General features: G+C 68.5%; 55 protein-coding genes, 2 tRNA genes and 1 riboswitch (1 of these 58 cut by a window edge). Of the genes, 38 read left to right on the top strand and 19 right to left on the bottom strand.

What is annotated here, in order from left to right; genetic code table 11:
- A protein-coding gene (locus ACE3T2_RS14710) for an MFS transporter (protein ID WP_374658644.1) crosses the window boundary here: on the bottom strand, nt 1-554 show its beginning. It extends 877 nt beyond the left edge of the window; 554 of the gene's 1,431 nt are visible here — the first part of the coding sequence; its start codon is at nt 552-554; its stop codon lies beyond the left edge, outside the window.
- Nucleotides 551-988, bottom strand: a complete 438-nt coding sequence (locus ACE3T2_RS14705; RefSeq protein WP_374658642.1) for a MarR family winged helix-turn-helix transcriptional regulator — start codon at nt 986-988, stop codon at nt 551-553. Before ACE3T2_RS14705 ends, ACE3T2_RS14710 begins: the two co-directional genes overlap by 4 nt.
- Nucleotides 989-1,115: 127 nt before the next feature.
- On the opposite strand from ACE3T2_RS14705, the gene ACE3T2_RS14700 reads away from it, so the two are divergent.
- Nucleotides 1,116-1,307, top strand: a complete 192-nt coding sequence (locus tag ACE3T2_RS14700; protein WP_374658640.1) for a hypothetical protein — start codon at nt 1,116-1,118, stop codon at nt 1,305-1,307.
- A 465-nt stretch (nt 1,308-1,772) separates the two neighbouring features.
- On the opposite strand, the gene ACE3T2_RS14695 is transcribed toward ACE3T2_RS14700, so the two are convergent.
- Entirely contained in the window at nt 1,773-2,417 is a 645-nt protein-coding gene (locus ACE3T2_RS14695) for a S24 family peptidase (protein ID WP_374658638.1), read from the bottom strand.
- A 163-nt stretch (nt 2,418-2,580) separates the two neighbouring features.
- Here ACE3T2_RS14695 and ACE3T2_RS14690 point away from each other — a divergent pair, with 163 nt between their 5' ends.
- From ACE3T2_RS14690 to ACE3T2_RS14680, 3 genes are read left to right on the top strand one after another with little or no spacing between them, the layout of a single operon-like run.
- A complete protein-coding gene (locus ACE3T2_RS14690) occupies nt 2,581-2,811 on the top strand; it encodes a hypothetical protein (protein WP_374658636.1) in 231 nt (76 codons plus the stop codon).
- Nucleotides 2,808-2,999, top strand: coding sequence for a hypothetical protein (locus ACE3T2_RS14685; protein ID WP_374658634.1), 192 nt, complete (start codon nt 2,808-2,810; stop codon nt 2,997-2,999). The genes ACE3T2_RS14690 and ACE3T2_RS14685 overlap by 4 nt, the downstream gene beginning before the upstream one ends.
- A gap of 28 nt (nt 3,000-3,027) precedes the next feature.
- Nucleotides 3,028-3,606 (top strand): hypothetical protein, encoded by a 579-nt coding sequence (locus tag ACE3T2_RS14680; RefSeq protein ID WP_374658632.1) that lies wholly within the window; start codon nt 3,028-3,030, stop codon nt 3,604-3,606.
- A gap of 47 nt (nt 3,607-3,653) precedes the next feature.
- Here ACE3T2_RS14680 and ACE3T2_RS14675 read toward each other — a convergent pair whose 3' ends face one another.
- Nucleotides 3,654-3,923 carry a DUF2239 family protein gene (locus ACE3T2_RS14675; protein ID WP_374658630.1) on the bottom strand — a complete coding sequence of 90 codons (270 nt, stop codon included), beginning with the start codon at nt 3,921-3,923 and terminating at the stop codon, nt 3,654-3,656.
- Between the two features lie 173 nt (nt 3,924-4,096).
- Between ACE3T2_RS14675 and ACE3T2_RS14670 the strand changes: the two genes are divergently transcribed.
- Nucleotides 4,097-5,974, top strand: coding sequence for a M1 family metallopeptidase (locus tag ACE3T2_RS14670; protein ID WP_374658628.1), 1,878 nt, complete (start codon nt 4,097-4,099; stop codon nt 5,972-5,974).
- 6 nt (nt 5,975-5,980) lie between these two features.
- Here the strand turns inward: ACE3T2_RS14670 and ACE3T2_RS14665 are convergent, their stop codons facing one another.
- Both ACE3T2_RS14665 and hutU read right to left on the bottom strand, forming a co-directional pair.
- Nucleotides 5,981-6,535, bottom strand: coding sequence for a HutD family protein (locus ACE3T2_RS14665; protein WP_374658626.1), 555 nt, complete (start codon nt 6,533-6,535; stop codon nt 5,981-5,983).
- Nucleotides 6,535-8,187 carry a urocanate hydratase gene (gene hutU, locus ACE3T2_RS14660; protein ID WP_374658624.1) on the bottom strand — a complete coding sequence of 551 codons (1,653 nt, stop codon included), beginning with the start codon at nt 8,185-8,187 and terminating at the stop codon, nt 6,535-6,537. Before hutU ends, ACE3T2_RS14665 begins: the two co-directional genes overlap by 1 nt.
- On the opposite strand from hutU, the gene ACE3T2_RS14655 reads away from it, so the two are divergent.
- Genes ACE3T2_RS14655 through ACE3T2_RS14645 form a run of 3 tightly spaced genes read left to right on the top strand, consistent with a single transcriptional unit; the run spans nt 8,092 to nt 10,481 of the window.
- A complete protein-coding gene (locus tag ACE3T2_RS14655) occupies nt 8,092-8,880 on the top strand; it encodes an amidohydrolase family protein (RefSeq protein WP_374658622.1) in 789 nt (262 codons plus the stop codon). The two genes, hutU and ACE3T2_RS14655, sit on opposite strands and share 96 nt — an antisense overlap.
- Nucleotides 8,877-9,608: a histidine utilization repressor gene (gene hutC / locus ACE3T2_RS14650; protein ID WP_374658620.1), complete on the top strand. Its 732-nt coding sequence runs from the start codon at nt 8,877-8,879 to the stop codon at nt 9,606-9,608. The genes ACE3T2_RS14655 and hutC overlap by 4 nt, the downstream gene beginning before the upstream one ends.
- Nucleotides 9,609-9,641: 33 nt before the next feature.
- A complete protein-coding gene (locus ACE3T2_RS14645) occupies nt 9,642-10,481 on the top strand; it encodes a hypothetical protein (RefSeq protein WP_374658618.1) in 840 nt (279 codons plus the stop codon).
- Nucleotides 10,482-10,571: 90 nt separating this feature from the next.
- On the opposite strand, the gene ACE3T2_RS14640 is transcribed toward ACE3T2_RS14645, so the two are convergent.
- The 3 genes from ACE3T2_RS14640 to ACE3T2_RS14630 all read right to left on the bottom strand — a co-directional run bounded on the left by ACE3T2_RS14640 (nt 10,572) and on the right by ACE3T2_RS14630 (nt 15,355).
- Nucleotides 10,572-11,753 (bottom strand): Ca2+-dependent phosphoinositide-specific phospholipase C, encoded by a 1,182-nt coding sequence (locus tag ACE3T2_RS14640; protein ID WP_374658616.1) that lies wholly within the window; start codon nt 11,751-11,753, stop codon nt 10,572-10,574.
- Nucleotides 11,754-11,773: 20 nt separating this feature from the next.
- The gene (locus tag ACE3T2_RS14635; RefSeq protein ID WP_374658614.1) at nt 11,774-14,059 is read right to left on the bottom strand and encodes a TonB-dependent receptor; all 2,286 of its coding nucleotides are present in this window, start codon (nt 14,057-14,059) and stop codon (nt 11,774-11,776) included.
- Nucleotides 14,060-14,182: 123 nt separating this feature from the next.
- Nucleotides 14,183-15,355 (bottom strand): TetR family transcriptional regulator, encoded by a 1,173-nt coding sequence (locus tag ACE3T2_RS14630; RefSeq protein WP_374658612.1) that lies wholly within the window; start codon nt 15,353-15,355, stop codon nt 14,183-14,185.
- 112 nt (nt 15,356-15,467) lie between these two features.
- On the opposite strand from ACE3T2_RS14630, the gene ACE3T2_RS14625 reads away from it, so the two are divergent.
- On the top strand, nt 15,468-16,922 hold the full coding sequence (locus ACE3T2_RS14625; protein ID WP_374658610.1) for a deoxyribodipyrimidine photo-lyase: 1,455 nt from the start codon (nt 15,468-15,470) through the stop codon (nt 16,920-16,922).
- Here the strand turns inward: ACE3T2_RS14625 and ACE3T2_RS14620 are convergent.
- The 4 genes from ACE3T2_RS14620 to ACE3T2_RS14605 form a co-directional block, all read right to left on the bottom strand.
- On the bottom strand, nt 16,915-17,751 hold the full coding sequence (locus ACE3T2_RS14620) for a hypothetical protein (RefSeq protein ID WP_374658608.1): 837 nt from the start codon (nt 17,749-17,751) through the stop codon (nt 16,915-16,917). The two genes, ACE3T2_RS14625 and ACE3T2_RS14620, sit on opposite strands and share 8 nt — an antisense overlap.
- A gap of 94 nt (nt 17,752-17,845) precedes the next feature.
- Nucleotides 17,846-18,142, bottom strand: a complete 297-nt coding sequence (locus tag ACE3T2_RS14615; RefSeq protein ID WP_374658606.1) for a putative quinol monooxygenase — start codon at nt 18,140-18,142, stop codon at nt 17,846-17,848.
- A gap of 134 nt (nt 18,143-18,276) precedes the next feature.
- Nucleotides 18,277-18,921: an FABP family protein gene (locus ACE3T2_RS14610; RefSeq protein WP_374658604.1), complete on the bottom strand. Its 645-nt coding sequence runs from the start codon at nt 18,919-18,921 to the stop codon at nt 18,277-18,279.
- 67 nt (nt 18,922-18,988) lie between these two features.
- Nucleotides 18,989-19,459: an Lrp/AsnC family transcriptional regulator gene (locus ACE3T2_RS14605; RefSeq protein WP_374658602.1), complete on the bottom strand. Its 471-nt coding sequence runs from the start codon at nt 19,457-19,459 to the stop codon at nt 18,989-18,991.
- A gap of 115 nt (nt 19,460-19,574) precedes the next feature.
- On the opposite strand from ACE3T2_RS14605, the gene ACE3T2_RS14600 reads away from it, so the two are divergent.
- The 11 genes from ACE3T2_RS14600 (at nt 19,575) to ACE3T2_RS14550 (ending at nt 30,154) form a co-directional block, all read left to right on the top strand.
- Nucleotides 19,575-20,771, top strand: coding sequence for an amino acid aminotransferase (locus ACE3T2_RS14600; protein WP_374658600.1), 1,197 nt, complete (start codon nt 19,575-19,577; stop codon nt 20,769-20,771).
- Nucleotide 20,772: 1 nt separating this feature from the next.
- The gene (gene hppD / locus ACE3T2_RS14595) at nt 20,773-21,846 is read left to right on the top strand and encodes a 4-hydroxyphenylpyruvate dioxygenase (protein WP_374658598.1); all 1,074 of its coding nucleotides are present in this window, start codon (nt 20,773-20,775) and stop codon (nt 21,844-21,846) included.
- A gap of 65 nt (nt 21,847-21,911) precedes the next feature.
- Entirely contained in the window at nt 21,912-23,204 is a 1,293-nt protein-coding gene (gene hmgA, locus ACE3T2_RS14590; RefSeq protein WP_374658596.1) for a homogentisate 1,2-dioxygenase, read from the top strand.
- Nucleotides 23,205-23,215: 11 nt separating this feature from the next.
- Nucleotides 23,216-24,511, top strand: a complete 1,296-nt coding sequence (fahA, locus tag ACE3T2_RS14585; RefSeq protein ID WP_374658594.1) for a fumarylacetoacetase — start codon at nt 23,216-23,218, stop codon at nt 24,509-24,511.
- Entirely contained in the window at nt 24,508-24,879 is a 372-nt protein-coding gene (locus tag ACE3T2_RS14580) for a Rieske (2Fe-2S) protein (RefSeq protein ID WP_374658592.1), read from the top strand. The genes fahA and ACE3T2_RS14580 overlap by 4 nt, the downstream gene beginning before the upstream one ends.
- A gap of 91 nt (nt 24,880-24,970) precedes the next feature.
- Nucleotides 24,971-26,245, top strand: a complete 1,275-nt coding sequence (locus ACE3T2_RS14575) for an O-acetylhomoserine aminocarboxypropyltransferase (protein WP_374658590.1) — start codon at nt 24,971-24,973, stop codon at nt 26,243-26,245.
- 169 nt (nt 26,246-26,414) lie between these two features.
- The gene (locus ACE3T2_RS14570; protein ID WP_374658588.1) at nt 26,415-27,143 is read left to right on the top strand and encodes a hypothetical protein; all 729 of its coding nucleotides are present in this window, start codon (nt 26,415-26,417) and stop codon (nt 27,141-27,143) included.
- Nucleotides 27,144-27,184: 41 nt separating this feature from the next.
- Entirely contained in the window at nt 27,185-27,385 is a 201-nt protein-coding gene (locus ACE3T2_RS14565; protein WP_374658586.1) for an SHOCT domain-containing protein, read from the top strand.
- Between the two features lie 30 nt (nt 27,386-27,415).
- Nucleotides 27,416-27,706, top strand: a complete 291-nt coding sequence (locus tag ACE3T2_RS14560; protein WP_374658584.1) for a DUF1330 domain-containing protein — start codon at nt 27,416-27,418, stop codon at nt 27,704-27,706.
- Nucleotides 27,707-27,749: 43 nt separating this feature from the next.
- Nucleotides 27,750-27,858, top strand: a riboswitch (SAM-I-IV-variant riboswitch).
- A 52-nt stretch (nt 27,859-27,910) separates the two neighbouring features.
- On the top strand, nt 27,911-28,954 hold the full coding sequence (locus tag ACE3T2_RS14555; protein ID WP_374658582.1) for a low specificity L-threonine aldolase: 1,044 nt from the start codon (nt 27,911-27,913) through the stop codon (nt 28,952-28,954).
- Nucleotides 28,955-29,026: 72 nt separating this feature from the next.
- Entirely contained in the window at nt 29,027-30,154 is a 1,128-nt protein-coding gene (locus ACE3T2_RS14550; RefSeq protein ID WP_374658733.1) for an AAA family ATPase, read from the top strand.
- On the opposite strand, the gene ACE3T2_RS14545 is transcribed toward ACE3T2_RS14550, so the two are convergent.
- The 4 genes from ACE3T2_RS14545 to ACE3T2_RS14530 form a co-directional block, all read right to left on the bottom strand.
- Nucleotides 30,151-30,591 (bottom strand): VOC family protein, encoded by a 441-nt coding sequence (locus ACE3T2_RS14545; protein WP_374658580.1) that lies wholly within the window; start codon nt 30,589-30,591, stop codon nt 30,151-30,153. The genes ACE3T2_RS14550 and ACE3T2_RS14545 overlap by 4 nt on opposite strands.
- Nucleotides 30,592-30,683: 92 nt before the next feature.
- Nucleotides 30,684-31,808 (bottom strand): N-acetylglucosamine-6-phosphate deacetylase, encoded by a 1,125-nt coding sequence (gene nagA / locus ACE3T2_RS14540; protein WP_374658578.1) that lies wholly within the window; start codon nt 31,806-31,808, stop codon nt 30,684-30,686.
- A complete protein-coding gene (locus ACE3T2_RS14535; protein WP_374658576.1) occupies nt 31,808-32,863 on the bottom strand; it encodes an SIS domain-containing protein in 1,056 nt (351 codons plus the stop codon). Before ACE3T2_RS14535 ends, nagA begins: the two co-directional genes overlap by 1 nt.
- Before the next feature lies 1 nt (nt 32,864).
- Nucleotides 32,865-33,602: a GntR family transcriptional regulator gene (locus ACE3T2_RS14530; protein ID WP_374658574.1), complete on the bottom strand. Its 738-nt coding sequence runs from the start codon at nt 33,600-33,602 to the stop codon at nt 32,865-32,867.
- 244 nt (nt 33,603-33,846) lie between these two features.
- Between ACE3T2_RS14530 and ACE3T2_RS14525 the strand changes: the two genes are divergently transcribed.
- The 4 genes from ACE3T2_RS14525 (at nt 33,847) to nagE (ending at nt 43,210) form a co-directional block, all read left to right on the top strand.
- Entirely contained in the window at nt 33,847-36,507 is a 2,661-nt protein-coding gene (locus tag ACE3T2_RS14525; protein ID WP_374658572.1) for a TonB-dependent receptor, read from the top strand.
- A 244-nt stretch (nt 36,508-36,751) separates the two neighbouring features.
- Nucleotides 36,752-39,040, top strand: a complete 2,289-nt coding sequence (locus ACE3T2_RS14520) for a family 20 glycosylhydrolase (RefSeq protein ID WP_374658570.1) — start codon at nt 36,752-36,754, stop codon at nt 39,038-39,040.
- Nucleotides 39,030-41,537, top strand: coding sequence for a phosphoenolpyruvate--protein phosphotransferase (gene ptsP, locus ACE3T2_RS14515; RefSeq protein ID WP_374658568.1), 2,508 nt, complete (start codon nt 39,030-39,032; stop codon nt 41,535-41,537). The genes ACE3T2_RS14520 and ptsP overlap by 11 nt, the downstream gene beginning before the upstream one ends.
- Nucleotides 41,537-43,210, top strand: a complete 1,674-nt coding sequence (gene nagE, locus ACE3T2_RS14510) for an N-acetylglucosamine-specific PTS transporter subunit IIBC (protein ID WP_374658566.1) — start codon at nt 41,537-41,539, stop codon at nt 43,208-43,210. The genes ptsP and nagE overlap by 1 nt, the downstream gene beginning before the upstream one ends.
- A gap of 262 nt (nt 43,211-43,472) precedes the next feature.
- On the opposite strand, the gene ACE3T2_RS14505 is transcribed toward nagE, so the two are convergent.
- Nucleotides 43,473-43,547, bottom strand: a tRNA-Thr gene (locus tag ACE3T2_RS14505).
- Between the two features lie 345 nt (nt 43,548-43,892).
- Here ACE3T2_RS14505 and murA point away from each other — a divergent pair.
- From murA to ACE3T2_RS14450, 11 genes are all read left to right on the top strand, one after another.
- Nucleotides 43,893-45,182 (top strand): UDP-N-acetylglucosamine 1-carboxyvinyltransferase, encoded by a 1,290-nt coding sequence (gene murA, locus ACE3T2_RS14500; RefSeq protein ID WP_374658564.1) that lies wholly within the window; start codon nt 43,893-43,895, stop codon nt 45,180-45,182.
- 1 nt (nt 45,183) lies between these two features.
- A complete protein-coding gene (locus ACE3T2_RS14495; protein WP_374658562.1) occupies nt 45,184-45,609 on the top strand; it encodes a DUF2948 family protein in 426 nt (141 codons plus the stop codon).
- 44 nt (nt 45,610-45,653) lie between these two features.
- A complete protein-coding gene (gene hisD / locus ACE3T2_RS14490; protein WP_374658560.1) occupies nt 45,654-46,940 on the top strand; it encodes a histidinol dehydrogenase in 1,287 nt (428 codons plus the stop codon).
- Between the two features lie 109 nt (nt 46,941-47,049).
- The gene (locus ACE3T2_RS14485) at nt 47,050-47,694 is read left to right on the top strand and encodes an SH3 domain-containing protein (RefSeq protein WP_374658558.1); all 645 of its coding nucleotides are present in this window, start codon (nt 47,050-47,052) and stop codon (nt 47,692-47,694) included.
- Nucleotides 47,695-47,880: 186 nt separating this feature from the next.
- Nucleotides 47,881-48,360, top strand: coding sequence for a UPF0262 family protein (locus tag ACE3T2_RS14480; protein ID WP_374658556.1), 480 nt, complete (start codon nt 47,881-47,883; stop codon nt 48,358-48,360).
- Between the two features lie 2 nt (nt 48,361-48,362).
- Entirely contained in the window at nt 48,363-48,821 is a 459-nt protein-coding gene (locus ACE3T2_RS14475) for a low molecular weight phosphatase family protein (RefSeq protein ID WP_374658554.1), read from the top strand.
- Nucleotides 48,822-48,933: 112 nt separating this feature from the next.
- The gene (gene infA / locus ACE3T2_RS14470; RefSeq protein WP_111458197.1) at nt 48,934-49,152 is read left to right on the top strand and encodes a translation initiation factor IF-1; all 219 of its coding nucleotides are present in this window, start codon (nt 48,934-48,936) and stop codon (nt 49,150-49,152) included.
- Nucleotides 49,153-49,157: 5 nt separating this feature from the next.
- Nucleotides 49,158-49,748, top strand: coding sequence for a nucleoside triphosphate pyrophosphatase (locus ACE3T2_RS14465; RefSeq protein ID WP_374658552.1), 591 nt, complete (start codon nt 49,158-49,160; stop codon nt 49,746-49,748).
- The gene (locus tag ACE3T2_RS14460; protein ID WP_374658550.1) at nt 49,745-50,782 is read left to right on the top strand and encodes a ribonuclease E/G; all 1,038 of its coding nucleotides are present in this window, start codon (nt 49,745-49,747) and stop codon (nt 50,780-50,782) included. The genes ACE3T2_RS14465 and ACE3T2_RS14460 overlap by 4 nt, the downstream gene beginning before the upstream one ends.
- Nucleotides 50,779-50,943, top strand: a complete 165-nt coding sequence (gene yacG, locus ACE3T2_RS14455; RefSeq protein WP_374658548.1) for a DNA gyrase inhibitor YacG — start codon at nt 50,779-50,781, stop codon at nt 50,941-50,943. Before ACE3T2_RS14460 ends, yacG begins: the two co-directional genes overlap by 4 nt.
- 100 nt (nt 50,944-51,043) lie before the next feature.
- Nucleotides 51,044-51,119 (top strand) — tRNA-Phe (locus ACE3T2_RS14450).
- A 9-nt stretch (nt 51,120-51,128) separates the two neighbouring features.
- On the opposite strand, the gene ACE3T2_RS14445 is transcribed toward ACE3T2_RS14450, so the two are convergent.
- The gene (locus ACE3T2_RS14445) at nt 51,129-51,635 is read right to left on the bottom strand and encodes a DNA-deoxyinosine glycosylase (protein ID WP_374658546.1); all 507 of its coding nucleotides are present in this window, start codon (nt 51,633-51,635) and stop codon (nt 51,129-51,131) included.
- Between the two features lie 109 nt (nt 51,636-51,744).
- Here ACE3T2_RS14445 and ACE3T2_RS14440 point away from each other — a divergent pair, with 109 nt between their 5' ends.
- The 3 genes from ACE3T2_RS14440 to ACE3T2_RS14430 all read left to right on the top strand — a co-directional run.
- Nucleotides 51,745-52,986 (top strand): amidohydrolase family protein, encoded by a 1,242-nt coding sequence (locus ACE3T2_RS14440; RefSeq protein ID WP_374658544.1) that lies wholly within the window; start codon nt 51,745-51,747, stop codon nt 52,984-52,986.
- A complete protein-coding gene (locus ACE3T2_RS14435) occupies nt 52,983-53,297 on the top strand; it encodes an antibiotic biosynthesis monooxygenase (RefSeq protein ID WP_374658542.1) in 315 nt (104 codons plus the stop codon). Before ACE3T2_RS14440 ends, ACE3T2_RS14435 begins: the two co-directional genes overlap by 4 nt.
- A 615-nt stretch (nt 53,298-53,912) precedes the next feature.
- The coding region (locus tag ACE3T2_RS14430) for a MotA/TolQ/ExbB proton channel family protein (RefSeq protein WP_374658540.1) at nt 53,913-54,748 on the top strand (836 nt) is incomplete at its 3' end.

Raw genomic sequence — 54,748 nt, 5'->3', positions numbered from 1 at the left:
GTCGCGACCGGGATGCTGAGGAAGAAGATCCAGCGCCAGTCGGCGAAGGTGACGATGGCGCCGCCGACGATGGGGCCGATCACGGGGCCGAGCAGGGCGGGCATCGTCATGACCGACATGGCGCCGACCAAGTCCTCCTTGGGCGTAGTGCGCAGCAGGACGAGGCGGCCGACGGGGGCCATCATCGCACCGGCCATGCCCTGGAATACGCGGGCGATGACGAGCTGGGTCAGGTCCTGGGCGAACCCGCAGGCCGCGGACGACAGGGCGAAGAGCACCATCGAGAGCACGAAGATGCGGCGGGCGCCAAACTTGTCCGCCACCCAGCCGCTGATCGGCAGGAAAACCGCCGAGGCCAGCAGGAACATGGTGATGGCGAGATTTAGCCGCAGCGGCGGCTCGCCCAAGGCGACGGCCATGGTCGGCAACGCGTTGGCGATCACCGTGGCGTTCATCGTCTGCATCAGCATGGCCGAGCCGATGATGGCGGGGATCAGCCAGCCGCGGCGGACGGCCGATGCGTCGGCCGGGACGGCGTCGTCGACGGGACTCATGGATCGAGGCTCAGCAGCTTGAGGAAGGCGGCCTGGGCCGCGGCCAAGTCAGCGCGCGAGCCTTGGTCCAGACGCGCCAGGCGGGCCGCGAGCCAGTCGTTGCGGCTCTGGCGGATGGCGGCCAGCTGGTCTTCCCCGGCCGCGGTGATCTGAAAGCCGGAGCGGCGCCCATCGGCCTCGTCATCGGCCCGAACGATCCAGCCGGCGGCCTCGAGCCGCTTGATATGACCGCTCATGCTTGGGCGAGACATGCGCTCGGCGCTCGCCAGTTCGGAGGCGCCGACGCCGGGCTTCTTGCGAATATGGCCGAGGATCAGAGCGTCGAGCGCAGACATGCCGACGCGCTGCGCCTCCTGGCGAAGGCGACGGGAGATCTGGAGCAGTGGCGCGCGGAGCGCCTCGGCCAGGGCGGCGGGGTCGGTGGGATCGGGCATCGCTTATAGTTAGGTTGTCTAACTATCTATATGGCGCGGCTGGTGCGTCGCGTCAATTGCACACGGTAAACGGGAACATCTCGTGTGTGGTCTCGTTTGGGAGGTAGGAGGAGACAGGAGTAAACCCATGAGCTTCAGTCACGAACTGCCTCGTCCCCAGATGAAGCAGCTGACCCATGAGGTGCGAGGCGCAACCCGACGCCTGTCGGCCGACCAGATGCTCGAACTGGCCGACGTGCTGCACGACGCCATACGCGAGCGACGCGAAGAGGAGCGATCGTGGCGGCCCTCGTCCAGGACCTTCGGGCGTCGTAACTAGCCGCCGAGGCGGCGGCGGGCGCTCCGCGCGCCCTGACGCAGGCGTGCGGCCTTCTCCCGGAGTTCGTCCAGAATGGCCGCCCGCCACGCGGCTGTCTCTCCGCGAGCCGCTCCCGCGCGGGCGCGGTCTGCGAGTTGGTAGGCCTCGCGGGCCGCCGCCTGGCATTCGGCGATGGCGGTAAGGAAAAGTCCGTCGGCGTCCTGCCGCCACGCCGACAGGCGAGCGTGGCGAGACCGGGCGCGCGCCTCTATCGCCGACTCTGAGGCCACAGGCCTCGGCTCCGAAGCCAGGCCAGACCAGCACACGCCCTGATGGCGTGCGGCGCTGCGTTGGGCGAGCGCGAGCAAAGCGGCTTCCGCACGGATCTCCGCCTGTCGGATTTGTTCGAGTTCGCCGGAGTTCATTCTGGAAATGTATATTATATACAGATTTCGGCCAAGCGAAACTGTATGAAAAGTGTGCGTCCTAGCCCTCGCTGATGATAATCCGGCGCGCCTGGAACGGGGGAATGATCGCGGTGATATGAGCGGCCCAACGCAGCCGGGCGTCGTGCCGGGTGGGGCCGGCTATGCTCTCGAGATCGTAGACGCCGGGGTGCGAGCCGCGCAGCAGGCGCTTGACCAGCACCTCGTCGGTGTCGGTCTCGACCACGACGATCTGGCCGAGCATGTCGGTGCTGGGCAAGGTGCGCTGATCTTCGAAGTAGATCAGGGCGCCGTCGTCGGCGAGCCCGCGCATAGAGTGACCGGATACCCTCAGCGCCACGGCTTTCTCCGTTCCGCCGGGCGGGATTGGGGTGAGCTCGCGGCCGTCCTGCCCAGTGGCCAGAAGGACATCGCCCTCGGGATTGGCCCCCACACGGCCGATGATTGGCACGAGGCCTGCGGCGGCGCTTGCCTGCATGGTTCCAGCGGCGTCGTAGAGCCATTCGGGCCGCACGCCGAAGGCGGCCGCATATTCCTTGGCGCGGCGATAGGAGAAGGCTGCATTGCCGTTCTCGTTCGAGGCGTAGGTGTTGCGATTCCAGCCGAAGGCGTCGGCCGCGGCGGCGGCCGTCTCGAATCCTTTCTGGGTGCGCGCCAGGCGCAGGCGTTGATAGCGCTCGTCCATTCCACGCTCACCCTACTGGCAAAAGTGTGTATTGAAAATACAGAATCTGCTTGCTCGTTCACTGTATGTTCCATACATTCGCCTCATGGGACACGAAACGCAGGTCAGGCGGCCCGCCACGGGCCAAGAATATGCAGCTCTACGTCAAACGGGGACGTCCCCCATGCGCGCACAGGTAGAGCTTGGACTCCAGGTTGGGGCGGCGCGGCGAATGGAGCGGGCCTTCCGCCTGAAGGCCGCTTCGGGGGCGGGGGACATCCAGCTTCCGAGGTTTGCGCGCCATGACGCGCATGTCGCCGCGGTGATGCGGCAAGGCGGGTTCTGCGCCTTTTCCGAACGGCGAGTGGGTAGGGACGGCGTGGCGATCAGCCTGCCGCTGATGTGGCCGAAATGAGCGCGGCGATCTCCGAGGTGGTGACGCGCGCACTGAAAACCCTGCCGCCGGAGCGGCGCGGTCCGTTCCTGCGGGACCTAATGGCGACGGCCGCGGCAGGATTGGCCGCGACCGAGGGAGAGCGCGTGGCCAGCGAGGCTGTCTACCGGCTCGCCGATGCGATGGTCGAACACGCCGCCGACGCCTGAGATTTTGGACGACACAAGGGAGCAAGTCATGAGCCGAGCGGCCTATTTGGCGCGCATGGAGCGAGAGCGCCTGGCCCGGTTGGAACAGCAGGGCAGGGCGCGTCGCCTCGCCCGCGAAGTCGCCGAAGGGGTGGCCGAGACGGTGGCCCTGTCGGCGGCGCGCGGCGCCGAATTCGACGCGCCCGAGCCCGCGCGGGGAGAGCGGCAACGGCCGTATCGCCGGCTGGCCGGCCTGGACTGGCTGGCGCGCAAGGGGCGTCTGAGCGCGGCGCAGAAGGCGGCTGGGGAGCGGTACGGCGAATGCTATCGCCGCGCGCGGGGCGAGATCGCCATCGGTTCCACCCTGGACATCAAGCCTGGCGGCGCGGCCGAGACGCCGCTGACTGCGATCATCGCCCGGGCCGAGGCCAACGCTCGGGCGCGGGACGCCCTGGCGCTGTTCCGCGCGCGGCTGTCGCGCCAGCCCACGCTGGTGGCGGCTTGCGACATGATCTGCGGAGAGGAGCTGACCCCGCGCGAAGCGGTGCAAGGGGGCGATCGGGAGACCTATCGGCTGGAGGCCGTGCTGGAGGTCGCGCTCGACATTCTGGCCAGTGAGCGGATCTAGATTGTTCCTGATTTGTTCTTGACTTTCCCCCGCGGATTTGGCATCATCTATGTCGGCAAGAGAGTCACCTCGCGGGCGGTCACGCCAAGCTTCGGGCGGCCGCGTTGCGGGGGCTGCGCCTTGGGCGCGATGCGCGCGAGGACATTTTCGATCTGCCCGCGAAGGTCCAACTCGACCTGACGGCCGTCATCGTCATTGAAAACGAGCAAAGGAGAGCGATCGGCGTCCCAGGCGGACTTTGCGGCCCGTGCGACCTCGGCCAGTTCGCCATGGGCGATCTGGTCATGGCCGACAAAGGCTGAATAGGTTGCGGACATGGACTCAGGCGATTTTCCGAGAGCCGTCCATATCGAGCGAACTTGCTATAGGGTCAATATTGTCCGGGCAAAAATCTCGTGATTTGCGGCAAGCGAAAGGTCTGATGCGCTGCTATTGAAGATGCGCCGGCGTGCGCTGGTGCTCGTGTTTTTCGAAAGCGGATTGGCCTCCCATGCGTGTTGCGTTTCGAACCCTTCTTCTTGCTTGCGCATTGAGCGTCGCTTCGGGTGAGGTCGTCCAAGCAAATGAGCGGGCGATTGCGCCCATCCTGACTACCGCCGAGGCGAAAGACGCCAAATCCTATGCGCAGCCGCTTCTCGCGCGGGTGACCCATGTCGATCTCGACCTCGACGTCGACTTCTCGACGAAGAAGCTGAGCGGCCTCGCGGTGATGGACGTGCAGGCCGCGCCCGGCGCAACGTCAATCGTCCTCGACAGCCTCGACCTGGACATCGCCTGGGTCAGGGACGACCAAGGCCGCGATCTGCAATGGTCACTGGGCGCGTCAGACCCGGAGCTTGGCGCGCCGCTGACCGTTAAGCTCGCCGGTGCGCGAAAGATCGTCGTTCGCTACGCCTCGCGTCCCGGCGCGCGTGCGCTGCAGTGGCTCGACCCGTCGCTGACGGCTGGCAAGCGCAAGCCTTATCTCTTCAGTCAGGGCCAGGACATCAACAACCGGAGCTGGGTACCGACCCAGGACAGTCCAGGTATTCGCCAAACTTGGTCGGCGAGGATTGTCGTGCCGGCCGACATGATCGCTGTGATGAGCGGTGAGCGCCTGACGCCGGCCGGCGAACCGGCCGGCGATGGCAAGCGCGCCTTCCGCTTCCGTATGGAGCACTCCGTGCCTCCGTACCTGATCGCGATCGCGGTGGGCGACATCGCCTATCGAGAATTGGGCCCGCGCACTGGCGTCTATACAGAGCCGGCGATGCTCGATCATGCGGCTTACGAACTGGCTGACACCGAGAAGATGGTGACCACGGCCGAGAAGCTCTACGGTCCCTATCGGTGGGGCCGCTACGACGTGCTGGTGCTGCCGCCATCCTTTCCCTTCGGCGGTATGGAAAACCCGACGCTGACCTTCTTGACGCCCACATTCATCACAGGCGACAGGGCGAACGTAGGTCTTGTGGCGCACGAGCTGGCGCACAGCTGGTCGGGCAACCTCGTCACCAACGCGACCTGGCCGGACGGGTGGCTAAACGAGGGTTTTACGACCTACTTCGAGAACCGCATCATGGAAGCCCTATACGGGGCCCCACGCGCTCAGATGGAGGCGGATCTCGACTGGGGCGACATGCAGTCGGAAATCGGTGAGGTGGGCGGTCCCACGTCAGATGCGACAAAGCTTTACGGAGAGACCGGGGGACAACTCGCCTATTTCAAGGGCGCAACCTTCCTGCGCACGATCGAGAAGACGGTCGGGCGTGAGCGATGGGATGCCTATCTCCGCTCCTACTTCGACCGCCACGCGTTCCAGCCGCAGACGACAGCGGGCTTCCTGAAGGATCTGCGCGGCAACCTGATCAAGGGCGACGCGGCGCTGGACGCGAAACTCGATCTCGATCGTTGGGCGTATGGGGTCGGCCTGCCGGCGAACGCCGTGCATGTGCAATCGTCCGCCCTGGCCCGCGTCGACACGCAGGTCGCCGCCTTCGCAGGCGGAGGTGCCGCTTCGCAGGTTTCCACCCGCGGCTGGACGACACAAGAGTGGCAGCGCTTCCTAAATGGGCTGCCGCGGCAGTTGTCGAAGGCGCAACTGGACGACCTTGACGCCACCCTCAAATTGTCGGGCTCCACCAACGCCTACATTCGGTCCGCCTGGCTGGAGCTAGCGATCGCCAATCGGTATGAGCCCGCTTTGCCGTCGCTGGAGACGTTCCTGACGACGATCGGACGAGGGCTGCTGATCCGGCCGCTCTATGCAGCGCTCATGAAGCAGGGCGATTGGGGGCGGCCGATTGCTCGCGCCCTGTTCGAGAAGTCGAAGGCCGCGTACCATCCGACGGTTGCGGCAAGCATCGAAAGGATGGTGTCAACGAGCTGACGCGAGTCAGGCCGCCGCCAGAGTGTCGAGCTCGATCAGGACGGCGGTCCCCCACACGAGTTGTAGCGTTTCACCGGGCGCGGCGCGCACGGCGTCCTCCGCCTGCAGGGTCTGTTCGCCCAGTTGGCAGTCGGTGGCGGCGACCAGTATCGTTACTGTCGCCTTGCTCGCGATGTGATCCGGCGCGTTTAGGCGACGGGCCCGGGCTTGCCATCTATGGCGACGGACCATCACGTTCAGATCCCTGATGGCGCCCGAGACCAGCTTGGCGCTGCATAACGAGTCGCCAGGAAATGCGAACGGCGGCGATGTGGTGTCTAGTGTCATCGGAATATGGCCGACGACGTCCAACGCCATTCCCTCGCCGGTGAGCACGATCAGGATACGGTCGATCTGGGGGAAGGTTGAGAACGGGCCGCCAGCGGCCACCTCGGCGATGCTAATCCGCCAATCGAAGGTATCGAGGCCTGCGCCAGTGGGGCTGGCAGCGAGTTCCCAGGTGACGCCCCCGCCGTTCTTCCAGGGGGCCGGCGCCCGGTCGGAGGCGCGTAGCAGGCGCATCAGTCGAGAATGCCCGGCAGGTCGAGCCCCTTCTCCCGCGCCACATTCAGGGCGATGTCGTATCCGGCGTCCGCGTGTCGCATCACGCCTGTCGCCGGATCGTTCCAGAGAACCCGCTCAATCCGCTTCGCCGCGGCTTCCGTGCCGTCGCAGACGATGACCATGCCGGCGTGCTGAGAAAAGCCCATGCCGACGCCGCCACCGTGGTGTAGGGAGACCCAGGTCGCACCGGAGGCGGTGTTGAGCAGTGCATTCAGTAGTGGCCAATCAGAGACCGCATCAGAGCCGTCGCGCATCGCCTCGGTCTCGCGGTTCGGCGATGCGACTGATCCGGAGTCGAGGTGATCGCGGCCGATCACGACGGGCGCCTTCAACTCGCCCCTGGCGACCATCTCGTTAAAGGCGAGGCCAAGGCGGTGGCGGTCGCCGAGGCCGACCCAGCAGATACGGGCCGGCAGGCCCTGGAATTTTATCTTCTGACCGGCCATGTCGAGCCAGTTGTGCAGATGGGCGTTGTCGGGGATCAGTTCCTTGACCTTGGCGTCGGTCTTGAAGATGTCTTCAGGATCGCCGGACAGGGCGGCCCAACGGAATGGGCCGATCCCGCGGCAGAAAAGCGGGCGGATGTATGCGGGCACGAAGCCCGGGAAGTCGAAGGCGTTCGAGACGCCTTCTTCCTTGGCCATCTGGCGAATGTTGTTGCCGTAGTCGACGGTCGGCACGCCGGCGGCCTGGAATTCGAGCATGGCCTGGACGTGTTCAGCCATCGACGCGCGGGCGGCCTCTTCCACTTGCTTGGGGTCCTGATCGCGCATCGCGTACCAACGCTCGAGACTCCAGCCCTTCGGCAGGTATCCGTTGACCGGGTCGTGGGCCGAGGTCTGGTCTGTCAGCAGATCGGGACGAACGCCGCGCTTGAAGAACTCCGGAAGCAGTTCAGCGGCGTTGCCGAGCAGGCCGACCGAGATCGGCGACTTTTCGCGGCAGGATTGCTCGATCCAGGCCAGGGCTTCGTCGATGTTGTCGGTGGAGCGGTCAAGATAGCCCGTGCGCAGGCGCATATCGATACTCGACGGCTGGCACTCGATAGCCAGGCAAGAGGCGCCGGCCATGACGGCCGCGAGTGGCTGTGCGCCGCCCATGCCGCCGAGGCCGGCAGTTAGCAGCCACTTGCCGGAGAGGTCGCCGCCATAGTGCTGGCGGCCCATCTCGACGAAGGTCTCGTAGGTACCCTGCACGATGCCCTGGGCGCCGATATAGATCCATGACCCGGCGGTCATCTGGCCGTACATGGCCAAGCCCTTGCGATCGAGTTCGTTGAAGTGGTCCCAGGTCGCCCAACGCGGCACCAGATTCGAGTTGGCGATCAACACGCGGGGCGCGTCTGCGTGGGTGCGGAACACGCCAACAGGTTTGCCCGACTGGACCAGCAGAGTCTGGTCGTCCTCAAGGCGGCGAAGGGTGTCGACGATCTTGTCGTAGCTCTCCCAGTCGCGGGCGGCGCGGCCGATCCCGCCATAGACGACGAGGTCCTCCGGCCGCTCGGCCACGTCGGGATGCAGGTTGTTCATCAGCATGCGCAGCGGCGCCTCGGCGTAGCGCCCCACAGCCTGCGCGCCGTGACCCCTCGGGAGTTGGCGGATTTGGTGCAACTCGCTGACGGTGCGCCGTTCCACATTCACATCGCCGAGCAGACCAAGGAGGTGGACGATTGCCTGGCTTGGTCGGGCGCGCGCCCGGTCGAGTGGCTGCAGGCTAATGCGCCGATTGGCCCGTCCTGGTGCGTGATCCATGCGACCCACATGACCCCGACCGAGACGCTGGCTCTCGCTGTCAGCGGAGCTGTGGCGGGTCTGTGTCCGATCACCGAGGCGAATCTCGGTGACGGGCTATTTCCGGCGTCGGAGTTCCTCGCCGCCGGAGGCCGCTTCGGGGTCGGCTCCGATTCCAACGTCCTGATCGATGCAGCCGAGGAGCTTAGGCTGCTGGAATACGGTCAGCGTCTTGCTGTGCGCAGCCGTAACGTCCTGGCGCGCCGGGCTGGCGGCTCAACCGGCGCGGATCTCTATCGCGCCGCGCTGATCGGCGGCGGCCAGGCGCTGGGTGCGGCTGCAGCGATCAAGGTCGGCGCGCCAGCCGACTTCGTCACCTTCGATCCGCAGCATCCGGTGGTCGTCGGGCGGCAGGGCGACGCAGTACTCGACAGCTTCGTGTTCGCCGGGCGGCGCGACATGATCGACTGCGTCTGGCGCAACGGCGCGAAGCTGGTCACAAACGGCGCGCACCATCGGAAAGCTGAGATCGTCGCCCGCTATCGACTGGTTCTTGAGAGAGTGCTGTCGTGAACAGGCCCATCAACGACCTCGAGACGCCGACCGCGCTGCACCAGCGCATCCGCACGGATATCGAGGCGAAGATCCTGTCGGGGGAATGGGGGCCCGGGCACCGCATCCCGTTCGAGCACGAACTGACAGAGCAGTACGGCTGCTCGCGCATGACGGTCAGCAAGGCGATCACCGCCTTGGCGGAGGCGGGGCTTATCGAGCGCCGCCGCCGAGCCGGTTCGTTCGTCGCGCGGCCGAGAGTGCATTCGGCGGTTCTCGACATTCCCGACCTGCGGTCGGAAATCGAAGGACGCGGCGAGGCCTATCGTTTCGATCTGATTTCCTGTGTCCGACGCGGCGCGCAGGGTGGGGACGAGGCCGAACTGGCTGGGGGGCGCACGCTCCTGGCCCTGCGCGGCGTGCATTTGGCCAACGGTCGTCCGCTGGCGCTTGAGGACCGCCTGATCAGTCTTCGCGCCGCGCCGGAGGCTGCGCGGATCGACTTCGCGGAAATCTCGCCGGGCGCCTGGCTGCTCGAACACATTCCCTGGACAGAGGCGGAAAATCGCATCAGCGCGGTCGCCGCCGATGCGGAGGCCGCCCGGTTGCTCGCGATCCCGGCCAAGACGGCCTGCCTGGCGGTCGAGCGCCGCACCTGGCGCTCGGGCGAGGGCGTCACGCGCGTGCGCCAATTGTTCCCTGGAGAGGCCTACGACCTCGTCGCGCGTTTCGGTCCGTCGCGAAGCTGAGGCAGGATTAGGCGACTCGAAGAGGAGACGCCTGTGCTGCGCGTAATCGACGCCTTGAGCGCCCCTGGCGCGGTCCTGAACGAGGACGCCTGGGGCGCCGTCGACGACGCCGTCTGGGTGCTGGACGGCGCGACGGGCGTCTGGCCTGAGCAGCGACTTTCCGCAGACTCCGACGCTGCATGGCTGGCCCGCGAAATCAGCCTGGCCATGGTGCAGACGCACGATCCCGACTCCGACGCGAGCGCAGTTCTGACCCGCGCCATTGGAGCTGTGGCCGAGAAGGCGAGCGGGCTCTGCGATCTCGACGCGATCCCCCCTTCCCATCTCCCGTCAGCCAGCTTCGTCGCCGCGCGGCGCGTAGAGCACGGGATCGAACTTTCCAACCTGGGCGATTGTGCGCTGCTGTGGCGCGCAGACGGCGGTTCTGCCGGCCGGTTCGGCAGTTCGGGAGTGACGAGGCTGGAGGCGGAGTTCACCGCCGCCCTGGCTGCGCATCGGGCGGTGGGCAAGACCCGCGCCCAGGCGCGAGACGCGGTGATGGATCTGCTGCGCGGCCAGCGTGCGCTGATGAACCATCCCGACGGCTATTGGATCGTCGACCTCTCCGGCGCGGGAGCACCGCACGTCCAGACCCTGCTGCTCGAGTTGCAGGTCAAGGGCGAGCTCCTGCTGATGTCGGACGGCTTCTATCGCCTGGTCGAGGTGTTCGGCCGTTATGACGATGACAGCCTGATGGATGCCGCGGCGTCCCGCGGCCTTTCGGACCTGATGGCGGAACTGCGCGAGATCGAACGCGGCGACCCGGACTGCGAGCGCTTTGATCGTGGCAAGACCCACGACGACGCCACCGGGGTGCTGCTTAAGGTCGGCTAGCGCGTCGCTTGTGGGCGCCATCGTCCTCGGGGATGGCGAACGGATGGCGCCCACGGACCGCCCAGCAGGGCGAGCCGGACGGTGACGGGACTATTTGCAGGCCCCGGCGTTGAGTGGATTGCAGCGGAAGCCGTCCTTGAACGGCCTCACCGCATAATCGTTGCCGAAGATGTTCGGCGCCCAGGGATAGTCGGTCGAGACGATCTGGGCGCCGCTGGCCAGCGTCGCCTCGCGGCGCGCAACATCGTTCTGCCGGGCCTCGTAAGTGTCGATGTCGGCGCGCGAGCGCACGATGCGGCCGCTCTTCACCAGCTCCTCGATCTTCGCCCGGTTGGTCAGGGCGTTGTCGACCATGGCGAAGGCCCCATGGGCCATGCCCGGCTCGCCCTGGACGAAGGCCATGCGGCCTTCGAGGTTCGGATGGTCGTCGAGATAGGGCTTGAACGCGGCGAGGTTCATCCCGGGAACGATCATCAGGAAGACGAACTTGCCTCGCGCCTGGCGCACGGTCGGCCAGGCGCCGGCCAGGGCCGCCTCTTCCAGGGTCGGGTGCTTGCCGCGGACGTCGTCGGGCGCGACGACCTTGTCGCGCCCGATGATCTCGCCGATGGAGGCGTCCAGTTCGGCAAAGGCCTTGGCGTCGAAGGGCAGGACTTGGGTCGCGTTCGGGACGACCGCGCCCAGCCCGCCGAACTTCGGCTCCAGCAGAACGAACAGCGGGGAGTGGCCCGGATTGGCGTCTGACCAGACGCGCATCTGCTGCAGGCACAGCCGGAATGTCGGGCAACTGCTGCGGAAGTCGACGTCGGCCATGTGCAGGGTCTTCAAGCCCGGCTCCTTCAGCGCCTCGGTATAGAGCGGCGCCAGGTCCTTGGCGCCCTTTTCCCGCAGCAGGCGGTAGGCGAGGGGATCGGAGAAGCGGCCGCCTTCATGATCGACGTTGAGATCGAACTCCAGGCTGCGCAGGCCCGCGCGCAACTGCATCTCGACCGGCGGATGCACGTATTCGAGGCCGGCCTTGAGATCGGCGGCCAGCGGGTTCGGATGCTCGTCGGCGAAGCGGGCGGCCATGGCCGGCGGCATCATTTTCGTCATGCCGTCCAGCATCGGCTTGAGCAGCGGGGTCATTACCGCGAACACCCGCGGGTCGGCCGGCTGGCTGTAGCTGTTGTGGGTGCCGACGACCTGGATCTGATTGATCTTCAGATCGTCATTCGCGGCCAGGGCGCTGGAGGCTGCGCCGGCGAAGGCGAGGGCGAGAAGGGCGGTCATGCGCAAGGTGTCCTCTCCCATCAGCGGGCGATGCGGACGCGCAGGCCGACCATGCGCGGGTTGGCGCGGATCGAGGTCGGCACGCCGAAGAACTTGCCGCCGTTGCCGACGTCGCGGACCCAGTCCTGATCCAGCAGGTTTTCTGCGTAGGCTTCCACCAACACGCCGTCGGCGCTCTGGGCGCCCAGGCGCAGGTCGACGAGGCCGAAGGCCTTCTGCATCTCGCTGTCGAGGTTGTCGTTGTTCAGGAAGTACTTCGAGCGCCAGGCGCAATTGGCGTTCACGAAGCCGTCCCAGTTTCCGAACAGCGGGCGGCGGTAGTCGGCGCTGATCGAGGCGGTGTGCTCGGGCGCCATGCGGAAGACATTGCCCGAGCGGTCGACGAGCTGCCCGCCGACCACTTCGCGGAACTCGTCGTACTGGCTGTGCAGGTAGGCATAGGCGCCCGACAGGGTCAGCTCCGGCGTAACCTTCAGGCCTCCGTTCAACTCCACGCCCCAGGCCGAGGCCTTGCCGGCGTTGACCACGCCGACCGTCAAGTCCACCGCTCGGGTCTGGAAGTCGTTGTAGTCGTACTTGAACGCCGAGGCCTCGAAGTAGAGGCGATCCATCAGCGTTCCCTTCGCGCCGATCTCGTAGTTCACGACCTCCTCGGTCTTCACCTCACCGAAGGTAGGGCGGGCCTGGCCGTTCACCGGGGCGGCGAAGGTCGTCTGCGGATAGCCGGCCTTCAGGCCGCGCGAGGCGCCGGCATAAACGTTCACCTGGTCGGTGAGGCGGTAGGTGACGGCGATCCGCGGCTGGATCATGTCGTAGTCGCGGCTGTTGGAGAACTCCTGGCCGAGCGAGTTGGACAGGCCGCTGGGCAGGGCGATCGGCTTCACGCCGTCGACGGTGGTGACGAGCGAGGCGTTGCGCACGGTCGCCTCGTCGTGGGTGAAACGAACGCCGGCGTCGACGACGATGCGCGGCGTCATGTCGTAGCTGCCGTTCAGATAGGCCGACCAGCTCTCGCGGTTGTTGCGGGTGGAGGACAGCGTCGAGACGCCTTTGGTCACCGGCAGCAGGATGCTCGTGCCCGGCACGGGGAATTGTGTCATCGGCGTCGTGCGTTTGGGAAAGCCGGCCAGCAGGTGCTGCTCGTTGACCACGAACTCGGAGACGTTGAGCGTCTTGTCCTTGTAGAAGCTGACGCCGCCGACCGCGCGGAAGGCGCCGCCCCGGTCGTAGGCCAGGCGGAACTCTTGGCTGAGGATACCCTGGTCGTCGGCCAGGTTGCGACCGATCAGGAACTCGTAGGTCGTCCCGTCGACGTCCCAGCTTTCTGCGAAGTCCACCTCCCGCCAGGCGCCGATCGACTTGAGGTTCCAGCCGTCGGCGAAATCCCAGTCGGCCAGCAGGGTCGCGCCGGTCTGGCGGCGGCGCTGGGGCGGGTCGTAACGGTTCTGGCCGGCATCCGAAAACCAGTCGGTGTCGCCGCCAGGCGAGGCGACGTTGATCGCCTTGGTGGCTGCCGCGCCATCGTTGTCGGCCTGGTGGTCGAGGATGACGTCGAAGGTGAGATTCTCGCTCGGCGCCCAGCGCAACGAGGCGCGGGCGGCCCACAGGTCGTCGTCGTTCAGCTTCTTGCCGCCGCCGATATTGGTCATGTAGCCCTCGCGCTCGCGACGGCGGACTGCGATGCGCACGCCCAGTTCGTCCTCGACGATCGGGGCGTTCACAACGCCGGTCAGGCTGTAGAGGTTGTACGAGCCGATCTGGCCTTCCGCCGACCATTCCGTGCGCGACAGGTTCGGGCGGCGGGTGACCACCGCCACCGCGCCGATCTGCGAGCCGCGGCCGTAGAGCGTGCCCTGCGGGCCCTTGGCCACTTCCACGCGCTCGATGTCGAACAGTTCCTTGAGCATCCCACGCGAGCGGCTGGTGTCCACATCGTTCAGGAAGAACGAAATGCTGGGCTCGGAGACCGCGCCGGCGTTGCCGGCCTCGATACCGCGCATAACGAAGCTGGCTGAGGAGTCAGTCTGCTGCTGGACGAAGAAGCCCGGGGTGCGGGTCGAGAGGCGCTCGAAGTCGGTGAAGTTCTGCTGCTCAATCGCAGCCGCGCCGAAAGCGGCGATGGAGATCGGCACGTCCTTTAGCTTCTGCTCGCGCTTCTGGGCGGTGACGATCACCTCCTCGACGGCCAGCGGATCGGCCGGCGCGTCGGCGGCCTCGGCGTACGCTTGTTCAGCGGCGGCGGCGCTGATCCCGGCGACAAGCAGTGCGCGCAGCGTATGGCGGCGTGCAAGCGCGTTTCTGAACATTTTTATATCCCCTCTGGCTCGGACGGGCGCCTTCTAGAGGAGAGTTCATGGTCGCGGAAAAACAGTTGTGCGAATTTTTCGCGACGAAAATTCGCCGCACACGAGTGTTCGCAGTACAAATGTTCAGTTCTGAGCGGCGGCTTCGACCAGCCATTCGACGAGGTCGCTGGCGTTCGCCGGCTCGCCCTGCGCCTGGGAAAGCAGGATGGCGCCCAGTCTTGCGATGGAGACCGCCTGCGCCGCGGCGAGATCCAGCGAGACGCCCAGCCGTTCGTTGAGGCGCCGCCGCAGATTCTCGCCCCGCAGTCGCCGCAGGTCGACGGCGTAGGGGACGAGCTCCGCTTCCCGCGCCGCGGCCAGGGCGACCGAGACGGTGCCGCGAGCGACGAAGACTTCCAGATCCCCGCGCGCTTGGCGCGGCGTGAGGCGGCCCTGGGCGACGCGATAGACGACCGTCAGGCCCGCTCGCACCACGTCCAGCCGTGTTCTGAAATGATAGGCGACCGAGGAGGCGGGCACGTTGGCGCGCTCGCCGACCGCGCGGTGGGTCACGGCCTGTGCGCCGTCAGCGACGATCACCTCGCCGGCCGCCAGGGCGATCGCCTGGGCCTTTTCGCTGAATGGGTCGCCCGAACTGGCGCTGGGCAGGGCCAAAGCGGGGTCCATCCGACAGACGACTTGTTCGAAAAAGCTTCTCTCCGACAGTCCGAGTGAGCGTCCACGGCCGGCCAGCCGTTCCAGCGTCATGCGACGCAGCAGGCGATAGTCGGGCAGGTCGCCCTGGGCCAGGCTGTGCACGGTCTCGTCGGTCACATAGCCGAAGGCCGCGCGCCACCAATGATCGGCCTCATCCATCCGGCCCGCAAAGAAGGCGCGCCAAAAGTCGCTGCGGGCGGCGATCCAGGGGCCGACGAGCACCCGGGCCTCCTCGTCCACGCCCGCCGCCAGCACCAGTTCGCACCAGATAAGGCTCGTCACCCGCCGCGCGACCGCATCGTCCAGATAGGCCTCGAGGATTGCAGCGAGGGCGGCGGGCTCCAGACGCTCCAGACCCGCGAAGCGTGCGGCGAACGCCTGGTGCGCCGCCTCGTCCGCCATGCGTTCGGCGCTCACCAGCCGCTCGATCAGCTGTCCTTTGGCGCCGAAGTGATACGTGAGGGCGGCGATGGTGGCGCCGCTCGCCTCGGCCAGCGGGCGTAGGGTCAGGTCGCGGAAGCCCCCGGCGGCCAGTCGCTCGCGCCCAGCCGCCAGGATACGCGCCGCCGGCCCGGAGTCGATGTCGTGGGCGTTCTCCATTCGCCGGTTGTGCCGCCGGCCGCGGGTTCTGGCTAGTCCGTGGCTGTAAGCACGAGGCGACAGGAGTTGTGTAGAGCTTGCGCGCTCTGCGCGGTGCGCTGCAAATGCGCGCGTGACGACACTCCTCTGGTTTCGCGGCGATCTGCGCCTAGCCGACAACCCGGCCTTGACCGCCGCCCTCGCCGAGCGGCGTCCGGTGGTCCCTGTCTTCGTGCTTGACGACGAGGACGCCGGGGTCTGGGCGCCGGGCGGCGCCTCCCGGTGGTGGCTGCACCATTCGCTGGCCGCCCTGGGCGCCGACATCGCCCGCCGAGGCGGCGAGCTTATCCTGGCCCGCGGCCGAGCCCAGACGGCGATCCCACGGCTGGCGGCCGAGCTGGGCGCCCAAGCCGTCATGTGGAACCGCCGCTACGAGCCTTGGGCCGTCGTCCGCGACGAGCGTCTGAAGGCCGACCTAAAAGGACAGGGGCTCAAGGCTGCGTCTTTCAATGCCGGCCTCTTGCGGGAGCCCTGGGAGGTGATGAACGGCAAGGGGGAGCCCTATCGCGTCTTTACCCCGTTCTGGCGGGCCTTGAGGAGCGGCCTGGAGCTGCCGTCCGCCGCCGCCGCCCCCGAGCGCATTCCTGCGCCGGAAATCCAGCCGGCTTCGGAGCGGTTGGAGGACTGGGGGCTGCTTCCGACGCGGCCGGACTGGGCGGGCGGCCTGCGGGGGGCCTGGACGCCCGGCGAGGCCGGCGCGGGCGAGCGGCTTGGCGCCTTCGCCGGCGCCGACGCGCCCTTCTACGCCGACCGCCGCAATCTGCCGGCAGTGGACGGAACCTCTCGGCTCTCGCCCCACCTGCACTTCGGCGAGATCGGCCCTCGCCAGATTTGGCGCGCCGTCACGGCGGCGGCGCTGGCGCAAACCGGAGAAGCCATGTCCGGCGGGGTCGAGACCTTCCTGTCCGAGATCGCTTGGCGTGAGTTCTCGCACCACCTGCTGTTCCACGCGCCGACCTTGCCCGAGGCGCCGCTGCGGCCCGAGTTCGCGGCCTTCCCGTGGAGCGACGACGCGGCGGGAGTGGCCGCCTGGCGGACGGGGCGCACAGGCTATCCGATCGTTGACGCCGGCATGCGCCAGCTCTGGACGACCGGCTGGATGCACAACCGTGTGCGGATGATCGTCGCCTCGTTCCTGATCAAGGATCTGCTGGTTCACTGGCGGACGGGCGAGGACTGGTTCTGGGACACGCTGGTCGACGCCGATCTCGCCAACAACGCCGCGAGCTGGCAGTGGGTGGCCGGTTCCGGAGCCGACGCCTCGCCCTACTTCCGTATCTTCAACCCGGTGACCCAGGGCGAGAAGTTCGATCCAGACGGCGATTATGTGCGTCGCTGGGTTCCCGAACTGGCGCGTCTGCCCGCCAGGCTCATCCATGCGCCTTGGACCGCCCGGCCGTTGGACCTTGCCGACGCCGCCGTGCGGCTGGGCGTCGACTATCCGCTTCCGATCATCGATCATGCTACGGCGCGGAGTCGTGCGCTCGAGGCCTATGGGGCGATCAAGGGGCGCGCGGACTTCATCTGAGCGTCGCCATCTGCGCCTGCACGGCTTGCCAGTCGACCATGTAGGCCGCGGCGATCAGCCGGGCGAGGCCATCGGTCGGCGGGGTGCGGCCGCGGCCGATCTCCTCGTGGTGTTGGCGCGAGCCGGCGACGCGCACCAACAGCGGATGCACGCCGGGCCGCCCGATCCAGGACTCGTCGGCGGCGAAGGCGTCTGCGCTCGCCTTTCCGTCCCACGGTCCGGCAGGCGCGTCGGTGACGAGCAGGCCGATGGTCGTGCCGGCGTTGAGCGCCATGGCCCGACCGGCGATCGGGCCCGGCCGCAGGTTGGAGCCGGCGACATAGCCATAGGGATTCAGCATGACCTCCAGCACCGGTCCTTCGCCGCCCGGCGTCACGTAGCGGCCTTTGAGAGCGAAGGTCTTCGGATCGCCGCGGATGATCGGCTTGGCGATAAAGGTCAGGCTGGCGTTGATCACCGGTTCGCCGTCGGTCGGGGTGCGCGCGATATTGATCGCGACCTGCAGGCTGGACCCATGGATGTCGGCCAGCGACGGCTGGGCCATCAGGGCCTGGTAGGCGACCATCAGGCGGCGCTTGAGCAGCTCCGCCTGAGCCGGCGGGATCTTCGCCCCGTAGATGTTGTGGACGTAGAGCGTGGGGGCGTCCGCAGAGTAGCCAGGCGAGGTCTCGGAGGCGTCGATCCCCAAGGTCGATCCCGCCGCATGGCCGCGCCAATAATCGAGCAGGTAGGCCGGCGCATTGCGGTCGGTCGGCAGGCCCTGGGCCAGCGCGGGCGCGCCGGCCAGCAGCAGGGCGGCGAGAGTAATCGGGACAAGGAAGAGGCGCATGTTCGGGCTCCGTGGAGAGCCGTCCCTTGCGGTGTCGCACGCGGCAGCGCACGCCTCGTGCGCTCAAGTCCGCCGGGCGGAAGACGAAGCCGGATCAGGCGGGCAGGGACGCGCCGCCCACCGGCTCGGTGGTGATCGACTGGCCGAACCCTTCGATCAGCGGCATGGCCCGGTTGATCGCGTCGCGCACGGCCGGCAGCTTCAGCGAGCGTTCGTGGCTGGCCTGGCTGTCCCACACCTCAGTGATCCAGATCGAAGTCTCGGAGGCGGGATCGCGGGCGACCACGTAGCTGAGGCAGCCGGGCATCTCGTTGATCCCCTCCAGCAGGATGGAGATCAGGGCTTCGCGCTGGCCGGGCTTGGCCTTCATCTCGCCGATCAGTCCGAACATCGCCGTCTTCTCCCTGGCCGCCATAGGTCCCGCAGACGCGGCGGCGAAAGCGACCAGCGCCGCGAGCGCGGACCGTCGCTGCAACCTCATGCCGTTTCCTCCGCGCCGCAGACAGGCGCCCGCCGCAGGACGAACTAGAGGTCCAGCCCGTCCTCGCGCCGCATCAGCGGATTGCCGCGCGGCTCGGCCACCTTGGTCAGGGTGTTGCGGTCGCGGTGCTGGAACAGGCCCTCCTGGCCGCGGACCGCGAGCATCGTGTCGGACACGTAGCTCCAGCTGCCGTCGTCGTGGAAGGTGATCTCCAGCGTGTAGGAGTCGGTCCGGAAGGCGTGCTCCAGGAAGGCGGTCGAGCTGATGCCGTACTCGGTTTCGCCGCGCCTGGCGCTGACCTTCAGGCCGGTGTCGGTCGCAGCGCCGCCCGCCAGCGCGGTCTGGCCACGCGGGATCGCCAGGCTCTGCATCACCAGGCCCGTGGCCGGCTCCCACAGCCAGTAGCCAACCTGGTCGTGGAAGGTGGTTTCCTCGCCGACAGCGATGATCCGCACATGGTAGCGCAAGCCATAGAGCAACTGCGGGCCGTTCGCCTGCGGATCGATCGGCGTCATCTCGATGCGCTCGACATACTCGCGCCGTTCGGGGCCGTCGGCCTTCGGATTGACGTCCTGGCCCTTGCGGCCTTCCCACACGCCGGCCAGACGCCGCAGCGGGCCAAGGTTCGCCAGGCCGTCGGGATCGACGTTCTCCGGTTCGGTGAAGATGTCGTCGGGAAACGGGTTCACGGGCCCTCCTGGCGCAACCTTGTCAGGCGCAGCTTTGGCGGGTGGAGGGCGGGAAGGTCAAGCGGCCTCAGACCGGCATGGCGGTCGTGTACTTCACCTGGTTGAGCGCGAAGTGCGAGGCGGCGGTGGCGACGTTGGGGTGGTTCAACACCACGCCCATCAGGAAGCGCTCATAGCCGGCTACGTCCGAGACGACGACGCGCATCAGATAGTCCCACTCGCCGGACATGGCGTGGCATTCCATGACCTCGGGCCGGCCGCGCAGGAAGGCCTCGAAGTCCTGTCGGGGGCCGGCGGCGTGGGACTTCATGCGCAGCTGGCACATGACATTGACGCCGCGCCCGACCTTCTCGGCGTCGACCAGCCGCACCGCCTCGCGCAGCACGCCGGAAGTCTCCAGCGCCTTGATCCGTCGCCAGCACGACGCAGGGGAAGCGCCCACCAGCTCGGCCAGGGCGGCGTGACTCAGGGAGGCGTCCTGCTGCAGAGCGCGGAGCAGCTTGCGGTCGATCTCGTCGAGTTGATTGTCGTCTTTCACGAACCAGCCTTCTTGCGAAACGCTTCGCCAGATGATCGCCAAAACGCCGCGATATTGAAAGCCGCATATCGCGGTTCCGGCGTAAATTCATTCCGAGTTCGAGGAGGATCGTGAAATGACCGACGTGGCCACCCCCACGCGTGCGCTGTTCGCGGGCTTGCAGCCCCAGGCGCCCGATCCCCTGCTGTCGCTGATCAAGCTCTATCGCGACGACCCGCGGGCCCAGAAGCTCGACCTGGGCGTCGGCGTCTATCGCGACGAGACCGGCGCCACACCGGTGTTCGCCTCGATCAAGGCGGCAGAGCAGATCCTGCTCGAGACTCAGGACACCAAGGCCTATCTCGGCCCGGAGGGCGACATCGGCTATCTGGAGCGCCTGCGTCCGGTGGTGTTCGGCGCCGGGAAAGGCGGCGACTTCTTCGGCGTCCAGACCCCCGGCGGCACCGGCGCGCTGCGCATGGCGGCGGAATTGGCGGCGGCGGGAACGGCCGGCGCCCGCATCTGGATGGGCGCCCCCTCGTGGCCGATCCACGGGCCGCTGTTTCGTAAAGCTGGCCTGACCGTCGAGACCTTCCGCTACTTCGATCCCGTCACCCAGCGCCTGTGCTTCGAAGACATGATGGACACCCTGTCCAAAGTCGAGGCGGGCGACCTCGTGCTGCTGCACGGGGCCTGTCACAACCCCACTGGCGCCGACTTGTCGCTCTCCCAGTGGGGCGAGGTCACGGCCCTGCTGGCTGCACGCGGCGCGGTTCCGCTGATCGACCTCGCCTATCAGGGCCTGGGCCTTGGTCTGGACGAGGACGCGGCCGGCCTCAGGATGACGGTCGAGGCCTGTCCGACCGTGCTGGTCGCCTATTCCTGCGACAAGAACTTCGGCCTCTACCGCGAGCGCACTGGCGCGCTCTACGTCCGCGCCGCCGGCTATCAGGACGTGGCCGCCTCGAACATCCTGCAACTGGCGCGCTGCGCCTGGTCGATGCCGCCGGATCACGGCGCGGCCGCAGTGCGGATTGTGCTGGAGTCCGAGGGCCTGACCGCCCAGTGGCGCGCCGAGCTTGAGACCATGCGCCTGCGGCTGAACGCCATGCGCGTGGCCCTAGCTGAAGCCGATCCGCGGCTGGAGCCGCTGCGCGACCAGTTCGGCCTGTTCGGCCTGCTGCCGCTTTCCCCCGCCCAGGTCGAGGCCATGCGCCGCGACCACGCCGTCTACATGGTCGGTTCGGGCCGCATCAACATCGCCGGCTTCACGCCTGCGACCGTCCAGCCATTCGTGCAGGCGCTCGACGCCTGCCTCAAAGGAGACGCCTGACATGACCGTGACTCCGGAAAACCCCATCGGCCTCGACGGTTTCGAGTTCGTCGAGTTCACCAGCCCCGACGCGGCCAAGATGACCGCGCTGATCGAGCAACTCGGCTTCACCGCCTACGCCAAGCATCCGACCAAGGCGATCACCCGCTACAAGCAGGGCAAGATCAATCTGTTGGTCAATCTGGAGACCGCCGGCCAGGCCGCGGACTTCCGCGCCGCCCACGGCCCGTCGGCCAACGGCATGGCCTTCCGCGTCGCCGACGCCAAGGCGGCCTACGAGCTGGCGTTGTCGCGCGGCGCCAAGGCGGCGGACGCGGGCGCCAGCGCGTTCCCGGAGGCCTATGTGCTTGAAGGGATCGGCGGCTCGCTGCTCTATCTCGTCGACCGCTTCGGCGACGCCGGTACGATCTATGATGGCTGGGAGCAGATCCCCGGCGCCGCCGAGGCCGAAGCCGTTAACGGCGTGGGGCTCGACCTGCTCGACCACCTCACCCACAACGTCAAGCGCGGCCAGATGCGCACCTGGTCGAGTTTCTACAACCAGATCTTCGGCTTCGAGGAGCAGAAGTACTTCGACATCAAGGGCCAGGCGACCGGTCTGTTCAGCCAGGCGATGATCGCGCCCGACAAAGCTATCCGCATCCCGCTGAACGAGAGCCAGGACGACAAGTCCCAGATCGAGGAATTCATTCGCGAATACAACGGCGAAGGCATCCAGCACCTGGCCTTCACGACCGAGAATATCTACGACACGGTCGAGCGCCTGCGCGCCCGCGGCGTCAAGCTTCAGGACACAATCGAGACCTATTACGAGCTGGTCGACAAGCGCGTGCCGAGCCATGGCGAAGACCTCGAACGCTTGAAGAAGAACCGCATCCTCATCGACGGCAACGTCGGCGACGAGGGCATCCTGTTGCAGATCTTCACTGAGAACCTGTTCGGCCCGATCTTCTTCGAGATCATCCAACGCAAGGGCAACGAAGGCTTCGGCAACGGGAACTTCCAAGCCCTGTTCGAGTCCATCGAGCTCGACCAGATCCGCCGCGGTGTGATCAAGGTCGACGCCGCGGAGTAGGGCGAGGGCGCCTTCTCCCGCCAAGGGCGAAGGGTAAAGTCTGCGGTCAGGATAGGGATGGGACCATGCCGCTGAACTACATGTCCGGCTTCGGCGGGAGCTTTGAGGCGGAGGCTGTGGCCGGCGCCCTGCCGGTGGGGCGGAACTCGCCGCAGAAGACGCCGTTCGGCCTGTTCGCCGAGCAGCTCTCGGGCAGCGCGTTCACCGCGCCGCGGCACGAGAACCGGCGCTCGTGGCTCTACCGGCTGCGCCCGACCGCCAGCCATTCACCGTTCAAGCCCTATGGCGGCGGCGCTCTGGTCCGCTCCGGCCCGTTCGACGAGGTTCCGCCCAGCCCCAACCGCCTGCGCTGGGACCCGCTGCCCATTCCGGCCGAACCGGTTGATTTCGTTGATGGTCTTGTGACCTACGCCGGCAATGGCGATGTATCGGCCCAGGCCGGGATCGGCATCCATCTCTACGCCGCGAACGCGTCGATGCAGGCCCGGGTGTTCTACGACGCCGACGGCGAGCTGCTCATCGTGCCCCAGCAGGGCGCGCTCACCCTGGCGACCGAGCTCGGCCGCCTGGAGGTCGCGCCCGGCGAGATCGCCGTGGTTCCGCGCGGCGTGCGCTTCCGCGTCGAACTCGAAGGTCCCTCGCGCGGCTATGTCTGCGAGAATTACGGCGCCCCTTTCCGGCTGCCTGAGCTCGGCCCCATCGGGGCTAACGGCCTCGCGAACGCGCGCGACTTCCTCCACCCCACGGCTTGGTTCGAGGATCGCGACGAAACCACGGAAGTCGTTCAGAAATTTCAGGGCAGGCTGTGGACGACGACGCTCGACCACAGCCCGCTGGACGTGGTGGCCTGGCACGGCAATCTCGCGCCATACAAGTACGACCTGGCGCGGTTCAACACGATCAACACCGTAAGCTACGACCACCCGGACCCGTCGATCTTCACGGTCCTGACCTCGCCGTCCGAGGTCCCTGGCACCGCCAACTGCGACTTCGTGATCTTCCCGCCGCGCTGGATGGTGGCCGAGCACACCTTCCGCCCGCCCTGGTTTCATCGGAATATCATGAGTGAATTCATGGGTCTGGTGCATGGAGCTTACGACGCCAAGGCCGGCGGGTTCGCGCCCGGCGGAGCCAGCTTGCACAACTGCATGGCTGGCCACGGTCCGGACCGCGAGAGCTACGAGAAGGCTGTCGCCGCCAATCTCGGCCCGCATAAGATCGAGGACACCATGGCCTTCATGTTCGAAAGCCGCTGGGTGATCCGCCCCACCAAATTCGCCGCCGAAACTCCGCTCGCCCAGCTCGATTACGACGACTGTTGGGCAGGTTTCGCCAAGGCGCAGGTTCCTGTTTCTTAAAAAGCTGCCAGATGATCGACGAGACCCACGACCCCGCCCGCACCAGCTGGGTGGAGAGCGCTAACGGCAGCTCCGAGTTTCCCATTCAGAACCTGCCGCTCGGCAGCTTTTCGCCGAACGGCGGGGCGCCGCGCGGCGGCGTGGCCATCGGCGAGATGATCCTCGACCTGTCGCTGGCCGCCCGCTCGGCCCTGCTGAGCGGGGAGGCCAAGGCCGCGGCCGAGGCCGGCGCCGGCGGGGCGCTGAACCCGCTGCTCGGCCTGCCGGGCTCTGCACGCCGCGCCCTGCGCCGGCGCCTGTCGGAGCTGCTGAAGGACGGCGCGCCGGACCGGGCCGAGGTCGAGACCTGGCTCTATCCCGCCAGCGCCTGCACCCTGCACATGCCGGCGCAGGTCGGCGACTACACCGACTTCTATGCCGGCATCCATCACGCCCTGAACGTCGGGCGCCAGTTCCGGCCCGATAATCCGCTGCTGCCGAACTACAAGCACGTGCCGATCGGCTATCACGGCCGCGCGTCCTCGATCCGCGTGTCGGGCGCCGGCGTGCGCCGGCCAAGCGGGCAGAAGAAGTCGCCGGACGCCGAGACGCCCAGCTTCGGCCCGTCGGCGCGGCTGGACCTGGAGCTGGAGCTGGGGATCTGGATCGGCCAGGGCAACGACCTCGGCGCCCCGATCCCGATCGGGCAGGCGCGGGGCCACATCGCCGGGTTCTGCCTGCTCAACGACTGGTCGGCCCGGGATCTGCAGGCCTGGGAGTACCAACCGCTGGGGCCGTTCCTCGCCAAGAACTTCATGACCACGATCTCGCCCTGGATCGTCACTGCCGAGGCGCTGGAGCCGTTCCGCATCGCCCAGCCTCCGCGGCCGGGCGGCGACCCGGCGCCCATGCCCTATCTCTGGGACGAGGCCGACCAGGCCGGCGGCGCCTATGGGCTCGACCTGGAAGTCTTCCTTTCGACCCGCGCGATGCGGGAGGCGGGGACCGCCCCCGTCCGCATCAGCCGGAGCGCGGCGCGCCACCTCTACTGGACCGCGGCCCAGATGGTGACGCACCATACGGTCGGCGGCTGCGACCTGAACCCCGGCGACCTGCTGGGCACCGGCACGATCTCGACGCCGGACGACAGCGGCCTGGGCAGCCTGCTCGAGCTGACCCGCGGCGGCTCGGCGCCGATCAGCCTGCCGGGCGGCGAGACGCGGACCTTCCTCCAGGACGGGGATGAGCTTTCCATCGCCGGCCATGCGCGGGCCGAGGGCTTCGCGACCATCGGCTTCGGCCCCTGCACGGGCGTGGTCGTCGGGTGAGCGAGCCCACGGCCCACACGCGGGTCTTCAAGACCCCGGCCGGGGTGAAGCTCGGTCCGCTGGAGCTGGTCGCCGACGGCAAGGCGCGCAACTTCGTGCTGCAGATCGGCGAGGCCTATTTTCACGGCTTTGTCGTCCGCCGCGGGGAGGAGGCGAGGGGCTATGTCGACCGCTGCCCACATGCGGGCCTGCCGCTGGCCCAGCAGCTCGACGCCTATCTGACGCCGGACGGCGACCTGATCGCCTGCTCGTGGCATGGGGCGCTGTTCGATATCGACAGCGGCGCGTGCGTCGGCGGTCCCTGCGTCGGAGCGGCCCTGATCCCCTGGCCGGTCACGGTCGTGGACGGTTGGCTGCGCACGGCCTGAGTCTCGCAGCAAGAAATCTGGGGCCCGGGCGGCTGGACCTCTCGCCACGCGGCGGGCTAGGTCGCTGCAACGAGATGCAAGAGGACGCCGCATGACCCAGAACTTCGAGACCCGCGCCATCCACGCCGGCGCCGCGCCGGATCCGACCACCAAGGCGCGGATCACGCCGATCTATCAGACCACGGCTTTCGTCTTCGACGACGCCGACCATGCGGCGAACCTGTTCAATCTTGAAGCGGCGGGGAACATCTACACCCGGCTCGGCAACCCCACGAGCGGGGTGCTGGAGGCGCGCGTCGCCGACCTGGAGGGCGGGATCGCGGCCCTGGCGGTCGGCAGCGGCCATGCCGCCCAGCTCCTGGCGTTCCATACCCTGATGGAGCCGGGCTGCAACATCGTCGCCTCGCGCAAGCTCTATGGGGGCTCGCTGAACCAGCTGGGCCAATCGTTCAAGCGCATGGGCTGGGAGACCCGCTTCATCGAGGGGGACGATCCGGCCGACTTCGCCGCCGCCATCGACGACAAGACCCGCGCGGTCTTCGTCGAGTCCATCGCCAACCCCGGCGGGGTGATCACTGACCTGGAAGCCCTGGCCAAGGTCGCCCACGACGGCGGCGTGCCGCTGATCGTCGACAACACCCTGGCCAGCCCCTACCTCTGCCGGCCCATCGAACACGGCGCGGACATCGTCCTGCACTCGCTGACCAAGTTCCTCGGCGGCCACGGCAACTCGATGGGCGGCGCCATCGTCGATTCCGGCCGGTTCGACTGGGCCGCCAGCGACAAGTTCGGCTACCTGACCCAGCCGAACCCCAGCTATCACGGCAAGGTCTTCAGCGAGGCGTTCGGCCCCGCCGCCTTCATCGTCGCCTGCCGAGCGCTCGGCCTGCGCGACCTTGGCCCGTCGATCTCGCCGTTCAACGCCTTCATGATCCTGACGGGCATCGAGACCCTGCCGCTGCGCATGCAACGGCATGCCGACAACGCCCTGGCGGTCGCCAAGTGGCTGGAAGCCCATCCGAAGGTCGACTGGGTGTCCTATGCCGGCCTGGAAAGCAGCTCCTACAATGCGCTGGCCAAGCGCTATACGCCGAACGGCGCGGGCTCGGTCTTCACCTTCGGCCTGAAGGGCGGCTATGCCGCGGGGGTGAAGCTGGTCGGCGCGGTGAAGCTCTTCTCGCATCTGGCCAACCTGGGCGACACCCGCAGCCTGATCATCCACCCGGCCTCGACCACTCACCGCCAGCTGCCGGAGAAGGACCAGATCGCCGCCGGCGCCGGCCCCGACGTGATCCGCCTGTCGGTGGGCATCGAGAACGCCGCGGACATCATCGCCGACCTCGACCAGGCCTTCGCAGGCCTTTGACCAAATCTCGGCGCGTGCGGCGAGATATCGCGCGCGCCGAGAGCCTGCCTCGGGGAACGAGTTCGCCGTCGATCTGTTGAGACCAGACCGGCTGGTGGACGCCCCTGAGGGTTGTCTCGACCCGGCCACGGTCACAGGCAGCCCCAGGGCGTCGCTCCAGGTGAGACCCATGAGATCCGTCGGCAGGCCCAAAGTCTGGGTCCCCGCTGCAGCGCTGGTTGCGGCGCTTTTCGGCCCGGCCGCCGTCCAGGCCCAGGCCGATCCCGGCCAGCTTCCCGTCCTCGACATCGCCCCGAGCGTTCTCAACTATGCCCAGGACGCCTCGGTGCGCGAGGGTCTGCAACAGGCCTTCGCGGCCGCCCCGGTCCGCCGCGGCGCGCGCGCGCCGGCCCGCGCCTCCCTCGCCTATGATTCCACCCCGGCCCTGCGCGGACAGGCCCTGCTGGCCTTCGCCGCCCGGGCTCCGGACGCCGCCTCCGCCGAGGCTGTGCGCACCGCCTTCGCCCACAACGACTATGACAAGGCCTATCGCGGCCTCATCGCGTCGTACGGCCTGGCCGCCGACGACGTAGCCGACGCCATGACCGCCTACCTGGTGCTGGGCTGGCTGATCGTGAACCGGGCGGACGATCCGCATCCGGGCTCGGTCCAGGCCGCTCGCGACCAGATCGCCGAGACCCTGGCCGACGACCCGAGATACGCCGACGTCAAGGCGCGCGGCCCTGCCGGCGAGGAGTTCAAGCTGCTGTTCGTGGCGACCCACGCAGGCTGGAATTCGGCCCGCAAGGACGGGACGCTGCCAGCCTACGAGGCCGGGATCGCCCGCAACCTGGCCATGTCAGGCTTCGACATGAAGACCCTCGATCTCACCGGCGCCGGCTTCACCGCACGCCGCTGAAGCGTATTCGTTCGCCGCCCGGCGGCCCTCTGGAGTATCCCATGATCCGATTGCTTGCCGGCGCCGCCGTCCTTAGCCTGGCCGCCGCTCCGCTCAGTGCGTGCAGCAGCACCGCCAGGACCCAGGTCGAGACTTCGACGACCGGACAGCAGCTCATCGACTTGAAAGCCGCCTATGATCAGGGCGTGATCAGCAAGTCCGAATACGAGCGTAAGCGTAAGGACATCCTGCGGCGGCGGTAGGGTCGGGCCCGGGGCCCGACGGAGGCGGCGATGACGGCCTATCTGGTGCTCGACTTCTCCGTCAAAGACCTGCGCGGCTTCCTTCCCTATGTGGAGGCCATCCCGACCTTCATCGAAAAGCACGGCGGGCGATATGTGGTCCGCGGCGTGGAGCCGACGGTGATGGAGGGCGAGTGGGCGCCCGCGCGGATGGTCATCCTGGAATTCCCATCGCGGGAAAACGCCGAGGCGTTCCTGGCCGATCCGGACGCCCAGCCGCTGTTCGCGTTGCGCCATCGCACGACCGACAGCAAGCTCGTGCTCGTCGACGGATGTATTTGAGGCAAGCCTTGCCTCGGCCGGCAAACCCCGCTACCCAGCGCTTTGATAGCATCAAGAGTTTGAGCTGACGCTCAAACGCCAACCTGCTCCCCGAGCAAGGTGGCGCTTCCGCAAGGAAGGATGTGGCCGGTCCGGCAACCAAACGGGACGAAGCCTTAAGCGTCACTCACCCTCGCGATGTGCAAACCGCAACACGAGGGGCGCATGTCCGACATTCAACAATTCGCCAGCGACAACTACGCCGGGATCTGCCCGCAGGCCTGGGCTGCCATGGACGGGGCCAATCGCGGCCACGCGCCGGCCTATGGCGACGACCGCTGGACGCAGCAGGCGGCCGACGCCTTCCGCGCGCTGTTTTCCACCGACTGCGACGTGTTCTTCGCCTTCAACGGCACGGCGGCCAACTCCATGGCCCTTGCGGCGTTGTGCCAGAGCTATCACAGCGTGATCTGCGCGGAATCGGCCCACGTGGAGACCGACGAATGCGGCGCGCCCGAGTTCTTCTCCAACGGCTCCAAGCTGCTGGTCGCGCCCAGCCCGGACGGCAAGCTCACGCCGGCCGCGATCCGCGAGATCGCCTGCAAGCGCAGCGACATCCACTATCCCAAGCCGCGGGTGGTCACGATCACCCAGCCGACCGAGACGGGGCAGGTCTATTCGCCCGCCGAAGTGGCGGCGATCTCGGCGGTCTGCCGCGAGCTTGGCCTGAGGCTGCACATGGATGGCGCGCGGTTCGCCAACGCCTGCGCGCATCTGGGGTGCGATCCGGCCGACATCACCTGGAAGGCCGGCGTCGACGTGCTGTGTTTCGGCGGGACGAAGAACGGCATGGCGGCGGGCGAGGCGATCCTGTTCTTCGACCGCGCCCTGGCCGAGGACTTCGACTATCGCTGCAAGCAGGCCGGGCAGCTGGCCTCCAAGATGCGGTTCCTGGCCGCGCCATGGGTCGGGATGCTGGAAAGCGGGGCGTGGCTATCCAACGCCGCCCACGCCAACGCCTGCGCGGGGCGGCTGGCGCAGCGGGCCGCGGGCCTGCCGGGCGCGGCCCTGATGTTCCCGGTCCAGGCCAATGCGGTCTTCCTGTCGGCGCCCGAGGATCGGCTGCAGGCCCTGCGCTCGCGGGGCTGGCGCTTCTATACGTTCATTGGCGGCGGGGCGCGGTTCATGTTCTCGTGGGACGCCGATCCTGCGCGGGTGGAGGCCCTGGCGGTCGACCTGGAAGAGGTGTTCGGCGCGGTCCCGGCCTGACGGCGGCTGACGGCCACGGGCGGCCTGTGGTTCTATTTCAGACCGTCCAGGAAGGAGAGCGTCTTGCTTCGCGTGCGCGAGTTCTCGGCCATCGGCTATCGGTCGCTGCGCAAGATCGCCTGTCCGGTGTCGGACCTCGAGGTGTTCGTCGGCGGCAACGGGGTCGGCAAGACCAACCTCTACAGGGCCCTGGAGCTGATCCGGGCCGCGGCCGACAACAGCCTGGGGCTGCATCTGGCGCAGGAGGGGATGGCGGCCGCCTTCTGGGCGGGCCAGCGCCGGAGCGGGCCGCAGCGGATCGTGCTGGAAGCCAGCCTCTCGAATCCGCAGGCGCGGGGCGTCTATCGCTATCACGTCGAGGTCGGCTTTCCGCAGCGGGGGACGGCGGCCGCCTTCGACCTGGAGCCGCAGGTGAAGGAGGAGTGGCTGTCCTATGACGGCGGCGGACGGCAGGTGCGGCTGGTCGACCGGCGCGGCCCGTCGGTCATGGCGCGCGACGAGACCGGGCGGCCGGTCGAGGTGGACATCGACCTGCTGGCCTCCGAGACGGTCCTGGGGCGGCTGGAGGACCCCGGCCGCTACCCAATGCTCGACATGGTGCGCCGGACCCTGCTGGAGTGGCGCTTCTATCATGGCCTGCGCACCGACGCGGCCTCGCCCCTGCGCCGGCCGTGCCCGGCGGTGGCCAGCGCCAATCTCGCCGCGGACGGGGCCAACCTGGCGGCGGTGTTCGCCACGCTCGCCCATATTCGCCAGGACACCAGCGATCTGGACGCCGCCGTCGCCGAGGCGTTTCCGGGCGCGCGGCTGATCGTGCCGCCGCCGGAGCGGGTCGCGAGCTTCGGCATGACCTTCGCCGAGTTTCCCGACCGGGTGTTCGAGCCCGAGGAACTGTCGGATGGGACGCTGCGGTTCCTGGCCCTGGCCGGGGCGCTGCTCGCCTACCGACTGCCGCCGTTCGTCGCCTTGAACGAGCCGGAGGCCAGCCTGCATCCCGAGCTGATGGCCCCACTGGCGCGGCTCGTCACGCGCGCCTCGGAGCGGGCGCAGGTCTGGCTGGTGACCCATTCCCACCCTCTCGCGGACGTGATCTCCCAGTCGGGTGCGGGCGAGGTGCGCACGGTCCGCAAGGACGCCGGGGCGACGGCCATCGAGGGGCTGTCGCTGCTGGGGCGTTACGCCGAAGCCGAGGAGGACTAGCCCGCCGGCTTCCAGTCGGGGCCGGGATTGGTGTTGACCATCCAGGGGATGCCGAACTGGTCGACCAGCCCGCCATAGCCGGGAGACCAGAAGGTCTCGGCGAAGGGCATGGTGACCTTGCCGCCCTCGGCCAGGGCGTCGAACACGCGGCGGGCCTCGCCTGCGTCGTCGGTATGATAGGTGACGTCGAAGCCGTTCTTGGGCTTGTCGATGTTGGGGGCGAATTCCGGGGCCATGTCCGCGCCCATCAGCGCCTGGTCGCCGACCTCCAGCCAGCAGTGCATCAGCCAATCCTTGTACTTGGGATCGACGGGCATGTCGGGTGGGCCTTCGCCATAGGGGAAAGCGGCCGTGACCTTGCCGCCCAGCACGCGGGCGTAGAAGTCGAAGGCGGCTCGGCATTGGCCCTGGAAGCTCAGGCTGGTGACGATCTTCATGGCGCTTTCTCCGGGAATAGACGGGCAGGCTGTGTGCAGCCTTCGCCCTCCAATCGGGAAAGTCCACCAGAGTTCCCGCGAACGGCGAGTTCTCAGCCGCGGGCGCCGCCGATCCAGGTCGCGCGGGCGGTCAGGTCGGCGTCCAGCAGTACGAAGTCGGCGCGGCCGCCGACGGCGATGCGGCCGTGGTCCGGTGCCAGGCCCAGGAACTCGGCCGGATAGGTCGCGGCCATGCGGGCGGCTTCCTCCAGCGGCAGGCCCGCCAGGCGCACGGCGTTGGCGACCGCACTGGCCATGTCGAGGTCCGAGCCGGCGAGGGTGCCGTTCTCATCGACGCAGACCCCGTCGACCACCCGGATCGGCCGGCCCTGGATGGTGAAGCGCTTGTCGCTCATGCCGACGCTCGGCATCGCGTCGGTGACCAGCATGAAGCGGTCGCGGCGCTTGGCGGCGAAGGCGATGCGCAGGACGGCCGGGTGGACGTGGCGGCCGTCGGCGATGATCCCGCACCAGGTGTCCTGGCTCTCAAGCGCCGCGCCGACCGCGCCGGGCTCGCGGCTGGTCAGGGGCGACATGGCGTTGAAGAGGTGAGTGAAGCCGCTGACCCCGGCGGCGAGCGCCTGGGTCAGCACGTCGTAGGTGGCGTTGGTGTGGCCGGCCGCGACCGTCACCCCGGCGGCGGCCAGGCGGGCGATCATCTGCGGGGTCGTGGTCTCGGGCGCCAGGGTCACCAGGGTGCGGCCGCGCCGCGCGGAGGTCAGCAGCTCGATCGAGGCGTCATCCAGGGTGCGGAACTTCGAGGCGTCGTGGACGCCCTTGCGCTCCTCGCTGAGGAAAGGGCCCTCGATATGGATGCCGAGCACGCCGGGGACGCCCGCCTCGATAGCCGCGTCGACCGCCGCGATGGCCTGGGCGACCGTGGCCAGGTCGTCACTGATCAGGGTCGGCAGGAAGCCGGTGGTGCCGTAGGCGCGGTGCGCGGCGCCGATGGCGGCGATCGCCTCCACAGTGGGCGAGTCGTTGAATAGCGCGCCGCCGCCGCCGTTCACCTGAGTGTCGATGAAGCCGGGCAGCAGGTAGCCGCCGTCCAGGTCGATCCGCGCGTCGGCGCCGGCGCGCGGGCCAATGTCGACGATGCGCTCGCCCTCGACGACGACGTCGAGCGACTGGAAACCCTGGGCGGTGAGAACCTGGCCGTTGACGAACGCGGTGGTCATCAGACGGTCTCGGTCACCTTGTTGAGATGCGGGGGGCGGTCCGGGTCGTGGCCGCGCAGGATCGAGAGCGCGTTGGCCATGCGATAGAAGCCCTGGATGCGGACGATCGGCTCCAGCACCGGATGGGCGGGCAGGGTGGGCAGGGCGCCGTCGCCGCCGGCCATCATGACGTCGGCCCCGCGGGCGGCGAGGTCTCGGGCCAGGCCGACGACGCCTTCCTCGCTCTGGTCGTCCTGCGCGAAGACCAGGACTGGAAAATCTTCCTTCACCAGCGCCATGGGGCCATGCAGCACCTCGGCGGCGCTGAAGGCTTCGGCGTGCAGGCCGCAGGTTTCCTTGAACTTTAGCGCCGCCTCCTGGGCGACGCCGAAACCGACGCCGCGGGCCAGGACGTAGAGGTTGCGCGCATCCTTCAGGCGCTGGGCGGCCTGGCTCCAGTCCAGCGGCCAGGCCTTGGCGAGAATGGGGGGCAGCTCGTCGAGCGCCGCTTCCAGCGTTGCGTCCTGCGTCCAGGCGGCGACGAGCTGGGCGATGGCGGCGAGGGCGGCGATGTAGGACTTGGTGGCCGCGACGCTGATTTCCGGGCCGGCGTGCAGGGGCAGCACCCTGTCGGCCAGCCTCGCCAGCGGCGAGGTCTCGTCGTTGACGAGGGCGACCGTCAGCGCGCCGCCGGCCTTGGCGGCCTCGACAGCGGCCAGCAGGTCCGGGCTCTTCCCCGACTGCGAGATGGCCAGGTAGAGCATGCCGTCCAGCTTGGGCTCGGCGGCATAGACCGAGCTGACCGACAGGGCGGCCGAGGAGGTGACGACGCCGGTCCCGGTCTCGATCAGATACTTCGCATAGGTGGCGGCGTGGTCGGACGAGCCGCGGGCGCAGGTGACGACCGCGCGGGGCGGCTTGGCGCGCAACTCTTCGCCGAGCGCGTGGGCGGACTGGCGATTGGCGGCCAGCAGCCGGGCGACGACCTGCGGCGCCTCGGCGGCCTCCTGGAACATGCGCGTGTCTTGCGGGCGCAGGGCAGGGGGCTTCGTCACGCGGCGTCTCCGGAGGCTCATGTCAAAGGGCGTTCAGCTCAGCGACGAAGTCGTAGGCGTCGCCGCGATAGTAGGACTGGGTGACCTCGACCGTACGCCCGTCCTTCAGGAAGCCGCGGCGCTCGATCAGCAGGCCGGCGTCGCGCGGCGCTACGCCGAGCAACTGGGCCTGTTCGTCGGTGAAGAGCACGGCGCGCAGCCGCTGCAGGGCGCGCACCGGCCGGTGGCCGGTCTTTTCCAGCGCTTCGTAGAGCGAAGTCTCCACGAACTCCGGGCTGGGCATGCAGAAGGCCGCAAGGGTCGAATATTCCAGGGCCATGGGCGCTCCGTCGGCGTAGCGGATCCGGTGGAAGCGGTAGACCGGCGCGCCGGGCGAGAGGCCGAGGGTCAGCGATTCCTCGGGCGTCACCTGGCCCTCGGCGCGCGACAGCCAGGCCGAATGCGGGGCGCGGCCGCGCGAGATCATATCCTCGGTGAAGGACGAGAGCTTCGAGAAGTTCTTCTCGACCCGGGCGGCCACGAAGGTGCCCGCGCCCTGGCGGCGGACCAGCAGCCCTTCGCCGACCAGACCGTCGAGCGCCTTGCGCACGGTGATTCTGGAGACGCCCAGCTCGTCGGCGAACTCGCGCTCGGCCGGCAGGGCGTCGTCGGGCGCCAGGACGCGATTCGAGATCGCATCGCGCAGCACCCGCTGAAGCTGGCGGTAGAGCGGCGCGGGATCCTGCTCGTCGAGCCCGCCGATGCGTTCTGAAAAGGTCAAAGGCGTTTCTCCGCGACGACCGCCGGCTTATGCCCCGCCGACGTATCGTGAGACCATTTAGATACCAATATGTTCTGGGAGTGCAATTGGTCTCTTTTTGGGCTTGTCATTTTTTTGAAACTCAGCACAGTTCGACACCGCAGGGTCATGGACGCTGGTTCTCGCCGCTAATACGCGAAGAATTGGTATCACATTGGACTCGCGTCGGCTCCGGGGGAAGGCCCGGAAATAGGGGAGAAGCCGAGTGAAACAGCATCACAAGTCCATTCTGATCGCGTCCGCGAGCCTTTTGGCCGTCGCCGCCGCCAGCCCGTCCTTCGCGCAGGATAGCCAAGTCGAGGAGCTGGTCGTCACCGGCATCCGCGCCTCGCTGCAGCAATCCCTCGAAACCAAGCGCAACGCGGACGCCATCGTCGACTCGGTCACGGCCGAGGACGTGGGCAAGTTCCCGAACACCAACGTCGCTGAAGCGATCACCATGGTCCCCGGGGTGACCGTCGACCGCGCCTTCGGCCAGGGCGAGAAGGTCTCGATCCTGGGCACCGATCCGGCGCTGAACCGCACCCTGCTGAACGGCCAGACGGTAGCCTCGGCGGACTGGTTCATCCTCGACACGCCCGGCCGGACCTTCAACTACGCCCTGCTGGCGCCGCAGATCGTCGGCCGGGTCGACGTTTACAAGACGCCGGAAGCGCGCATCGACGAAGGCAGCATCGGCGGCACCGTCATCGTCAGCACCCGCCGGCCGCTGGACCTGAAGACCAATACCCTCGCCGGGTCGCTGGCCTATCTCTACAATGACCGTTCCGAGAAGGGCGACGTCCAGGGCGCCCTGATGGGCAGCTGGAAGAACGCCGACGAGACCTTCGGCGTCTCGCTGTCGGTGCAGCGCGCGACCGACCAGCTTCGCCGCGACGGCCTGGAATCCTACGGCACCATGGCCGCCAACCAGTGGGCCGGGGGCAACGCCGACAACCCGGTCGACTCCCGCACCCGCGGCTGCCTCGGCGCTTGCGCAACCACCCTGACCGCCAACCTTAACGCCCGCAGCCCGAACGCCTTCGGCACGTCCTATTTCGAACAGGAGCGCGAGCGGACCACCTACACCGCCTCGCTGCAGTGGCGGCCGATCGAGCAGCTCGAGCTCGAGTTCAACTGGCTGAAGATCAAGGCCACCTACGACAACCTGAACCAGTCGATGTACGCCTTCCAGGGCAACACCTGGAACAGCCTGGGCGCCCTGACCGGCATCACCGTGAACAACGGGGTCGTCACCAGCGCCACCCTCGCCAACGCCCTCAGCGTGCTGGACGTGCAGTACCGCGAGGCGGAGATGAACTCCGACACCTATGACCTGCGCGGCAAGTGGAAGGGTGACGGCTGGGACCTGTCGGGCGTGGTCGGCAGCTCCAAGGCCGACGGCGGCACCAAGCGCCAGGTGTTCCTCGAGTTCCTGAACTGGGCCGACTACACGGTCGACCTCAGCCAGGCGCCGAGCAATCCGGGGTCCGTCTCGTACAAGACCAACGTGATGGGCAATCCGGCCGCCTTCGCCACCGACCCCGGCTGGAGCGGCAACCTGGTCAGCAAGCCCACCACCGACGAGGAGAAGTACGCCCAAGCCGACTTCGGCCTGGACCTGGACGGCGTGATCAAGCGCGTGGAGGTCGGCTACAAGTTCCGTCGCCATGAGACCGCCCAACAGTACGCCGGCATCGCCATCACCGGCGTCTCGGCCCCGGCCAGCCTGTTCAACCCTTCGACCGTGCCCAGCAACTATCTCGAAGGCGTCGGCGGCAACGAGCAGATGCGCTCGCGCTTCCGCATCGACGGCAATTCGATGGTCGACTACGTCCAGTCGGGCAAGTGGCTGCCGGCCGGCGGCGCCCTGCCGGTCCCGTCGATCTTCGCCGCGCCGGAGTTCACCGCCGGCAACTGGGCTATCCAGGAAGACATCAACGCCCTCTACGCCCAGGCCAACATCGAGGCCGGCGAGCTGCGCGGCAACATCGGCGTCCGCTACGTGCGCACCGAAGTCGACAGCGCCGGCTACATCTGCAAGCCGGGCGCGCCGTGCAACAAGGCGGCCGACTGGGAGTGGAAGTCGCAGTCGAAGTCGTACGACAACGTCCTGCCCAGCGTGAACCTGGCCTACAACCTGCGTGAGGATTTGATCCTGCGCTTCTCGGCGGCCCAGGTGATCGCCCGTCCGAACTATGCCGACATGACCAGCTTCTTCTGGCTGTCGGACCAGATCCTGACCGGCGAGGGCGGCAACCCGAACCTGGATCCCTACAAGTCGAGCAACTTCAACATCTCGGCCGAATGGTATTTCCAGCCGCAGGCGATCATCGCCGCCGAGTTCTTCTACAAGGACATCAGCAACTACATCCTCAAGCGCACCGCGCCGGAGCAGTACTTCAACACCTCGCAGAACCGGGTGACGACCTATCAGATCAGCCGCCCGTACAACGCGGGTTCCGCCGAGGTGAAGGGCGTCTCGCTGGCCTACCAGCAGAACTACGCCTACGGGTTCGGCCTGCTGGCCAACTACACCTATGCCGACGGCCAGGGCCAGGACGGCGCGCCGCTGCCCTACAACTCCAAGCACCAGGTGAACATCAGCCCGTTCTACGAGCACGGTCCGTTCGCGGCCCGGGTCACCTACAGCTGGCGCTCGAAGTACTTCACCGGCATCGATCGCGGCGATGCGATGTTCGTGCGTCCGTACAAGTCGCTGGACATCTCCGGCACCTACAACGTCACCAAGAACGTCAGCCTGACGGCGGCCGGCATGAACCTGCTGGACAGCGAGTACTACGCCTACGCCAACACCACGGCGCTGGCCCGGGGGGTCTATCGGACCGGCCGCAAGTACATGCTCACCTTGAACGTGACATTCTGATCGGGTTCGCCGGCCCGCGCGGGGGCCGGCGCCAAGACGCGGATGTGCGGTCCAGCTTCCGCCTTCTGCGGCGGGTGAGGGGTTCATGCCCGAACGCCTCACCCGCGCCCTCTCCGCGCCCAGCGGCCTGGACGCGTGCGGCCGCGGACCAAGACCAGTTCCCTCCACCCCCGCCTCGTCTGATCGAGAGGCGCCTGAGCGGGGCGGCTTGCCGCTCCGCTCTTTTTTTGCGCGAGTCCGGTGCATGATCCGTTCTCTTCTCCTGGCCACGGCGGCCCTGGCGATCGCTTCCCCCTCGCTTGCGAGTTCCCGCGCCGCGATCGTCCCGGCGCCGGCCAGCGACACGCCGCGCGAGGGCGCGTTCTCCCTCGATGCTCGTACCGTGATCAGCGCCCCGGCCAACGACGCCCAGGCCCAGGCGAGCGCCCGCTACCTCGCCGATCTGCTGGCCCGCAGCCGTGGCCTGAAGCTGGCGGTGCGCGCGCCTAAGGCCGGCGAGCGGGCGATCGTGCTGGAGCGCGGGGGCCCGGCCGGCGAGGCCTATGGCCTGACGGTGGCTCCGCAGGCGCTTACCATCCGCTCAAGCGGCGACGCCGGCCTGTTCTACGGCGCGGTCACCGCCTGGCAGCTGGCGACGGCGACGCCGGGCAAGGGGGCGGTCGTGCTGCCGGCCCGCGTGATCGAAGACGCGCCACGGTTCGGCTGGCGAGGTCTGATGCTGGACAGCGCCCGGCATTTCCAGGATGTCGCGTTCGTGAAGGGCCTGATCGACCGCATGGCGCTGTCGAAGTTCAACACGCTTCACTGGCATCTGGTCGACGACCAGGGCTGGCGGCTGGAGATCAAGAAGTATCCGAAGCTGACGGAGGTCGGGGCCTGGCGCGTGCCGGCCGGCACGGCGGCCGCCGCCGACATCGACCCCAAGACCGGCAAGCCGCGGGTGATCGGCGGCTACTACACCCAGGACCAGGTGCGCGAGATCGTCGCCTACGCCGCGGCCCGCCACATCACCATCGTGCCGGAGATCGAGACGCCCGGCCACGCCCACGCGCCGATCGTCGCCTATCCGCAGCTTGGTTCCGCCGCCAGCCCGCCGACCGCGACCTCCGGCGACTGGGGCGTCTTCCCCTATCTCTACAATGTCGACGAGACGACCTTCGCGTTCCTGGACGACGTGCTGACCGAGGTCGTCGCGCTGTTCCCCAGCCGCTACATCCATGTCGGCGGCGACGAGGCGGTGAAGGACCAGTGGAAGTCCAACCCCGCCGTTCAGGCGCGGATGAAGGAGCTGCACATCGGCAGCGAGGCTCAGCTGCAGGGCTGGTTCATCTCGCGAATCGAGCAGATGCTGAAGGCCAAGGGCCGCAAGCTGGTCGGTTGGGACGAGATCCTCGAGGGCGGGGTCGCGCCCGACGCCACTGTGATGTCGTGGCGCGGGATCGACGGGGCGATCATCGCCGCCAAGCTGGGACACGACACGATCCTAAGCCCCGCGCCGACGCTCTATCTCAATCACCGCCAGACCAATTCGCCCGAGGAGATGCCGGGCCGCGGTCAAGTCGTTGGGCTGAAGGAGGTCTACGACTACGAGCCGATGCCCGCGGCGCTGAACGCCGACGAGCAGCACCACGTGCTGGGCGTGCAGGCCAATCTGTGGACCGAGCACGTGCGCACTCAGGACCGCGCCCCGCTGATGTACTACCCGCGCGCCACGGCCCTGGCCGAGACCGCGTGGTCGCCGGCCGCGCGTAAGGATTGGGGCGATTTCGCTGACCGCCTCCCGGTCGAGCTGGACCGCTATCGCAGCCTCTCCTTGCCGTTCGGCGAGGCGGCGCTGAAGGCCCGCGCCCTGGCTGCGCCGAGCGGGGCCGGCGCTCAGGTCACGCTGCTCGGCGCCGAGGACGTGGGGCAGATCCGCTACACGATCGACGGCTCGGCGCCGAGCCCGGCCGCCCGCGCCTACAAAGCGCCGTTCGACGTGCCCCTGGGGACGACGGTCAGGGCGCAGGCCTTCCGCGGACAGGCGGCGTTGGCGCCCGCTTCGGCCACCGTGATCGACGCGCGCGCGGCTCGCACGCGAGTCAGTCAAGACCTGAAATCCTGCACACAAGGCATTGTTTTAAATCTGGAAGACGACGGTCCGGTACGCGGCGAGCGAGCCCGTTTCCTGGTCGATGTCATGAACCCGTGCTGGATCTATGAGCGCGCGGACCTGTCCGGCGTGGCGGAGATCGAGGCTGCGGTCGGCCAGATCCCGTTCAACTTCCAGATCGGCGCGGACGTCGAGAAGATCAAGTTCCGGCCGCCGGCCACCCCGGCCGGCGAACTGGAGGTGCGGCAAGGCTCCTGCGAGGGTGCGGTGGTCGCGACCCTGCCGCTGGCGCCCGCGGCTAAGTCCGACGGCGTCACCGTGCTGAAAGCGCCGCTGAAGGGCGCGGGCCGCGCCGATCTCTGTTTCTCGTTCACCCAGAAGGCGCTCGAGCCGCTGTGGGTGCTCGACCGTGTGACCCTGGTGACCGGCCATGACCGCTGATCTCATCCTGCTTTCGCCGCTCGACGGCTGGGCCGCGCCGCTGGCCGAGGTGCCCGATCCAGTGTTCGCCGAGGCGATGCTGGGCGAGGGGGTGGCGGTCGATCCGACCAGCTCGGTGCTATGCGCCCCTTGCGACGGGGTGATCACCTCGGTGCACGCCAGCCGTCACGCCGTCAGCCTGCGCGCCGCGGGCGGGGCCGAGATCCTGATGCATGTCGGACTGGAGACCGTGATGCTGAAGGGCGCGGGCTTCACGGCCCACGTCGCCGAGGACCAGAGCGTGAAGGCCGGCGAGCGGCTGATCAGTTTCGACCTGGCGGTCCTGGCGGCCGGCGCGCGCAGCCTGGTGACGCCGATCGTAGTGACCGACGCGGCGGGCCGTGCGATCGCAACGCGGGTGACCGGGCGGCTGGTGAAGACCGGCGAGCCGCTGATGACGCTGTCGGCTGCGGCGGGCGGCCAGCAAGCCACGGCGACGGGCGGGCCGGAGTTGACCCGCCAGATCCTGATCCCGCTGATCCATGGCCTGCACGCGCGGCCAGCGGCTCGGGTCGCCGATGCGGCCAAGCGCTTTTCCTCCGACATAGCGGTGCTGGCGGTGAACCGCCGCGCGAACGCCAAGAGCCCGGTCGGGCTGATGTCGCTGGGCCTGCGCCACGGCGACACCGCCACGCTGGCGGCGGCCGGGGAGGATGCGGCCGCGGCGCTGGAAGCCTTGGCGGACCTGATCGAGGGCGGCATGGGCGAGGGCGCGCCGGTGCGCGCCGCCCCGACGGTGGACCTCCGCTCGGCCGCGCCAAAGCGCCCGGGGCTGGCTGTGCTGCGCGGGGTCGCCGCCTCGCCGGGCCTGGCGGTCGGCAAGGCGGTGCGTCTGTTCATCGACGAGATCGAGGTGGCCGAGACCGGCGAGGGCGTCGGGGCCGAGCGCGCCAGGCTCGATGCGGCTCTGGCCATGCTTTCGGGGCGGATCGCCGCCGAGGCGGAGCTGGGGGAGAGCGGCCACGCGCGCCAGGCGATCCTGGTGGCCCACGCCGCCTTCCTGAAGGACCCGGAATTGCTGGCCCACGCCCGGCGGCTGATCGGCGAGGGGCGTAGCGCCGCCTTCGCCTGGCGCGCGGCGATCGGAGCCTATGTCGAGGCTCTGCGGGGCCTGGGCGATCGGCGCATCGCAGAGCGGGTCGACGACCTGCTCGACCTGGAGCGTCGCGTGCTGCTGGCGTTGGATGGGCGCGAGGACCGCGGGCCGGACCTGCCGCCTGGCTCGATCCTGCTGGCCGACGAGTTGCTGCCCTCGCAGCTGATGGGACTGGACGCGACCAGGCTGGCGGGAATCTGCACGGCCAAGGGCGGCCCGACCTCGCATGTTGCGATCCTGGCCGCTTCGATGGGAGTGCCGGCGGTGGTCGCGGCGGGCGAGGGCGTGGCGGCGATCAAGGACGGGGCGAGTCTGATCCTCGACGCCGACGCCGGCCTGCTGCACGTGGCGCCCGACGCCAAGGCGCTCGAGGCTGCCCAGACCACGCTGGCCCAGGGGGCGGAGCGGAGGGCCGCCGCCCGCGCCGCTGCGCGCGAGGACTGCCGGATGGCCGACGGCACGCGCATCCAGGTCTACGCCAATCTCGGCTCGCTGACCGACGCCGAGGGCGCCGCCGCCGTCGGCGCGGAGGGCTGCGGCCTGCTGCGCACCGAGTTCCTGTTCCTGGAGCGCGACACCGCCCCCGACGAGGACGAGCAGGCCGCGCGCTACGAGGCCATCGCGCGGGCGATGGGCGGGCGGCCGCTGATCATCCGCCTGCTCGACGTCGGCGGCGACAAGACCGCCACCTATCTGCCGATCGGGCCCGAGGAGAACCCCGCCCTGGGGGTGCGCGGGGTGCGGGTGCTGATGCGCCGGCCCCAGGTGCTGAAGACTCAGCTGCGCGCCATTCTGCGCGGCGCGCCCCACGCCAAGATCATGGCGCCGATGGTGGCCAGCCTGTCGGAGCTGCGGGCCGTGCGCGCGGCGCTCGACGAGGTGCGGCGCGAGATGGGCCGGGTCGGGCGCACCGACCTGGGCGTGATGATCGAAACGCCGGCCGCGGCGGCGACGGCCGACCTGCTGGCGGCCGAGGCCGACTTCCTGTCGGTCGGCACCAACGACTTGACCCAGTACACCCTGGCCATGGATCGCGGAAACCCGGACCTGGCCGGTGAGATCGACGCCCTGCATCCCGCCGTGCTGCGGCTGATCGCAAAGACGGCCGAGGGGGGGCGCAAGCACGCCCTGTGGACCGGGGTCTGCGGGGGCCTGGCCGGCGACCTAGCCGGGGCCCCGATCTTGATCGGATTGGGCGTCACCGAGCTCTCCATGCCGGCCTCGGCGATCCCTGAGGCCAAGGCGCTGATCCGCAACCTCTCGCCGCAGGCCTGCGTGCGTTTGGCGCGCGAGGCGCTGGATCAGCCGAGCGCCGAAGCGGTGCGCGCGCTCGCCAACACCTTCCTGACCGGAGAAGCCTGATGGCCTCGCCCCTCGAAGCGCTCCAATCGCTCGGCCGCGCGCTGATGCTGCCGATCGCCGTGCTGCCGGCCGCGGGCCTGCTGCTGCGGCTGGGCCAGCCCGACCTGCTGGACGTCGCCTTCATGGCCGCGGCGGGGGAGGCGATCTTCGCCAATCTCGGCCTGCTGTTCGCCGCCGGCGTGGCGGTGGGGCTGGCGCGGGACAACAACGGCGCGGCGGCCCTGGCGGGCGTGGTCTGCTTCCTGATCGCCGGCAAGGCCGCCGAAACCCTGCTGCACGTGCCGCCCGAGGCGCTGAAGGGCATGGTCGGCGACGCCGTCGGCCTGGCCACGGCGGCCTTCAAACAGAAGGCCGTCGCCAAGGTCTCGGTGCCGATCGGGATCATATCGGGCCTGGTCGGCGGGCAGTTCTACAACCGCTTTTCGAACATCAAGCTGCCTGAATACCTGGCCTTCTTCGGCGGGCGGCGGTTCGTGCCGATCGTGGCGGGCCTGGCCGGCCTCGTGCTGGGCGCCCTGGTCGGCTTCACCTACGAGGGCATCGACCATGCCATGGACGGCGCCAGCCGCGCGGTGGTCGGATCGGGCGAGGTCGGCCTCTTTATCTACGGGGCGGCCAACCGGGCGCTGATCGTCACCGGCCTGCATCACATCCTCAACAACATCGCCTGGTTCATCGTCGGCGACTTCAACGGCGCGACGGGCGACCTCAACCGCTTCTTCGCAGGCGATCCCAGCGCCGGGGCGTTCATGGCCGGCTTCTTCCCGGTGATGATGTTCGGCCTGCCGGCGGCGTGCCTGGCCATGTATCACGCGGCCCCTGCGCACCGGCGCAAGGCGGTGGGCGGGATGCTGGCCTCCATGGCCCTGACGACCTTCCTGACCGGGGTGACCGAGCCGATCGAGTTCAGCTTCATGTTCCTGGCGCCGGCGCTCTACGCGATCCACGCGGCGCTGACCGGCCTGTCGTTCATCGTCATGAGCTTGCTGGACGTGAAGCTGGGCTTCGGGTTTTCGGCCGGGGCCATCGACTACGTGCTGAACTTCGGCAAGGCGACGCATCCGCTGCTGCTGGTTCCGGTGGGCCTCGCCTACGGGGCCCTCTATTACGGCGTCTTCCGCTGGGCGATCGCGCGCTTCGATCTGAAGACGCCGGGGCGCGAGGACGAGGCGCTGGCTGGGCCCAGCGAGGTGGCGGTCACCGGCCGGCGCGGCGAGGACTTCGTCGCCGCCCTGGGCGGGGCGGCGAATCTGGTCAGCGTCGATGCCTGCACCACGCGCCTGCGGCTGATCCTGGCCGATCCTGCGGCCGTGGACGAAGCGGCGCTGAAGGCGCTCGGCTCGCGCGGCATGGTGCGGCCGTCGGAGAAGGCGCTGCAGGTGGTGCTGGGGCCCGTCGCCGACCACGTGGCCGGCGAGATCCGCGCCGCGGCGGCCACGCCAACAGCGCCCAGCGTGACGCCGCCGCAGGGCGCGCCCGGCTTCGATGTCACGCCCTGGCTGCCGGGGCTCGGCGGCCGCGCCAACGTCGCCGAAGCCCAGCTGCGCGCGGGCCGGCTCTGCGCGCGGTTGATCGACCCCTCGGCGCTTGACGAAGTCGCCCTGGCTGCGATGGGGGCTCGGGGCGTCGCGCGACTGCCGGATGGAACTGTCCAGGTGTTGCTGGCCCACTGACGCCGCGCGTCGGTGGCCGGGGCAGGCCGCGGCATTAGGCTCGGGCTGCAGGTCAACGTGTGTCTGCGCGGCCGCTGACGCGTCCGACCCGCCTGGCGCCGCCGTGCGCGGACGAATTCCGTTGAATCGCAACGATTGGCGCTGGATGGCGAGTTCCGAGCGCGGAATGACGCACGCTGACACCCCGGTGATGAACCGGCCCGCAGTTTGATTTCGGGAGAGCCTGGTGGTCCTCTAAGTGCTTGAAACACTTAGAGGACCATGGTGCCGCCGGGCAGGATTGAACTGCCGACCTCAGCCTTACCAAGGATGCGCTCTACCACTGAGCTACGGCGGCGAAAGGCGAGGCGGGGGCTATAGCCAAACCCGTCGCCGGTGGAAAGCCCCAATATGCAGAAACTGCGCTTGACCTGTGGGCCGTCTGGCCGCACCCCCGCCAAACCATGGGAAAACACGATAAAACCCCGGCTGACGAACGCGAGGCGAAACTGGCGGCGGCGCTGCGCGCCAACCTTAGGCGCCGCAAGGCCGCGCCTAAGCCGGCGCCCGAGCCTGCTTCGAAGGCGGACGATTCGGACAAGCGCTCGTGAAGGCAGGCGGCTTCCGCAGCGTTCGGCCGCAGGCTAGATAGCGGCAAAGGGCTGGATGCGCGCGCCCGCGCGTCGCCCGTCGAGGGACGAGATTGGATCGCATCGCCATCACCGGCGGCGCGCGGCTGCACGGCGAGATCGCCATCAGCGGCGCCAAGAATTCCGCCATCAAGCTGATGGCGGCCAGCCTTCTCACCGACGAACCGCTGCGGCTCACCAACATGCCGCGCCTGGCCGATACCCGCTTCCTGGCGCGGCTGCTGCAGCGGCTGGGGACCGAGGTGATCGAGCAGGACGGGCCGGACGGCGCCGAAACCGTGTTGCATACCCGCGAGATCGTCAGCGCCTTCGCGTCCTACGATTTGGTCCGCCAGATGCGGGCCTCGTTCAATGTGCTGGGGCCGCTGATCGCGCGCACCGGTCACGCCAAGGTCTCACTGCCAGGGGGCTGCACCATCGGGGCGCGGCCGGTGGACCTGCACCTGGAGGCGCTGCGGATGCTGGGCGCCTCGATCGACCTGCACGAGGGATATGTCTACGCCCAGGCCCCGCGCGGCCTGACCGGCGCGCAGATCGACTTCCCGTTCGTCTCGGTCGGGGCGACCGAGCACGCCATGCTGGCCGCCGTGCTGGCCAAGGGCCAGACGGTGCTGAACAACGCCGCCTGCGAGCCGGAACTGGTCGATCTTGCCGACTGTCTGAACGCCATGGGCGCGAAAGTCTATGGCGCCGGCGCCTCGCGCGTGACGATCGAGGGCGTCGAGCGCCTGCACGGCGCAACTCACTCCGTGATTCCCGACCGCATCGAAACCGGCACCTACGCCCTGGCCGCGGCCATGGCCGGAGGAGAGGTGCGGCTTCGCAAGACCCGCAGCGACTTCATCGACTCGCTGCTGGACAAGATGGTCGAGGCGGGCGTGGAGGTGACGCGTCACAACGACGGCATGACCATCCGGCGCAACGGGGCGCGGCTGAAGGCGGTGGAGATCGAGACCGATCCGTATCCGGGCTTCGCGACCGACCTGCAGGCTCAGTTCATGGCGCTGATGACGCTTGCCGACGGCGAGAGCGTGATCAAGGAGACCATCTTCGAGAACCGCTTCATGCACGCTCCGGAACTGGCGCGGCTGGGCGCCGACATCGCCGTGTCCGGCGGCGAGGCGCGGGTGCGCGGGGTCGAGACCCTGGAGGGCGCGCCGGTGATGGCCACGGATCTGCGCGCCTCGGTCAGCCTGGTGATCGCGGCCCTGGCGGCGCGCGGCGAGACCATGGTCGGCCGCGTCTATCATCTGGACAGGGGCTTCGAGCGCCTGGAAGAAAAGCTCAGCGCGTGCGGCGCGAACGTGCGCCGCATCAAGGGTGACGGCGAGGCCGAGGACTAGCATGACGCAAGCGACCGCCCTGAAGCTGCTGGCCCAGGACGCCGAGGACCTGAAGGTCGTGGCCGCGGCCCTGCAGGACGCCGTGGGCAAGATCGGCGACATATCTTACGAGCCGGCGGCTCGGCGCCTGACCCTGGCGTTCAACCGCTACCGCTGGGAGGCCAAGGGCGGCGAGCGAGTGCGCGCGGCGCTGCAGGTCGGCTCGGTGCTGAAGGTGCAGGCCCGCAAGCTGCGCCGCAACGCAAAGGATGCGGTCGTCGAACTGCTGAATGTCGAGTTCGAACCGGGCGAGGCGCCCGGCGGGGCGGTGACCTTCACCTTCGCCGGCGGCGGCGACCTGCGCGCGCAGGTCGAATGCCTGGACGTGATCCTGGCCGACGTCAGCGCGCCTTGGCCGACCCCCCGCACGCCGCGCCACGAGACATAGCGCAGGCCTAGCCCTGCAAGGCCTTGGCGTTTAAAGAGCGCGCCATGCGCCGCTTTTCCTTCTCCGATCCCGGCTTTTCGGCCGCCTTCGCCGCCTTTGTCGATGAGCGTCGCGAGACGCCGGAAGAGGTCGACGCGGCCGTCCGCGACGTGGTGGCCGCCGTCCGGGCGGAGGGCATGGCGGCGCTGCTGCGCTTCGCGCGCCAATTCGACAAGGTCGAGATCGACGAAAGCAACATCCGCGTCTCGACCGAGGAGATCGAGGCCGGCGCAGCCGAGTGCCCGGTCCAGGTACGCGAAGCTATCGCCTTCGCCGCCCATCGGATCGCCGCCTATCACGCCCGCCAGCGCCCCGCCGACATGGCCTTCAAGGACGAGGCTGGGGTCGAGCTGGGCTGGCGCTGGACCGCGCTTGAGGCGGTCGGGATCTATGTGCCGGGTGGCCGCGCCGCCTATCCGTCCACCGTGCTGATGAACGCCTTGCCGGCCAAGGTGGCGGGCGTGGAGCGCATCGCCATGGTCACGCCGCCGGGCCGCCTGCAGCCGGCGGTGCTGGCCGCCGCGAAGGAGGCCGGCGTGACTGAGATCTGGCGGGTCGGCGGCGCCCAGGCCGTGGCGGCCCTCGCCTATGGCGCGGGGCCGATCAAGCCGGTCGACAAGATCGTCGGACCCGGCAACGCCTACGTCACCGCAGCCAAGCGCCGGGTCTACGGCACGGTCGGCATCGACGCCCTGGCCGGGCCGTCCGAGATCGTGGTGGTGGCCGACAGCGCCAATCGGCCCGACTGGATCGCCGCCGACCTGCTGAGCCAGGCCGAGCACGATCCGGCGGCCCAGTCGATCCTGATCACTGACGACGAGGCCTTCGCGTCCGCTGTCGAAGCGGCGGTGCAGGAGCAACTCGCCACCCTGACGACAGGGGCGGACGCCGCTGCGTCTTGGCGCGACCACGGTGCGGTGGTGATCGCCCCCTTGGACCAAGCCCCGGCTCTGGTCGACCTGATCGCGCCCGAGCACGTCGAGTTCGCCATGGAAAGCCCGGAACGGCTGTCCGATCAGGTTCGCCACGCCGGCGCGATCTTCCTGGGGCGCGTGACGCCGGAGGCGATTGGCGACTACGTGGCCGGTTCCAACCACGTGCTGCCGACCAGCCGGGCGGCGCGATTCTCGTCTGGCCTGTCGCTGTACGACTTCATCAAGCGCACCTCGATCGTGAAGTGCGACGCCGCCTCGTTCGCGGTGCTGGGCCCTCATACCGTGGCCTTGGCCGACGCCGAGGGCTTGCCCGCCCACGCCCGCTCGGCGGCGATCCGACTTGGCCAGTCAAGCTGAACGGTTTCTGACAATCGCGTTCCGGAGGCCGTTCAGCTAGGCCTCGCTAGGGTGTCCGTCATCGGGGCCGCACCGGCCTCGCAAGAGATTGCAAAGACGGAGACCAGCAATGCGCACTCTGAAGACTTCCAAGCTGATGCGCGGCGCGACCGTGGCGGCCCTGGGCGGCATGATCGCGGCGGGCGCCGCCGGCGCGGCCAGCGCCCAACAGTATCGCACCCCGACCGGCGGCGGCCCCGGGTCGATCGTCAGCTGCGACGCCCCCGGCGGCAAGCAGGCCGGCGGCGCGCTGATCGGCGCCCTACTGGGCGCGGCGGCCGGCTCGAACCTGGCCAAGAACGACCGCGGCACGGGCACCGCCATCGGCGCCGTGGCCGGCGCGGCCACCGGTTCGTGGGTGGGCTGCAAGATGCAGCGCGACGCGGCCGCCCGCGGCGACTACGCCTATCAGGGCGGCGGTTCCTATCGCCCGGCCACCTACACCCAGGGCGGTTACCGCCTGAGCGGCGACATCGCCCCGGCCCGCTACGTCCGTGACGGCGGCGCTTTCGTCGCCAACTCCACCGTGAACCTGCGCGCCGCGCCGACCACCGGTTCGGCCCGTGTGGGGTCGCTGCGGGCCGGCCAGCAGTTCCAGGCCATGGCCCGGGTGGCCAACAGCGACTGGATCCTGGTGGGGCAGGGCGGCGTCGGCGTTGGCTATGTCCACGGCGCCTATGTCCAACCCGCGGGCTACCAGTACGCTCGCTACTAAGCCGAAGGCCTAGCCTTCCTGCCGGCCCCGGACGTCACCGTCCGGGGCCGCCTTGCGGCCGTCGAACGGCGCACGGCGAACACGCCGGCGATCTTTTCTGGCGGGAAGCGCGCAAGAGCGCGACCGGGGGGATGACGTTGGGGGGCGGTTTGCAATAAAGCTCGGTCAAGCCTTCTCCCAAGCGCCATGGCCGACGACGACCGAACCAAGCATCGCCTGCAGTCCGTTGAGATCGACGAGCAATCGCTCGCCGCGGTGTCGCGCGACCAGGAGCAGGAACGGCAGATCGCGATCTTCGACCTGCTGGAAGAGAACTACTTCGCGCCCGAGGGCGCCGAGCAGGGCCCCTACGACCTTCACATGGGACTCATGGAGAATCGCCTGGTCCTCGACGTGCGCGGGCCCGAGTACGAGAAGCGCCACATCCTGTCGCTGTCGCCGTTCCGCAGCCTGATCAAAGACTATTTCATGATCTGCGAGAGCTACTATCAGGCGATCCGCAATTCCTCGCCCCAGCAGATCGAGGCCTTGGACATGGGTCGGCGCGGTCTGCACAACGAGGCGTCCGAGCTGCTGCGCGTGCGGCTGCAGGGCAAGATCGAGACCGACCTCGACACTGCGCGCCGGCTCTTCACCCTGATCTGTGCGCTGCACTGGCGGGGCTAGGCATGTCCGCTGACGCATCCCGTCCGCGCCTGCCAGGCGCGGTGCTGTTCGCCTGCAACTTCAACCGCGTGCGTTCGCCCATGGCCGAGGCGCTGTTGAAACGGGCGATGGGCGACCGCATCTATGTCGACAGCTGCGGCTTGCGGCGCGAGCGGGTCGACGGCGAGGGCGCCGACCCCTTCGTGCAGTCGGTGATGGCCGAGATTTCGGTCGACCTGGCGGCGCACCAGCCCAAGACCTTCGACGACCTGGAGGACGCCTCCTTCGATCTCGTCATCTCGCTGACGCCAGAGGCTCAGCACCGGGCGGTTGAGATGACGCGCGGCCGCGCCGCGGAGATCGAGTACTGGCCGACCTTCGATCCGACCCAGGCCGACGGATCGCGCGAGGCGCGGCTGGCGGCCTATCGCGAGGTGCGCGACAGCCTGGCGCGGAAGATCGCAGAGCGTTTCCCGCGCTAGCCTTTGGCGCGCTGAGCGCGTAAAGCGCTCTGCGCTATAATTCGTACGTCAGGTCCGCATCGCGATTCCGTGGGCGGGCCTGTCGTGATTCAAACACCACTTGGGAGCCTGCATGGCGAAAGAAGAGCTTTTGGAGTTTCCGGGCACGGTCAGCGAAGTCCTGCCCAACGCGACCTTCCGCGTGAAGCTCGAGAACGACCACGAGATCATCGCTCACACGGCCGGCAAGATGCGCAAGAACCGCATCCGCGTCTCGGCCGGCGACAAGGTGCTGGTCGAGATGACGCCCTACGACCTGACCAAGGGCCGCATCACCTTCCGCGTGCGCTAGGCCGCTTGGCCACGCCGCAGCCGCAGCGCCTGGTGCTCGCGTCCGCAAGCCCCAGGCGGCTGGATCTCCTGCGCCAGATCGGTCTCGTTCCCGACGAGGTCGCCGCCGCCGAGATCGACGAGACCCCTCTCAAAACCGAAACACCGCGCCAGACGGCGCTGCGCCTGGCGATCGCGAAGGCCGCCAAGGTCGCGGCCGCGCGGCCGGGCGATTATGTGCTGGCCGCCGACACGGTGGTCGCCGTCGGCCGTCGCATCCTGCCTAAGGTCGAGGACGAGGCCGATGGGCGTCGCTGCCTGGAACTGCTGTCGGGCCGCGCTCATCGCGTGCTCACCGGCGTTGCGGTCGCCGCGCCCGGCGGGCGCATGGCCAGCCGCCTGATCGAGAGCCGCCTGGTCTTCAAGCGGCTCTCGCACGACGAGATCGCAGGCTATCTCGCCGGCGGCGAGGGCCTGGGCAAGGCTGGCGGCTATGCGATCCAGGGCCATGCCGGCGCCTTCGTGATCTCGCTTCAGGGCTCCTATCCGGCGGTCGTCGGGCTGCCGCTCTACGAGACCGTGAACCTTCTCCGCGGTCAGGGCTTCGCCGTCGCATGAGCCAGCGTACGCTTTTCCTCGATCGCTCCATCGGCGAAAGCCGCGGCGTCGTCCTGCTGGATGGCGAACCCGAGCGGCTGTTGATCGAGCGCGACGGGGACGACCTGAGCACGCGCCTTGGCGCGCGGCACGTGGGGCGGGTGCGCAAGGTCGAGCCGGCCTTCGCCTCGGCCTTCGTCGATCTGGGCGGCGTCGAGGCGCTGCTCTCGTTCAAGCCCGACGCGCGGCCGGTGGAAGGCGCGGCGCTCGAGGTCGAGATCCGCACCGAACCGCGAGCCGGCAAGCTCGCCACCGTGCGCGCCATCGGCCCGGCCCAGGGCGCGCCGCGGCTGCTGGCCGTGGCGCCGAGCCTTTCCGAACAGCTCCAGGCCTTCGCGCGCGACACCGAGATCGTCGAGGGGCGCGAGGCGCGCCAGGTCGCCGACGAGGCCGAGGCCGAGGTGCTGGAGACGATCCATCGCCTGCCGGGCGGCGGCGACATCGCCATCGAGCAGACCCGGGCACTGGTGTCGGTCGACGTGGACATCGGCGAGCGCAAGGGCAATGACGTCAAGCGCGTCACTCGCCACGCCAACATGGCCGCGTTGTCGACCGCCGCGCGCCTGCTGCGGCTGAAGGGCATGGGCGGCATCGTGGTCTTCGATCTGGTCGGGCGCGGCCATGACGGCAATGCGCTGCTGACCGCCGCGCGCGCCGCCTTCGGGCCGGACAACCCAGGCGTCGCAATCGGGCCCGTGGGACGGTTCGGCACCATGGAGATGACGATCCCGCGCCGGACGACGCCGTTGCGAGACATTCTGTGCGACGCCAGCGGCGCGCTGTCGGATCGCACCCTGGCCCTGCGGCTGATCCGCGCCGTCGAGAACGAGGCGATGAGCCAGCCGGGCGCGCGCCTGGCTGCGACCTGTGCGGCCTCGGTTGCAGATGCGGCCAAGCCGCTGGCCGATCAGCTGGTCGGCAAGATCGGCGCGCGATTTTCGCTGCGGCCTGACCCAGGCCTGCGCCGTGAACGCTTCGACGTGAGACCGCTGTGAGCGCGCCGTGCCCGATCTGCGGAAAGCCGGCCCAGCCGGAGTACCGCCCGTTCTGCTCGAAGCGTTGCGCGGACGTCGACCTTCAGCGCTGGCTGACGGGGCGCTACGCCATTCCGACTACGGACGACGAAGCCGAGGGCGACGGAAACGAAGAAGACTGAAATCGCCCGCTGGACAGGCGCGAACGCCTCTTCTATAGACGCGGCTCCCGCGCAGGCGGGACTGCTTCGCCGCCCGTCGAGATGGGTGGAACGGCCCAGGGCCTGGGTAGCTCAGTTGGTAGAGCAGCGGATTGAAAATCCGCGTGTCGGTGGTTCGAATCCGCCCCCAGGCACCATCTTTCCCTTCAGTTCAGATACGCTCGCAGCTGAAGCCACTGCGCCAGCTTGCGCTCGTACGCCATCGTATGCGCCGGGCTGCTCGAGGGCAGGGTGATGAGGCAGGGGCCTTCGGTCAGCGCCTTGCGGCCTAGAGCCGAGGCCTTGCCGCCGTTGAAGGCGACGGCCCGCAGCTCGGGCAGGGCGGCGCAGAAATCAGGCAGTGCGTTGGGCTCGTGGTCGCGGATCGCCGTGTCGAGACTGCCCGTCCGCCGTGCCGAACGCACGACGTCCCATAGCCCGACGCCCGATTTCAGAAGAGCCCGCAGTCTCTCTTCATAGGAAAGGGCGACGAGGTCGCGTCCGACCACGGCGCCGATCAGACGCCAGAACTGGTTCTGCGGATGCGCGTAATACTGGCTTCGCGCCAGCGAGGCCTCGCCCGGCAGGCTGCCCAGCACCAGCAGGCGGGTCCGTTCGTCGACCACCGCGTCGAACGAGGACTTGCGGGCGTCGACAGGGTCGGGGCGGGACATGGGAGTCTTATGGCCCGGTCGCCGCCTGGGCGCCATGATGGCATGCAAGGGCGGTCGCCTTCCCTTTGGGAACTCTGTTAGTCGCGTCCGATCACCCTGGGAGCGAGCCATGACCGACTTCATCATCTGCAACGCCAAGCTGCTGGACGTCGCTGCGGGCGAGCTTCGCGGCGGGGCGTCCATTCGGGTCGAGGCGGGCAAGGTGATGGAGGTCGCCGAAGACGGCCGGGCGCTGAGCGCGGGCGAGGGCGTCACGGTCATCGACGCCGGAGGCCGTACCCTGATGCCGGGTCTGATCGACGCCCACGTGCACGCGGCGATCACCACCATGGACCTGGCCGCCATGGGCCGGCGCCAGACCTCCTGGATCGCCATCGAGACCAAGTTCGTCCTGGAAGGCATGCTGCGCCGAGGCTTCACCACGGTGCGCGACGCCGGGGGCATGGACCCGGGCATCACCAACGCCCTCGACCGTGGGCTGGTGAAGGGGCCGCGAGTGTTTCGCTCGGGCCGGGTCATCAGTCAGACCGGCGGCCACGGCGATTCCTCGGGCGTCAGCCAGCACCCGCAGCTCTGCGCCTGCGATATCAAGTCCTCGGCGTTCAGCCATGTCGCCGACGGGGTCGACGCGGTCCGCAAGGCGGTACGTGAGGAGCTGAAGGCCGGCGCGCACCAGATCAAGGTGATGGCCGGCGGCGGGGTGGCCACGCCCTCCGACCCGATCGACATGGTGCAGTACACCGAGGCCGAGATCCGCGCCGCGGTGGAGGAGGCGCAGGCGCGGCGCACCTACGCCTTCGCCCATGCCTACATCCCCGAGGCCATCGAGCGGGCGGTGAGGGCCGGCGTGCGCTCGATCGAGCACGGAAACCTCATTGACGAGGCCTCGGCGAAATTCATGGCGCAGCAGGGCTGCTACCTGGTCCCGACACTGGTCACCTACGACCAGATCGCCGAGTTCGGGAAGAAGCTGCGATTCCCCGAGGAGAGCCTTAAGAAGCTGGACGCCGTGTTCGGCGCCGGGCTCGGCGCGCTGGAGATCGCAAAGCGGGCAGGGGTGAAGATGGGCTTCGGCACCGACCTGCTGGGCGAGACCCATCCGGCCCAATCCAAGGAGTTCGTCCTGCGCGCCCAGGTCCTGCCGGCGGCGGAGATCATCGCCTCGGCGACCCTGGTCAACGCCGAGCTGCTCGGTCAGGCGGGCAAGCTGGGCGTGCTCGCCCCCGGCGCCCACGCCGACCTGCTGCTGGTCGATGGCGACCCGCTGGCGGATATCGGCGTCCTGAACGGCCAGGGCGAGCGGATAGACCTGATCGCCCGCGGCGGCGAGATCGTGGTCAATCGCCTGTGAGTCAGGTCCGCAGCGTCATCCGCTTCCAGGTCAAGCCGGGCAGGGAGGCCGATTTCGAGGCCGCCTTCGCCGAGACAGGGATGCTGAGCCGTCCGCGCCAGATTCAAGGCTTCCTGGGCGCTGAACTGGTTAAGGACCTCGCCGGCGACGGCGAGTATCTGGTCATAGGCCTCTGGTCGGATGCAGAGGCCTATCGCAGCTGGCAGGCCGTTTCGGCCGCCGGCGCGCCGCGCGAGGCGATGGGCCGGCTGCTGGACGCGCTCGTCGATCCGCGTCCCGGACGGCTTTATGGGCGCGTCGCGCAAGGCTGAGCCCCCGGCGCGGGGCCATGGCATGGCGCCCAGGACACGGTGGCCTCTCCGCGCGATCCGCATGGCCGAACGCCGGTTGACTCGGGGGGCTCGCGCTTCCATGTCCCCGGCGCGACGGATCGGTGACTTAAATTGATGCGGGGCTCGCCAAAACGTCAGGCGGGCTTGCCATATTTTAAGACCGGCGTTCGATCAGTTTCGCTGCAATGCAGCATAAAATTTGGCCGGGAACTGGATTTTTCCGGCCGATTACTTGGTCAGGTTGTTGTGCGCTGCAGCATAGGGCGCGCGGCCGAAGGTTTCTTGGGGCCGCACCCCCAAGTATGCCCTCTTGACGCTTGGAAAAGGGGTTGCCAAAGGACCCCTGCCGCACGTCTAACATAGCGGTAAGACTTTCAGCTCCCTCCCGGGAGCGAGAAGTCGCTCCCGTATCCGAACGCCCAGTTTCACGTACGTGGAAATAGGCGCCACGGGTCGGGCGCAGCGAAGCGGCTCTCGCGTCCTGGCCAGTGCAAACCGGTCTGGACGACGGGCTTATTTAGTTAGGGTAGGAGACGCTCTCGCGCGACGACCCTTCGGTCCAAACGTGCTAGACCAATCAGGAACTGGCGACAGATGCTCGACAATAAACGAAAGACCCCTTTCATCGCTCTCATCGGCGCGGTCGCGCTGATGGCGAGCGCGCCGGCGTTCGCGCAGGAAGCCGCCGCCCCGGCCGCTCCGGCCGCCGCCGACGCCGCGGCCGCCCCGGCTGCTCCCGCGGCTGACGCCGCCGCCGCTCCGGCCGCCGACGCCGCCGCTCCCGGCGCCGACGTCGAACCGGCCAAGATCGAACATGCCGGCAAGCTGACCGTCATGCAGATGTTCCTTGACGCCGAACCGGTCGTTAAGGTCGTCATGATCGGCCTAGTGCTGGCCTCGGTCCTGTCGTGGACCCTGCTGGTCACCAAGCTCCTCGAGTTCGGCTCGCTGAACCGCACCTCGGACCGCTTCGTCGAAGCCTTCCGTGGCGCCAAGTCGGTCAACGACATGGGCCGTATCGCCGCTTCGGAAGAGTTCGAAGGCAACCCGCTGGCCGACATGGCCGCCGCGGCGACCCAGGAAGTCGAACTGTCGCGTCAAGCCGGCCTGGCCGTGAACGGCGCTCACCGTGAAACCACCCTGCACCGTGCGGAAGCCGCGGTCGGCGCGGTTCAAGCCTCGCTCAGCAAGCGTCTGTCGAGCGGCATGCAGTTCCTGGCCTCGGTCGGTTCGTCGGGTCCGTTCATCGGTCTGTTCGGCACCGTGTACGGGATCATGAACTCCTTCATCGGCATCGCGAACACCAACACCACCAACCTGGCCGTCGTCGCCCCCGGTATCGCCGAAGCGCTGCTGGCCACCGGTATCGGTCTCTTCGCCGCTATCCCGTCCGTTATCTTCTACAACTACTTCCAGACCCGCATCTCCGC

Source organism: Phenylobacterium sp. (genome assembly GCF_041919955.1).
Classification (GTDB): Bacteria; Pseudomonadota; Alphaproteobacteria; order Caulobacterales; family Caulobacteraceae; genus Phenylobacterium.
Note: the sequence above shows the minus strand (reverse complement) of the source record. Positions and strands in the feature narration are given on the sequence as shown.

Excerpts from the sequence above, each read along its gene's own strand:
- ACE3T2_RS14705 (WP_374658642.1), bottom strand. The coding sequence starts at position 988 with ATGCCCGATCCCACCGACCCCGCCGCCCTGGCCGAGGCGCTCCGCGCG.
- ACE3T2_RS14700 (WP_374658640.1), top strand. The coding sequence starts at position 1,116 with ATGAGCTTCAGTCACGAACTGCCTCGTCCCCAGATGAAGCAGCTGACC.
- ACE3T2_RS14695 (WP_374658638.1), bottom strand. The coding sequence starts at position 2,417 with ATGGACGAGCGCTATCAACGCCTGCGCCTGGCGCGCACCCAGAAAGGA.
- ACE3T2_RS14690 (WP_374658636.1), top strand. The coding sequence starts at position 2,581 with ATGCGCGCACAGGTAGAGCTTGGACTCCAGGTTGGGGCGGCGCGGCGA.
- ACE3T2_RS14685 (WP_374658634.1), top strand. The coding sequence starts at position 2,808 with ATGAGCGCGGCGATCTCCGAGGTGGTGACGCGCGCACTGAAAACCCTG.
- ACE3T2_RS14680 (WP_374658632.1), top strand. The coding sequence starts at position 3,028 with ATGAGCCGAGCGGCCTATTTGGCGCGCATGGAGCGAGAGCGCCTGGCC.
- ACE3T2_RS14675 (WP_374658630.1), bottom strand. The coding sequence starts at position 3,923 with ATGTCCGCAACCTATTCAGCCTTTGTCGGCCATGACCAGATCGCCCAT.
- ACE3T2_RS14670 (WP_374658628.1), top strand. The coding sequence starts at position 4,097 with ATGCGTGTTGCGTTTCGAACCCTTCTTCTTGCTTGCGCATTGAGCGTC.
- ACE3T2_RS14665 (WP_374658626.1), bottom strand. The coding sequence starts at position 6,535 with ATGCGCCTGCTACGCGCCTCCGACCGGGCGCCGGCCCCCTGGAAGAAC.
- ACE3T2_RS14655 (WP_374658622.1), top strand. The coding sequence starts at position 8,092 with ATGCAGGTTGTTCATCAGCATGCGCAGCGGCGCCTCGGCGTAGCGCCC.
- ACE3T2_RS14640 (WP_374658616.1), bottom strand. The coding sequence starts at position 11,753 with ATGACCGCCCTTCTCGCCCTCGCCTTCGCCGGCGCAGCCTCCAGCGCC.
- ACE3T2_RS14635 (WP_374658614.1), bottom strand. The coding sequence starts at position 14,059 with ATGTTCAGAAACGCGCTTGCACGCCGCCATACGCTGCGCGCACTGCTT.
- ACE3T2_RS14630 (WP_374658612.1), bottom strand. The coding sequence starts at position 15,355 with ATGGAGAACGCCCACGACATCGACTCCGGGCCGGCGGCGCGTATCCTG.
- ACE3T2_RS14620 (WP_374658608.1), bottom strand. The coding sequence starts at position 17,751 with ATGCGCCTCTTCCTTGTCCCGATTACTCTCGCCGCCCTGCTGCTGGCC.
- ACE3T2_RS14615 (WP_374658606.1), bottom strand. The coding sequence starts at position 18,142 with ATGTTCGGACTGATCGGCGAGATGAAGGCCAAGCCCGGCCAGCGCGAA.
- ACE3T2_RS14600 (WP_374658600.1), top strand. The coding sequence starts at position 19,575 with ATGACCGACGTGGCCACCCCCACGCGTGCGCTGTTCGCGGGCTTGCAG.
- hppD (WP_374658598.1), top strand. The coding sequence starts at position 20,773 with ATGACCGTGACTCCGGAAAACCCCATCGGCCTCGACGGTTTCGAGTTC.
- hmgA (WP_374658596.1), top strand. The coding sequence starts at position 21,912 with ATGCCGCTGAACTACATGTCCGGCTTCGGCGGGAGCTTTGAGGCGGAG.
- fahA (WP_374658594.1), top strand. The coding sequence starts at position 23,216 with ATGATCGACGAGACCCACGACCCCGCCCGCACCAGCTGGGTGGAGAGC.
- ACE3T2_RS14575 (WP_374658590.1), top strand. The coding sequence starts at position 24,971 with ATGACCCAGAACTTCGAGACCCGCGCCATCCACGCCGGCGCCGCGCCG.
- ACE3T2_RS14570 (WP_374658588.1), top strand. The coding sequence starts at position 26,415 with ATGAGATCCGTCGGCAGGCCCAAAGTCTGGGTCCCCGCTGCAGCGCTG.
- ACE3T2_RS14565 (WP_374658586.1), top strand. The coding sequence starts at position 27,185 with ATGATCCGATTGCTTGCCGGCGCCGCCGTCCTTAGCCTGGCCGCCGCT.
- ACE3T2_RS14560 (WP_374658584.1), top strand. The coding sequence starts at position 27,416 with ATGACGGCCTATCTGGTGCTCGACTTCTCCGTCAAAGACCTGCGCGGC.
- ACE3T2_RS14555 (WP_374658582.1), top strand. The coding sequence starts at position 27,911 with ATGTCCGACATTCAACAATTCGCCAGCGACAACTACGCCGGGATCTGC.
- ACE3T2_RS14545 (WP_374658580.1), bottom strand. The coding sequence starts at position 30,591 with ATGAAGATCGTCACCAGCCTGAGCTTCCAGGGCCAATGCCGAGCCGCC.
- nagA (WP_374658578.1), bottom strand. The coding sequence starts at position 31,808 with ATGACCACCGCGTTCGTCAACGGCCAGGTTCTCACCGCCCAGGGTTTC.
- ACE3T2_RS14535 (WP_374658576.1), bottom strand. The coding sequence starts at position 32,863 with ATGAGCCTCCGGAGACGCCGCGTGACGAAGCCCCCTGCCCTGCGCCCG.
- ACE3T2_RS14520 (WP_374658570.1), top strand. The coding sequence starts at position 36,752 with ATGATCCGTTCTCTTCTCCTGGCCACGGCGGCCCTGGCGATCGCTTCC.
- ptsP (WP_374658568.1), top strand. The coding sequence starts at position 39,030 with ATGACCGCTGATCTCATCCTGCTTTCGCCGCTCGACGGCTGGGCCGCG.
- nagE (WP_374658566.1), top strand. The coding sequence starts at position 41,537 with ATGGCCTCGCCCCTCGAAGCGCTCCAATCGCTCGGCCGCGCGCTGATG.
- ACE3T2_RS14495 (WP_374658562.1), top strand. The coding sequence starts at position 45,184 with ATGACGCAAGCGACCGCCCTGAAGCTGCTGGCCCAGGACGCCGAGGAC.
- hisD (WP_374658560.1), top strand. The coding sequence starts at position 45,654 with ATGCGCCGCTTTTCCTTCTCCGATCCCGGCTTTTCGGCCGCCTTCGCC.
- ACE3T2_RS14485 (WP_374658558.1), top strand. The coding sequence starts at position 47,050 with ATGCGCACTCTGAAGACTTCCAAGCTGATGCGCGGCGCGACCGTGGCG.
- ACE3T2_RS14480 (WP_374658556.1), top strand. The coding sequence starts at position 47,881 with ATGGCCGACGACGACCGAACCAAGCATCGCCTGCAGTCCGTTGAGATC.
- ACE3T2_RS14475 (WP_374658554.1), top strand. The coding sequence starts at position 48,363 with ATGTCCGCTGACGCATCCCGTCCGCGCCTGCCAGGCGCGGTGCTGTTC.
- infA (WP_111458197.1), top strand. The coding sequence starts at position 48,934 with ATGGCGAAAGAAGAGCTTTTGGAGTTTCCGGGCACGGTCAGCGAAGTC.
- ACE3T2_RS14460 (WP_374658550.1), top strand. The coding sequence starts at position 49,745 with ATGAGCCAGCGTACGCTTTTCCTCGATCGCTCCATCGGCGAAAGCCGC.
- ACE3T2_RS14445 (WP_374658546.1), bottom strand. The coding sequence starts at position 51,635 with ATGTCCCGCCCCGACCCTGTCGACGCCCGCAAGTCCTCGTTCGACGCG.
- ACE3T2_RS14440 (WP_374658544.1), top strand. The coding sequence starts at position 51,745 with ATGACCGACTTCATCATCTGCAACGCCAAGCTGCTGGACGTCGCTGCG.